Source organism: Variovorax paradoxus, from assembly GCF_000834655.1.
Lineage (GTDB): Bacteria > Pseudomonadota > Gammaproteobacteria > Burkholderiales > Burkholderiaceae_C > Variovorax > Variovorax paradoxus_F.
Map to the genome: position 1 here is coordinate 1 of NZ_JXQQ01000034.1, position 49,791 is coordinate 49,791.

At 66.2% G+C, this 49,791-nt stretch carries 43 protein-coding genes and 1 tRNA gene; 11 read left to right on the top strand and 33 right to left on the bottom strand.

Annotation, left to right across the window (positions count from 1 at the left end):
* From RT97_RS16120 to RT97_RS16135, 4 genes are all read right to left on the bottom strand, one after another.
* On the bottom strand, positions 1–1,556 hold a 1,556-nt coding region (locus RT97_RS16120; RefSeq protein WP_042579813.1), incomplete at its 3' end, for a DHA2 family efflux MFS transporter permease subunit.
* 38 nt (positions 1,557–1,594) lie between these two features.
* A complete protein-coding gene (locus tag RT97_RS16125) occupies positions 1,595–2,941 on the bottom strand; it encodes an HlyD family secretion protein (RefSeq protein ID WP_042579814.1) in 1,347 nt (448 codons plus the stop codon).
* Between the two features lie 62 nt (positions 2,942–3,003).
* Complete coding sequence (locus RT97_RS16130; RefSeq protein ID WP_042579815.1) at positions 3,004–4,485, bottom strand: efflux transporter outer membrane subunit; 1,482 nt, start codon at positions 4,483–4,485, stop codon at positions 3,004–3,006.
* The gene (locus RT97_RS16135; protein WP_042579816.1) at positions 4,478–5,014 is read right to left on the bottom strand and encodes a MarR family winged helix-turn-helix transcriptional regulator; all 537 of its coding nucleotides are present in this window, start codon (positions 5,012–5,014) and stop codon (positions 4,478–4,480) included. Before RT97_RS16135 ends, RT97_RS16130 begins: the two co-directional genes overlap by 8 nt.
* Before the next feature lie 79 nt (positions 5,015–5,093).
* Between RT97_RS16135 and RT97_RS16140 the strand changes: the two genes are divergently transcribed.
* Positions 5,094–6,878, top strand: coding sequence for an ABC transporter transmembrane domain-containing protein (locus RT97_RS16140; protein WP_042579817.1), 1,785 nt, complete (start codon positions 5,094–5,096; stop codon positions 6,876–6,878).
* 10 nt (positions 6,879–6,888) lie between these two features.
* Here RT97_RS16140 and RT97_RS16145 read toward each other — a convergent pair whose 3' ends face one another.
* The 26 genes from RT97_RS16145 to RT97_RS16270 all read right to left on the bottom strand — a co-directional run bounded on the left by RT97_RS16145 (position 6,889) and on the right by RT97_RS16270 (position 31,907).
* Positions 6,889–7,341: a DUF1178 family protein gene (locus tag RT97_RS16145; protein WP_042579818.1), complete on the bottom strand. Its 453-nt coding sequence runs from the start codon at positions 7,339–7,341 to the stop codon at positions 6,889–6,891.
* Between the two features lie 7 nt (positions 7,342–7,348).
* Entirely contained in the window at positions 7,349–7,954 is a 606-nt protein-coding gene (locus RT97_RS16150; protein WP_042579819.1) for an NUDIX domain-containing protein, read from the bottom strand.
* A 5-nt stretch (positions 7,955–7,959) separates the two neighbouring features.
* Positions 7,960–8,265 (bottom strand): DUF2818 family protein, encoded by a 306-nt coding sequence (locus tag RT97_RS16155; protein ID WP_042579820.1) that lies wholly within the window; start codon positions 8,263–8,265, stop codon positions 7,960–7,962.
* Between the two features lie 16 nt (positions 8,266–8,281).
* A complete protein-coding gene (gene nuoN / locus RT97_RS16160; protein ID WP_042579821.1) occupies positions 8,282–9,769 on the bottom strand; it encodes an NADH-quinone oxidoreductase subunit NuoN in 1,488 nt (495 codons plus the stop codon).
* A gap of 26 nt (positions 9,770–9,795) precedes the next feature.
* On the bottom strand, positions 9,796–11,274 hold the full coding sequence (locus RT97_RS16165; RefSeq protein WP_042579822.1) for an NADH-quinone oxidoreductase subunit M: 1,479 nt from the start codon (positions 11,272–11,274) through the stop codon (positions 9,796–9,798).
* A gap of 25 nt (positions 11,275–11,299) precedes the next feature.
* The gene (gene nuoL, locus RT97_RS16170; protein WP_042579823.1) at positions 11,300–13,345 is read right to left on the bottom strand and encodes an NADH-quinone oxidoreductase subunit L; all 2,046 of its coding nucleotides are present in this window, start codon (positions 13,343–13,345) and stop codon (positions 11,300–11,302) included.
* Positions 13,346–13,489: 144 nt separating this feature from the next.
* Positions 13,490–13,798, bottom strand: a complete 309-nt coding sequence (nuoK, locus tag RT97_RS16175) for an NADH-quinone oxidoreductase subunit NuoK (protein WP_007837741.1) — start codon at positions 13,796–13,798, stop codon at positions 13,490–13,492.
* Positions 13,795–14,460: an NADH-quinone oxidoreductase subunit J gene (locus RT97_RS16180; protein ID WP_042579824.1), complete on the bottom strand. Its 666-nt coding sequence runs from the start codon at positions 14,458–14,460 to the stop codon at positions 13,795–13,797. Before RT97_RS16180 ends, nuoK begins: the two co-directional genes overlap by 4 nt.
* A 37-nt stretch (positions 14,461–14,497) precedes the next feature.
* Entirely contained in the window at positions 14,498–15,019 is a 522-nt protein-coding gene (gene nuoI / locus RT97_RS16185; protein WP_042579825.1) for an NADH-quinone oxidoreductase subunit NuoI, read from the bottom strand.
* 17 nt (positions 15,020–15,036) lie between these two features.
* Complete coding sequence (gene nuoH / locus RT97_RS16190) at positions 15,037–16,113, bottom strand: NADH-quinone oxidoreductase subunit NuoH (RefSeq protein ID WP_042579826.1); 1,077 nt, start codon at positions 16,111–16,113, stop codon at positions 15,037–15,039.
* Positions 16,110–18,281, bottom strand: a complete 2,172-nt coding sequence (gene nuoG, locus RT97_RS16195) for an NADH-quinone oxidoreductase subunit NuoG (protein ID WP_042579827.1) — start codon at positions 18,279–18,281, stop codon at positions 16,110–16,112. Before nuoG ends, nuoH begins: the two co-directional genes overlap by 4 nt.
* Before the next feature lie 20 nt (positions 18,282–18,301).
* Entirely contained in the window at positions 18,302–19,642 is a 1,341-nt protein-coding gene (gene nuoF / locus RT97_RS16200; RefSeq protein WP_042579828.1) for an NADH-quinone oxidoreductase subunit NuoF, read from the bottom strand.
* Positions 19,642–20,181, bottom strand: coding sequence for an NADH-quinone oxidoreductase subunit NuoE family protein (locus tag RT97_RS16205; RefSeq protein ID WP_080898327.1), 540 nt, complete (start codon positions 20,179–20,181; stop codon positions 19,642–19,644). Before RT97_RS16205 ends, nuoF begins: the two co-directional genes overlap by 1 nt.
* 10 nt (positions 20,182–20,191) lie before the next feature.
* Complete coding sequence (locus RT97_RS16210) at positions 20,192–21,445, bottom strand: NADH-quinone oxidoreductase subunit D (protein WP_042579830.1); 1,254 nt, start codon at positions 21,443–21,445, stop codon at positions 20,192–20,194.
* A gap of 1 nt (position 21,446) precedes the next feature.
* Positions 21,447–22,058 carry an NADH-quinone oxidoreductase subunit C gene (locus RT97_RS16215; RefSeq protein ID WP_042579831.1) on the bottom strand — a complete coding sequence of 204 codons (612 nt, stop codon included), beginning with the start codon at positions 22,056–22,058 and terminating at the stop codon, positions 21,447–21,449.
* 13 nt (positions 22,059–22,071) lie between these two features.
* Positions 22,072–22,551: a NuoB/complex I 20 kDa subunit family protein gene (locus RT97_RS16220; RefSeq protein WP_007837763.1), complete on the bottom strand. Its 480-nt coding sequence runs from the start codon at positions 22,549–22,551 to the stop codon at positions 22,072–22,074.
* Between the two features lie 12 nt (positions 22,552–22,563).
* Positions 22,564–22,923, bottom strand: a complete 360-nt coding sequence (locus tag RT97_RS16225) for an NADH-quinone oxidoreductase subunit A (RefSeq protein ID WP_042579850.1) — start codon at positions 22,921–22,923, stop codon at positions 22,564–22,566.
* A 67-nt stretch (positions 22,924–22,990) separates the two neighbouring features.
* Positions 22,991–23,075: transfer RNA gene (locus RT97_RS16230), tRNA-Leu, on the bottom strand.
* Between the two features lie 119 nt (positions 23,076–23,194).
* Entirely contained in the window at positions 23,195–23,605 is a 411-nt protein-coding gene (gene secG, locus RT97_RS16235) for a preprotein translocase subunit SecG (RefSeq protein WP_042579832.1), read from the bottom strand.
* 37 nt (positions 23,606–23,642) lie between these two features.
* On the bottom strand, positions 23,643–24,428 hold the full coding sequence (gene tpiA / locus RT97_RS16240) for a triose-phosphate isomerase (protein ID WP_042579833.1): 786 nt from the start codon (positions 24,426–24,428) through the stop codon (positions 23,643–23,645).
* A complete protein-coding gene (locus tag RT97_RS16245) occupies positions 24,422–25,420 on the bottom strand; it encodes an NAD(P)H-quinone oxidoreductase (RefSeq protein WP_042579834.1) in 999 nt (332 codons plus the stop codon). Before RT97_RS16245 ends, tpiA begins: the two co-directional genes overlap by 7 nt.
* 87 nt (positions 25,421–25,507) lie before the next feature.
* Positions 25,508–27,847 carry a polyribonucleotide nucleotidyltransferase gene (gene pnp, locus RT97_RS16250; protein WP_042579835.1) on the bottom strand — a complete coding sequence of 780 codons (2,340 nt, stop codon included), beginning with the start codon at positions 27,845–27,847 and terminating at the stop codon, positions 25,508–25,510.
* 206 nt (positions 27,848–28,053) lie between these two features.
* Positions 28,054–28,320, bottom strand: coding sequence for a 30S ribosomal protein S15 (gene rpsO, locus RT97_RS16255; RefSeq protein WP_007837783.1), 267 nt, complete (start codon positions 28,318–28,320; stop codon positions 28,054–28,056).
* An 89-nt stretch (positions 28,321–28,409) separates the two neighbouring features.
* Positions 28,410–29,339: a DMT family transporter gene (locus tag RT97_RS16260; RefSeq protein WP_042579836.1), complete on the bottom strand. Its 930-nt coding sequence runs from the start codon at positions 29,337–29,339 to the stop codon at positions 28,410–28,412.
* Between the two features lie 78 nt (positions 29,340–29,417).
* Positions 29,418–30,590, bottom strand: coding sequence for a pyridoxal phosphate-dependent aminotransferase (locus RT97_RS16265; RefSeq protein WP_042579837.1), 1,173 nt, complete (start codon positions 30,588–30,590; stop codon positions 29,418–29,420).
* Positions 30,591–30,617: 27 nt separating this feature from the next.
* Positions 30,618–31,907 (bottom strand): branched-chain amino acid ABC transporter substrate-binding protein, encoded by a 1,290-nt coding sequence (locus RT97_RS16270; RefSeq protein ID WP_042579838.1) that lies wholly within the window; start codon positions 31,905–31,907, stop codon positions 30,618–30,620.
* A gap of 124 nt (positions 31,908–32,031) precedes the next feature.
* Between RT97_RS16270 and RT97_RS16275 the strand changes: the two genes are divergently transcribed.
* Together RT97_RS16275 and RT97_RS16280 are read left to right on the top strand one after the other, a co-directional pair.
* Entirely contained in the window at positions 32,032–32,403 is a 372-nt protein-coding gene (locus RT97_RS16275; RefSeq protein ID WP_042579839.1) for an Hsp20/alpha crystallin family protein, read from the top strand.
* Positions 32,404–32,593: 190 nt separating this feature from the next.
* On the top strand, positions 32,594–33,349 hold the full coding sequence (locus RT97_RS16280; RefSeq protein ID WP_042579840.1) for an alpha/beta hydrolase-fold protein: 756 nt from the start codon (positions 32,594–32,596) through the stop codon (positions 33,347–33,349).
* Here RT97_RS16280 and tsaD read toward each other — a convergent pair.
* Positions 33,285–34,346, bottom strand: a complete 1,062-nt coding sequence (tsaD, locus tag RT97_RS16285; protein ID WP_042579841.1) for a tRNA (adenosine(37)-N6)-threonylcarbamoyltransferase complex transferase subunit TsaD — start codon at positions 34,344–34,346, stop codon at positions 33,285–33,287. The genes RT97_RS16280 and tsaD overlap by 65 nt on opposite strands.
* A 113-nt stretch (positions 34,347–34,459) precedes the next feature.
* Between tsaD and RT97_RS16290 the strand changes: the two genes are divergently transcribed.
* From RT97_RS16290 to RT97_RS16305, 4 genes are all read left to right on the top strand, one after another.
* Complete coding sequence (locus RT97_RS16290; RefSeq protein WP_042579842.1) at positions 34,460–35,737, top strand: nitrate regulatory protein; 1,278 nt, start codon at positions 34,460–34,462, stop codon at positions 35,735–35,737.
* A gap of 339 nt (positions 35,738–36,076) precedes the next feature.
* The gene (locus RT97_RS16295) at positions 36,077–37,321 is read left to right on the top strand and encodes a CmpA/NrtA family ABC transporter substrate-binding protein (protein ID WP_042579843.1); all 1,245 of its coding nucleotides are present in this window, start codon (positions 36,077–36,079) and stop codon (positions 37,319–37,321) included.
* Positions 37,322–37,334: 13 nt separating this feature from the next.
* Entirely contained in the window at positions 37,335–38,273 is a 939-nt protein-coding gene (gene ntrB, locus RT97_RS16300; RefSeq protein WP_042579844.1) for a nitrate ABC transporter permease, read from the top strand.
* A 55-nt stretch (positions 38,274–38,328) separates the two neighbouring features.
* Entirely contained in the window at positions 38,329–39,138 is an 810-nt protein-coding gene (locus tag RT97_RS16305; RefSeq protein WP_013542425.1) for an ABC transporter ATP-binding protein, read from the top strand.
* A gap of 142 nt (positions 39,139–39,280) precedes the next feature.
* On the opposite strand, the gene RT97_RS16310 is transcribed toward RT97_RS16305, so the two are convergent.
* A complete protein-coding gene (locus RT97_RS16310) occupies positions 39,281–40,561 on the bottom strand; it encodes an ANTAR domain-containing protein (RefSeq protein ID WP_042579845.1) in 1,281 nt (426 codons plus the stop codon).
* Positions 40,562–40,830: 269 nt separating this feature from the next.
* On the opposite strand from RT97_RS16310, the gene RT97_RS16315 reads away from it, so the two are divergent.
* Positions 40,831–42,084, top strand: a complete 1,254-nt coding sequence (locus RT97_RS16315) for an MFS transporter (protein WP_042579846.1) — start codon at positions 40,831–40,833, stop codon at positions 42,082–42,084.
* Positions 42,085–42,185: 101 nt separating this feature from the next.
* On the opposite strand, the gene RT97_RS16320 is transcribed toward RT97_RS16315, so the two are convergent.
* Positions 42,186–43,892 carry a bifunctional protein-serine/threonine kinase/phosphatase gene (locus RT97_RS16320; RefSeq protein ID WP_042579851.1) on the bottom strand — a complete coding sequence of 569 codons (1,707 nt, stop codon included), beginning with the start codon at positions 43,890–43,892 and terminating at the stop codon, positions 42,186–42,188.
* Positions 43,893–43,968: 76 nt separating this feature from the next.
* On the opposite strand from RT97_RS16320, the gene nirB reads away from it, so the two are divergent.
* From nirB to RT97_RS16335, 3 genes are all read left to right on the top strand, one after another.
* Positions 43,969–46,425, top strand: coding sequence for a nitrite reductase large subunit NirB (gene nirB / locus RT97_RS16325; RefSeq protein WP_042579847.1), 2,457 nt, complete (start codon positions 43,969–43,971; stop codon positions 46,423–46,425).
* Positions 46,426–46,438: 13 nt separating this feature from the next.
* A complete protein-coding gene (gene nirD / locus RT97_RS16330) occupies positions 46,439–46,834 on the top strand; it encodes a nitrite reductase small subunit NirD (RefSeq protein WP_042579848.1) in 396 nt (131 codons plus the stop codon).
* Between the two features lie 75 nt (positions 46,835–46,909).
* Entirely contained in the window at positions 46,910–49,714 is a 2,805-nt protein-coding gene (locus RT97_RS16335; RefSeq protein WP_042579849.1) for a nitrate reductase, read from the top strand.
* The last annotated feature ends 77 nt before the right edge of the window (positions 49,715–49,791 follow it).

Below are 49,791 nucleotides of genomic sequence, written 5' to 3' on the forward strand. Positions count from 1 at the left end.
GCGCCCGCCGCGGCGTCGCCGCCGGCGCCGCCCTTCTGCGGCTTGGCAAGCCACACGAGCGGAATCAGCAACAGGAACAGGATCGCCGACGCATAGAAGATGTCGTTCGTCGCCAGCATGTAGGCCTGCTGGTCGACCAGGCGGTTGATCTGCCCCATCACCTGGTCGGTACTGAAGCCGCTGCCGGTGAGCCCGGACATCGCGCTGGTGGCCGCGTTGTTGCCTTGGTTGATGGTTTCGGCGAGCTGCGCGTGGTGCAGCGTCGCGCGGTTGTCCCACAGCGTGGTGGTGAGCGAAGTGCCCATCGCGCCGGCCGTGATCCGCAGGAAGTTCGACAACCCCGATGCGGCCGGAATGCGGTCGGGCGTGAGGCCCGACAGCGTGATCGTGACCAGCGGGATGAAGAAGAACGCCATCGCGATGCCCTGGATCACCGTCGGGATGATGATGGTGACGAAGTCGGCCTGCGTGTTGAAGTTAGACCGCATCCACAGCACCAGCGCGAACACCAGGAACGAGAAAGTCGCGTAGCGGCGCGGATCGATCTTCGCCACCGTAAGGCCCACCACCGGCGAGAAGAAGATCGCCAAGAGACCCACGGGCGCCATGATCATCCCCGCCTGCGTCGCGGTGTAGCCCATCCACTGCTGCAGCCACAGCGGCAGCAGCACCACGTTGCCGAAGAACAGGCCGTAGGCCACGGCCGTGGCCACGGCGCCCGACCAGAAGTTGCGGCGCTTGAAGAGCGACAGGTCCACCACCGGGTGCTTGTCGGTCAGTTCCCAGATGAGGAAGAACGCGAAGCCGACCACGGCCACCACCGCCATCGTGATGATCTGCGGCGAGTGGAACCAGTCGAGCTCTTTGCCCTTGTCGAGCATCAGCTGCATCGAGCCGACCCACAGCACCAGCAGCGCGAGGCCGATGGCGTCGATCGGCACCTTGTGCGTGGTGCTCTCGCGCTTGCGATAGAGCGCCCAGGTGATGGAAGCCGCGACGATGCCCACGGGAATGTTGATGTAGAAGATCCACGGCCACGAGATGTTGTCGGTGATCCAGCCGCCCAGGAGCGGCCCCATCACCGGCGCGACCAGCGTGGTCATGGACCACATCGCCATCGCCAGGCCCGCCTTGGCCTTCGGATAGCTCGACAGCAGCAGCGTCTGCGACAGCGGAATCATCGGACCCGCGACGAAGCCCTGCAGCGCGCGGAACAGGATGAGCGTGGTCATGTTCGGCGCGAGGCCGCACAGCAGCGAGCTGATCATGAACAGGATCACGCTCGCCATGAACAGGCGCACCTGGCCGAAGCGTTGGGTCATGAAACCCGTGAGCGGCACTGCGATGGCGTTGGCCACCGCGAAGCTGGTGATGACCCAGGTGCCCTGCGTGGTGCTCACGCCCAGGTCGCCCGAGATGGCGGGCAACGACACGTTCGCGATCGACGAGTCGAGCACGTTCATGAAGGTTGCCGCAGACAGCGCGATCGTGCCCCACACGCGGGCGGAGCCCTCGAGCGGTGCGTGCGCTATGTAAGCGGGAGCGGCGGTGGCCATTGCGCGTGCTTTTTCAGTTCAAGCGAAGCGGGCAACGATCAACCGGGCTGGCCCTGCGCTGCGACCTGCGCGCCGGTGGCCGGAGCCCCGGCTGCGGGCGTGCGGCTGGCCGGTGCTGCAGCGGCGGTGGCTGGTGCGGCGCGGCCGAGATTGGCCGCGACGATGCGGTCCACTTCGGCATCGGCGCCGCGGTCGAGTTGGCTGTAGACCTGCGTCTGCGTGAGCGCGCTGCCGCGCGGCGCGTCGGCGAGCATCTTGCCGCTCTTGGAAGTGATGTCGATCTCGGCGTCCATCGACAGGCCGATGCGCAGCGGGTTGGCCTTGAGCTGCTCGGGGTCGAGCGCGATGCGCACGGGCACGCGCTGCACCACCTTGATCCAGTTGCCGGTGGCGTTCTGCGCGGGCAGCAACGCGAACGCACTGCCGGTGCCCACGCCCAGGCCGGCGACCTTGCCGTCGTATTCGACCTTCTTGCCGTAGACGTCGGCCGTGAGCTTCACGGGCTGGTCGATGCGGATGTTGCGCAGCTGCACTTCCTTGAAATTGGCATCCACCCACAGCTGGTTGAGGGGCACGATCGACATCATCGGCGTGCCGGCCGAGACGCGCTGGCCGAGTTGCACGGTGCGCTTGGCCACGTAGCCATCGACCGGTGCCGGCATCGCGACACGCTGCGTGGCAAGGTAGGCCTCGCGCACCTTGGCTGCGGCGGCCAGCACGCTCGGGTGCTGCGCGACGCTGGTGCCGTCGGTCAGCGACTGGTTGCTCACCAGCGCTTCCTTGGCGGCGACCACGCCGGCCTGCGCGGCGGCGAGCTGGCTCTTGGCCGTATCGAGCTGCGTTTCGGCGTGGTTGAGTTCTTCCTTCGACACGGCGCCGTTGCCCGAGAGCGCGCGACGGCGCTGCAAGTCGTCCTGCGCCTTGGCGATGTCGCTTTGCGCCTTGACGATGTCCGACTGGCGCAGCGTGACCTGCGCGGCCAGCGAGCCGTTGTTGGCGTAGAGCGTGCGCACCTGGCGCACGGCCTGCGCGAGCGCGGCCTCTGCCTGCTCGAGCGAGACCTTCGCGTCGGCCGGGTCGAGCTGCACCAGCGGCTGGCCGGCCTTCACGAAGTCGGTGTCGTCGGCGTTGATCGCCATGACGGTGCCGCCGATCTGCGGCGTGATCTGGATGACGTTGCCCTGCACGTAGGCGTTGTCGGTGTCCTCGTAGTGGCTGGCGACCAGCCATTCGTAGAGGCCCCAGCCACCGCCCGCGACGATCACCACGGCCGCAAGGGCCGTGAGCGCGCGGCGGCGCTTGCCGTTGCCGGCGGGCGCTTCGGGGGCAGCAATAGCTGTGGGGGCTGCGGAAGCAGCGGGCGTCGGAGTGTTGTTGTCGCTCATGATGAATTTCTTTCCGATAACGAGGGAGTCGGGAGCCGGGTCAGTTCGGTTCTCTGTTCAGTTCAGTTGACTGCGGCCGTCGGGGCCGATGCCGTGGCCGTCGAGGTCGACGGCGGCTGCCAGCCACCGCCGAGGGCCCGTGCCAGGCCCACCTGGGTGTCGAGGGCGCGCGCGGCCAGATCGACGGCCAGACGGCGCTGCGCGAGCACCGCGGTCTCCGCCGTCAGCACGTTGAGGTAGTTGCCCAGGCCGGCGCGGTAGCGCTGCACCGCGATGTCGTAGGCGCCTTCGGCAGCCGTTTGCGCGGCGCGCTGTTCGGTCTGCTGGCGGGTGATCGACTGGGCGCTCGCGACCTGGTCGGCCGCATCGCGCACCGCATCGATGACGGTGGCGTTGTAGCTTTCGACCGCCACGTCCAGGTCCGCCGACTTGCCGCGCAGGTTGGCACGCAGCCTGCCGCCTTCGAAGATCGGCAGGCTGATGGCCGGGCCCACGCCCCACTGCTCGCTGCCCGACTTGAGCAGCTTGCCAAAGCCCAGGCTCTGGAAGCCGACGAAGGCCGTGAGGTTCACGTTGGGATAGAACTGGGTCTTGGCATTGGCCACGTCGGTGGTGGCCGCCTCGACGCGCCAGCGGGCGGCGGCGATGTCGGCGCGGCGGCCCAGCAGGTCGGCGGGGATGTTGGCCTGCAGCGCCATCGGCTTGACACCGGCAAGCACCGGCGGCTTGAGAGAGGCGGACACGTTCGGCTGGCCGATCAGCGCATCGAGGGCGTGCTGCTGCAATGCAATCTGCTCGTTGAGCGCTTCGATCTGCTGGCGCGCTTCGGGCAGGCCACCTTCGCTCTGGCGCAGTTCCAGGCGGGTGTCCAGGCCGGCGGAGACGCGGTCGCGCACGAGCTTCAGGGTTTCGTCGCGCTGGGCGAGCGTGCGCTGCGCCACCGTGAGCTGGTCATTCAGGCGCGCCCACTGGAAGTAGCTGCGCGCGACGTTGCTGGCCAGCAGCACGCGTGCTGCATCGGCATCGGCCGCGGCGGCGTTGGCGGCGCCGAGGGCGGTGTCGAGCGCAGTGCGGTTCTTGCCGAAGAAGTCGAGCTCCCAGCTTGCGCCCAGTTGCAGCAGACCGATGTTCTGCGTCGAGCCGCCGAGCGGTGCGGGGTAGATGTAGTTGCTGTTGAACTTCTGGCGGTTCAGGTCGAGATCGCCCTTGACCTGGGGCTTGAGCGCTGCACCGGCGATGTCTGCCGAAGCCTGCGCACGCGCGAGGCGGGCCTGCGCGACCTGCAGGTTCGGGTTGCCGGCCACGGCCTGGTCGATCAGCGTGTTCAGCTGGGTGTCGCCGAAGGCGAGCCACCACTGGGCGTCGAGCCTGGAGACAGGCGCTGCGGCGCTGTCGGGCGCGATGCCGAGCGACGATGCATCGCGCAGCCTGGCTTGCGAGCCGATGCCCGCCATGTCGGCACAACCGGCCAGCGCGACCAGCAGCAGCGCGGCTGCCACGACGGGAGTGCGACGCACAGCGCGCACGGCGAGGGAATCATTCATTTTTATCTCCACGGGCCGCGAGGGCCTGCGCGTTGTCGAGGATGCGGCGCAAGTAGCCCTTGAGCTGCTCCCATTCCTCGGTGGTGAAACCTGCCAGGTGCTCGTTCTGCACGCGGCTGAGCACGTAAGGCACTTCCTTGGCGGCGGCCCGGCCTTCGTCGGTGAGTTCGATGTTGACCACGCGGCGGTCTTCGAGCGAGCGCACCCGGCGGCACAGGCCCTTGGCTTCGAGGCGATCGAGAAGCCGCGTCATGGCGCCGGTGTCGAGCTCGCAGGCCCGGGCCAGCTCGGCCACCGTGGTGGCCGCGCCGGTGTGCAGCTTGTACAGCGGCACCCATTGCGGATAGGTCGGGCTGCCGGGCTCGCACATGCGGGTTTCTACCGACTGCCCCACCGCCGTGACGATGCGGCGCATCAGGTAACCGATGCTGTCCTCGGCACGGTAGTTCTCCGCCCGATAGAAGACAGGCGGCCGACGCACAGCGTCATCGGGGTCCGATGAGGCCTTGGGGGTATTTGCATCGCTCATGGGCCGAAATATTAGCTGCCATGGCAGTTATTGTCAAGGCTGCCTTTGTAGGGGCAAGGGTTCGGTAGAATCCGCGCCCATGGCTTCCTCCCCACCGTCTTCCATGGCCAAGGGCTCGCCCCGGTCGCTGTCGGGCCTGAGCCCCTTCCTTCGTCCCTATCGCGTGCAGATCGTGCTGGCGGGCGTTTTCCTGGTGATGGCGGCCATCACGACGCTGGCTTTTCCGCTGGCGCTGCGCAGCCTGATCGACGGCGGGCTGATCAACCCCGACAAGGGTGCCCAGACCATGGCGCTGCGCGAGCACTTCGGCGCCCTCTTCGCGGTGGCCGTGGCGCTGGGCCTGTTCTCAGCCGCGCGCTTCTATACGGTGAGCTGGCTGGGCGAACGCGTCACCGCAGATCTGCGCAACGCGGTCTACGGCCACGTGCTGCATCAAAGCCCGGCCTTCTTCGAGACGACGCAGACGGGTGAAGTGCTCTCGCGGCTGACGGCCGACACCACCCTCGTGCAGACGGTCGTCGGGTCCTCGCTGAGCATGGGCCTGCGCAACGCTGTCATGGGCGTGGGCGCGCTGGCCGTGCTGGTCTGGACCAATCCCTATGTGATGGTGCAGGTGTTGGGCATCCTGGTGCTGGTGGTGCTGCCGAGCATGTGGTTCGGCCGGCGAGTGCGCAAGCTTTCGCGGGCGAGCCAGGACCGCGTGGCCGACTCGAGCGCCATCGCCGCGGAAGTGCTCAATGCGATTCCGGTCGTGCAGAGCTACACGGCCGAGGGGCGCGAGGCCGCCCGCTTCGACGCCTCGACCGAGAACGCCTTTCGCACCGCCGTGCGCCGCACCAAAGCGCGCTCGGTACTGGTGGCCTTCATCATCATCGCGACCTCGGCGGCGCTGCTCTGGGGCCTGTACCAAGGCACGCAAGCCGTGCTGCGCGGCGACATCACGGCCGGGCATCTCGGCCAGACCGTGGTCTACGTGGCCATCCTCGCAAGTGCGACGGCGGTACTCGGCGAGGTGTACGGCGACCTGCTGCGCGCAGCCGGGGCCACCGAGCGCTTGATGGAACTGCTGCACGCGCCGGCTGTCATCACCTCGCCGCCGAACCCGACGGTCACACCGATCCCGGCTGCGGGCAGCACGATCAAGCTCGACGCGGTGACCTTCCACTACCCATCGCGGCCCGGCACGCCGGCGCTGCGCGACTTCAGCCTCGACATCGCGCCCGGCGAGACGGTGGCGCTGGTCGGCTCCAGCGGCGCCGGCAAGAGCACGGTGTTCCAGCTGCTGCTGCGCTACTACGACCCGCAATCGGGCCAGTTGCTGCTCGACGGCGCGCCGCTCGCGTCGCTCGCCCTGCCAGACCTGCGCACCCGCATTGGCCTCGTGCCTCAGGACGCGGTGATCTTCTCGGCCAGCGCGTTCGAAAACATCCGCTACGGCCGGCCCGAAGCCACCGCCGACGAAGTGCATTCGGCCGCCCGCGCTGCGTTCGCGCACGACTTCCTGACAGCATTGCCCGAGGGCTACGACACCTTCCTCGGCGAGCGCGGCGTGCGCCTGTCAGGTGGCCAGCGCCAGCGCATCGCGATCGCACGCGCGATCCTGAAGAACCCGCCCTTGCTGCTGCTGGACGAGGCGACAAGCGCACTCGATGCAGAGAGCGAACGCATGGTGCAGGCCGCGCTTGAGTCGGCCATGGAAGGCCGCACGACGCTGGTCATTGCCCACCGCCTCGCGACCGTGCAGAAGGCCGACCGCATCATCGTGCTGGACCACGGCGGCATCGTCGAACAGGGAACGCACGCGGCGCTGGTGGCGCAAGGCGGGGTCTACGCCCGCCTGGCCGCGCTTCAGTTCACAGCCTGAGCAAAGCCTGTTACTGCAGCGTCTCTTTGAGCGCTGCGGGCATCGGCAGCGGCATCACCGCAATGCCTTCGTCGAGCAGCGCCTCGGTCTGCTCGGGGGTTGCCTGCCCACGGATGCCGCGCTCCTCGGCTTCGCCGTAATGCATCTTGCGAGCTTCCTTGGCAAAGCGTTCGCCGACGTCTTCGGTCTTTGCGATGACCTCGCGCACGGCACGCATCCAGCGAGCTTCAGGGGAGAGTTGTTGAGCCGACACCTGCGAGGGCGCGGCGGGCGCCGCTTCTGCAGGCGCCTTCGCATTGCCGAGATTGAGGCGCGGCGCGCTCAGCAGCTTGACGATGGCTGTGTCGCCGCAGACCGGGCATTCGACCAGCCCGCTCGCCAACTGGGTCTCGAATGCCTCGTTGGACGCGAACCAGCCTTCGAAGCCATGGCCATGCGTGCAGCGGAGATCGAGAACCTTCATGCGCGGATTATCCCGCGCCGCCTTGCGAAGCCGCCGCCTTCCAGTCGAGTGCCCATGCGCCCGAAAGGACGTTCTGCAGCCAGAGCGTGCAGGTCAGCGTCTTGGCGTCGGTCACCGTGCCGTCGCCGCACCAGCCGGCCAGCTCCTGCGGCGTTGCGGTGAACACGTCGAGGAACTCGCCGTGGTCGAGCTGCCGCTCGCCGAGCGAGAGGCCCCGCGCAAAGTAGATGTGGATGATCTCGGTCGAGTACGCCACGGCCAGGTGCATCGCACCGGCATGCGCCCACTCGCGCGCAGTGTAGCCGGTTTCCTCGAGGAGTTCGCGCTGGCCGCAGACCAGCGGATCTTCGCCCGCATCGAGCTTGCCGGCTGGAAATTCGACCATCACATGGCCCACCGGGTAGCGGTACTGCCGCTCCAGTACCACGCGCCCATCGTCGAGCAACGGAATCACCACCACCGCGCCGGGGTGCACCACGTATTCGCGCGTGGCGTTGTGGCCGTCGGGAAGGCGAATGGTGTCGCGCTTGGCCTGCAGGAACTTGCCTTTGAAGAGCTCCTCGCTGCTGACCAGCTCTTCCTTCAGGTGTGAATCAGCGATGGGTGATGTCATGTCGGTCAGTGCCTGTGTTTCATCAGGTAGCGCCAGGTGAACCCCGGGAAGGCCAGCACGATGAAGAGCGCGCCGGTCACAGCGTAGAACTCCCAGCCCTGTGGCGAGATCTGGCCTGCCCTGCGTTCGAACAGCAGGCCGATGCCACCGGCAATGAAGTACATCACCACCAGCTCGACGAAGCGGATCGCGAGGGACTTTCGCTTTGTCGGCAGCGACACAGCGCCGAACAGGCGCTCGTTGAAGAACGGCAGGTTGGCGGCCAGGAGCGCCACCAGCAGGACGACCCAGACCGACGCGGTTTGCGACACCGTAGGGCCGGCCGCGTCAGTGGGCCAGCGTGGCCGCGATGGCGTCATAGCACAGCGTCATCAGACCGCCGGGCAGTACGCCAAGAATCAGGATCAGTGCGCCGTTGATCGTGAGCACGGTGCGCACGTCGAACGAAGCCGACACGGTGGTGGCCGTGACCGGCGCATCGAAGTACATGACCTTAACCACGCGCAGGTAGTAGAAGGCGCCGACCAGCGACATCATCACGGCGAACACCGCCAGGCCGATGTAGATGGCCTGGCCCGAGGCGATCAGCGCCTGCAGCACGGCCAGCTTCGCGTAGAAGCCGACCAGCGGCGGGAGACCCGCCAGCGAGAACATCGCAATGGCCATCACGCCGGCGTACAGCGGGCTGCGTTGGTTGAGACCGGCCAGGTCGGTGATCTCTTCGCTTTCGAAGCCTTCGCGCGCCAGCAGCAGGATGATGCCGAAGCTCGCCAGCGTGGTCAGCACGTAGGTCACGATGTAGAACATCGACGCGCTGTAGGCGGCCTGTGCGTTCTGCGTGCCCTGCAGGTCAGAGCCGGCGACCAGGCCCAGCAGCATGAAGCCCATCTGCGAGATGGTCGAGTACGCCAGCATCCGCTTCAAGTTGCTCTGCGCGATGGCGGCGAGGTTGCCGATCAGCAGCGAAGCGATGGCCAGCACGGCCAGCATCTGCTGCCAATCGATCGCCAACGGCTGCAGGCCATCCACCAGCAGGCGGATGATGATGCCGAAGGCGGCCAGTTCCGGCGCCGCGCCAATGAGCAGCGTGACGGCCGTGGGCGCACCCTGGTAGACGTCCGGCACCCACATGTGGAAAGGCGCCGCCCCCACCTTGAATGCCAGGCCGGCCACGATGAACACGAGACCGAACACCAGCACCTGGTGGTTGACCTTGCCGGTCGAGATCGCCTTGAACACTTCGTTCAGGTCGAGCGAGCCGGTCGCGCCGTACATCATCGACAGGCCATACAGCAGGAAGCCGCTGGCCATCGCGCCGAGCACGAAGTACTTCATCGCCGCTTCGCTGGCCACCGCGTTGTCGCGGCGCAGCGCCACGAGCGCATAGCTCGAGAGCGTGAGCAGTTCCAGGCCCAGGTAGATCTGCAGGAAGTTGCTGCCCGAGATCATCACGAACATGCCCAGCAGCGCGAACATGCTCACGGTGAACAGTTCGCCGCCGCGCAGCATCTCGCGGTCGGCCGCATACGGGCGGCCGTAGATCAGGGTGACCATCAAGGCGATGGTGGAGAAGCACTTGAGCCAGTTGCCCATCGAGTCGCTCACAACCATGCCGCCGAAGCCGTACGAGGTCTTGCCGTCGAGGGCAGCCATGCCGGTGAGCACGGCCACCACCAGCAGCGTGAGCAGCGTCAGCACATAGGTGCGGGTGCGACGCGGGCTCGTGTCGGACAGGTCGACCAGCGCAATGATGCAGGCCATGACCAGCAACACGATTTCGGGGTAGATCGTGACCCAGCTGAGTTTGTCAATCATCTCGTTCTCTTGTCTTCAGCGTGGCATCAGGAGGGCAGCTTCGAAATCGCCACATGGCGAAGAAGCTCAACGACCGAGGCGTCCATCGCATCGGTGAAGGGCTTCGGATACAGGCCCATCCACAACACGGCGATCGCCAGCAGCGACAGCATCAGGAACTCGCGGGCGTTGATGTCGGTGAGCTCCTTGACGTGGTCGTTGCCGACCGGGCCGAGGTACACGCGCTTGTACATCCAGAGGGTGTAGGCGGCGCCGAAGATCAGCGCGGTGGCAGCTCCCAGGCCGATCCAGAAGTTGGCCTTCACGGCGCCCAGGATCACCATCCACTCGCCCACGAAACCGGCGGTGCCCGGCAGGCCGCAGTTGGCCATGGCGAACAGCAGCGCGAACGCGGCGAACTTGGGCATGGTGTTGACCACGCCGCCGTAGTCGGCGATCTGGCGCGAGTGCACCCGGTCGTACAGCACGCCGATGCCCAGGAACATCGCGCCCGACACGAAGCCGTGGGCAATCATCTGCACGATGCCGCCGGACACGCCGAGCTCGTTGAAAATGAAGAAGCCGAGCGTCACGAAGCCCATGTGGGCGACCGACGAATAAGCCACCAATTTCTTCATGTCCTGCTGCACCAGCGCCACCAGGCCCACGTAGATCACCGCGATCAGCGACAGCGCGACCATGAGCCAGGCCCATTCGTGCGAGGCGTCGGGGGCGATGGGCATCGAGAAGCGCAGGAAACCGTAGGCGCCCAGCTTCAGCATGATCGCGGCCAGCACGGCGGAACCGCCGGTGGGCGCCTCGACGTGCACGTCGGGCAGCCACGTGTGGACCGGCCACATCGGCACCTTCACCGCGAATGCTGCGAAGAAGGCGAAGAACAGGAAGGTCTGCGCAGTCGATCCCAGCGGCAGCTTGTGCCAGGCCAGGATGTCGAAGCTGCCGCCCGACTTGTTGTACAGGAAGATCAGCGCCACCAGCATCAGCAGCGAGCCGAGCAAGGTGTAGAGGAAGAACTTGAACGCCGCGTAGATCTTGTTCGGGCCGCCCCAGATACCGATGATCAGGTACATCGGGATCAGCGTGGCTTCGAAGAACACGTAGAACAGGATGCCGTCGAGCGCGGAGAACACGCCGATCATGAAGCCCGAGAGGATCAGGAACGCGCCCATGTACTGGTTCACGCGCTCGGTGATCACTTCCCAGGCCGAGATCACGACGACGACCGTGATGAACGAGGTCAGCAACACCATCCACAGCGACAGGCCGTCAAGTCCGATGTGGTAGTTGACGTTGAAGCGGGAGATCCAGCTCGTCTTCTCGACGAACTGCATGGCGGCGGTTCCATTCTGGAAGCGCGTGAACAGCGGCACCGTGACCAGGAAGCTTACGATGGCACCGACGAGCGCGACCCAGCGCACGCCCTTGGCATGCTCTTCGCGGCCAAACGCCAGCAGCACGGCGCCGAATGCGATCGGCACCCAGATGGCAAGGCTCAACAAACCCATTTTTCTTTTTCTCCAGCGTTCGGGCTCAGCGTTTGAACCAGACGAAGTACGTCATCAGGATGAAGATGCCGAGCAGCATCGCGAAGGCATAGTGATAGATGTAGCCCGACTGCACCCAGCGCACCACGCTGGAGACACGGCCGATCACTTTCCACGAACCATTGACCACGGCACCGTCGATCAGGGCCTGGTCGCCGCCCTTCCACAGGCCCGTGCCGAGCAGGCGCGCACCGCGGGCGATGATGTTCTCGTTGATCCAGTCGAGGTAGTACTTGTTCTCGAGCAGGTTGTAGATGGGGCTGAAGGCGCGCTTGATCGCAGCCGGCAGCGCCGGATTGATCATGTACATGTAGTACGACAACACCACGCCTGCCAGCGCCAGCCAGAACGGCGCGGTCTGCAGACCGTGGATCGCCATCGCGACAGGACCGTGGAACGCTTCTTCCAGTTCCTTCATGGCATGGTGCTTGGCACCGTCCACGAATATCGCCTGCTTGAAGAACTCGCCAAAGAGCATCGGCTCGATCGTCATGAAGCCGATCACCACCGAGGGGATCGCCAGCAGCACCAGCGGCAGCCAGACGACCCAAGGAGATTCGTGCGGCTTGTGGGCGTCATGGCCGTGGCCGTGATCGTCGTGGCCATGGGCATCGTGCGCATGGTCGTCGTGGTGCGCGTCCGGGTTCTGGTCGTAGCGTTCCTTGCCGTGGAACACCAAGAAGTACATGCGGAACGAATAGAACGCCGTGATGAACACGCCCGCCAGCACCGCGTAGTAGGCGAAGTTCGCGCCCCACAGGTGGCTCTCGTGCACCGCTTCGATGATGCTGTCCTTCGAGTAGAAGCCTGCGAAGAACGGCGTGCCGATCAGCGCGAGCGAACCCAGCAGCGAAGTGATCCAGGTGATGGGCATGTACTTGCGCACGCCGCCCATCCATCGGATGTCCTGGTTGTGGTGCATGCCGATGATCACCGAGCCCGCACCGAGGAACAGCAGCGCCTTGAAGAACGCGTGCGTCATCAGATGGAACACTGCGACCGAGTAGGCCGAGGCACCGAGCGCCACCGTCATGTAGCCCAGCTGCGAGAGCGTCGAGTACGCGACCACACGCTTGATGTCGTTCTGGATGATGCCAAGGAAACCCATGAAGAGCGCGGTGATTGCACCGATCACGAGGATGAAGCTCAGGGCCGTGTCGCTCAGCTCGAACAGCGGCGACATGCGCGCCACCATGAAGATGCCGGCCGTCACCATCGTGGCCGCGTGGATCAGCGCGGAGATGGGCGTCGGGCCTTCCATGGAATCAGGCAGCCACACGTGCAGCGGGAACTGCGCGCTTTTGCCCATCGCGCCGATGAAGAGGCAAATGCAGATCACGGTGATCAGCATCCACTCGGTGCCGGGGAACGTGATGCCGGCCAGCGTGTTGGCCTTGGCGAAGGCTTCGCCGTAGTTCAGCGTGCCGGCATACGCGGCGATCAGGCCGATGCCCAGGATGAAGCCGAAGTCACCCACGCGGTTGACCAGGAAGGCCTTCATGTTGGCGAAGATGGCCGTGGGCTTGTTGAACCAGAAGCCGATCAGCAGGTACGACACCAGGCCCACCGCTTCCCAGCCGAAGAACAGCTGGAGCATGTTGTTGCTCATGACGAGCATCAGCATCGAGAAGGTGAACAGCGAGATGTACGAGAAGAAGCGGTTGTAGCCGTCGTCTTCTTCCATGTAGCCGATGGTGTAGATGTGCACCATCAGCGACACGAAGGTCACCACGCACATCATCATGGCGGTGAGGCCGTCGACCAGGAAGCCGACTTCCATCTTCAGTCCGCCGACGATCATCCACTCGTAGAGCGTCGCGTTGAAGCGCGCGCCGTCTACCACCACGCTCTTGAGCGTCATGGCCGAGATGATGAAGGCGACGAGCACGCCGAGGATGGTCAGCGAATGCGTGACCTTGCGGCCGATGTGATTGCCGCCGAACTTGGTGCCGAAGAGGCCTGCGACGGCGGCGCCGACCAGGGGTGCCAGCGGCACGGCCAGCAATGTGGATGCGGAAAGCGTTGAACTCATACGTTTGTTCTTTTCAATGGCTCCAGGGCATCACATCACGCGTGCACCACCCAGCGGCTGCCGCAGAACCGGCTTTGCCGGGCTGCTGGCAGCGCCCCCGATGGGGGTTGGCGAAGCGACACGAAGTGCGCGAAGACTGGGGGATCATCCTTTTAACGAGTTGAGCTCGTCGACGTTGATGTTCGACTTGTTGCGGAACAACAGCACCAGCAACGCGAGACCGATGGCCGACTCGGCCGCGGCCACGGTCAGGATGAAAAACACGAAGATCTGTCCGTGCATGTCGCCCAGGTAGTGCGAGAAGGCCACGAAGTTCATGTTGACTGCCAGCAGCATCAGTTCGATGGCCATCAGCAGCACGATCAGGTTCTTGCGATTCAGGAAGATGCCGATCACCGACAGCGCGAAGAGCATCGCGCCGAGCGAGAGAAAGTGTCCGAGCGTGAGCGTCATGCCTTGTTTTCCTTTGCCGCGTCAGCCGGCACCGCCGGGGCTGCTTCCGCCACAGGCTCGGCCGCACGCGTCACCGGCATCTGCACGATGCGCACGCGGTCGCGCGCCTTCACGCGCACCTGGTCCGACGGGTTGGTGTACTTGCTGTCCTTGCGGGTGCGCAGCGTCAGTGCAATGGCGGCCACGATGGCCACGAGCAGGATGACCGCGGCAATCTCCAGCGGATAGAGGTATTCGGAATAGAGCAGCTTGCCCAGTTCCATCGTGTTCGAAGTATTGGCCGAGGTGACCGCCATGGCGCGCGGCGCCTCGCCCAGGCGGAAACCGCCCATGAGCACGGCCGCCATTTCGAGTGCGATCAACGCGCCAACGCCGGCCGCAAGCGGGAAGTGCTTCCAGAAGCCCTGTCGCAAGCTGTCGACGTTGATGTCCAGCATCATCACGACGAAGAGGAACAGCACCATCACGGCTCCGACGTACACCAGCACGAGCGAGATCGCCAGGAACTCGGCGCGCAGCAGCAGCCAGATGGCCGAAGCCTGGAAGAAGGCCAGCACCAGGTACAGCGCGGCGTACACGGGGTTGCGGGCGGTGATGACGCGGAAGGCTGCAAAGAGCAGCACCGCGGCAAATAGATAGAACAGACCGGTCTTGACGTCCATTGGAATTCGAGTGGGTACGGGTTTCGGGCTGGACGGATCAGCGGTACTTGGCGTCGGCCGCCTTGTTCGCTGCAATTTCTTTTTCGTAGCGGTCGCCCACAGCCAGCAGCATGTCCTTGGTGAAGTACAGGTCGCCGCGCTTTTCGCCGTGGTATTCGAAGATGTGGGTCTCCACGATCGAATCGACCGGGCAGCTCTCTTCGCAGAAGCCGCAGAAGATGCACTTGGTCAGGTCGATGTCGTAGCGCGTGGTGCGGCGCGAGCCGTCGTCGCGGACATCGGACTCGATGGTGATCGCCAGTGCCGGGCAAACGGCTTCGCAGAGCTTGCAGGCAATGCAGCGCTCTTCGCCGTTTTCATAGCGACGCAGCGCGTGCAGGCCGCGGAAACGCGGCGACAGCGGCGTCTTCTCTTCCGGAAACTGCACCGTGATCTTGCGGGCGAAGGCGTACTTGCCCGTGATCGCCAAGCCCTTGAACAGTTCGAACAGCATGAAGCTGCCGAGAAAATCCTTGAGCGAGAACGGTGCGGACGGTGTTGCGGTGTGCGCAGCAGACATGATGTTGGCGCTTCCAGTTATTTCCAGATGTTGAACGGCGTCTGCATCCAGCCACCGACCACGACCAGCCACACGAGGGTGACGGGAATGAAGATCTTCCAGCCCAGACGCATGATCTGGTCATAGCGGAAGCGCGGGAACGTCGAGCGCACCCAAAGGAACATGGTGACCACGCAGAAAGTCTTGGCACCGAGCCAGATCCAGCCGGGAATGAAGCTGAGGAACTCGAACGGTGGCAGCCAGCCGCCGAGGAACAGCACCACGGTGAGGATCGAGACCAGCCACATGTTGGCGTACTCGGCCAGGAAGAACATCGCGAAGCTCATGCCCGAGTACTCGATCATGTGGCCCGCGACGATTTCCGATTCGCCTTCCACCACGTCGAACGGGTGGCGGTTGGTCTCGGCCAGGCCCGAGATGAAGTAGACGACGAAGATCGGCAGCAGCGGCAGCCAGTTCCACGACAGGAACCCGACGCCCATGTTGGCGAAGATGCCCTTGCCCTGCACGTTCACGATCTCGCTCATGTTCAGGCTGCCGGTGACCATCAGCACCACGACGAAGCAGAAGCCCATCGCGATCTCGTAGCTCACCATCTGGGCCGAGGCGCGCAGCGCACCCAGGAATGCGTACTTCGAGTTCGAGGCCCAGCCGGCAATGATCACGCCATACACCTCGAGCGAGGTGATGGCCATCACGAACAGGAGACCCGCGTTGATGTTGGCCAGTGCCACGTCGGGGCCGAAGGGAATCACGGCCCATGCGGCGAGCGCCGGCATGATGGTCATGATGGGGCCGAGCAGGAACAGGCCCTTGTTGGCGACCGTCGGAAGAATGATTTCCTTGGTCATCAGCTTGAGCGCGTCGGCGATCGGCTGGAGCAGGCCCAGCGGTCCGATGCGGTTGGGGCCGATGCGGATTTGCGTGAAGCCGATGGCCTTGCGTTCCCACAGCGTGAGGTACGCCACGGCCAGCATCAGCGGAATCACGACCACGATGATCTTGATAAGCGTCCAGATCACGGGCCATGCCACGGCCGTCCACCAGCCTGCGGCGACCAGCCCCTGGCCGAAGCCATGAATGGTGTCGATCATGCCAATGCCTCCTCGGCCTGACCTGATGCGACCGGAGCGGTCGAAGCGTTGCGCGCATCGGCCGTCAGTTGCAGCGACGGCGCACGGCGCACGATCGAGTCGAGCTGGTAGATGCTCGCGACCACGGGTGCAGGTGCGGCGCCGTTGGATGCGACGGCGTTTGCGGCCGTTGCGTTGTTCAGGGCGTTGGCCGGAAGCGCACCGGCCTCTCCCACCGTCCTGAGCACGTCGGCGGTCGATTCGAATGCGAAGCCGGGCAGGCCCAGCAGGTTCGCCAGCACGCGCAGCACCTTCCACGCCGGGCGCGCTTCGCCTTGCGGCTTCACGACGGCATGGAAACCTTGCAGGCGGCCTTCGGCGTTGACGAAGGTACCGGGCGTTTCGGTGAACGGGGCGATCGGCAGCAGCACGTCGCTGAATTCGAGGTTGGCCTTGAACGGGCTCAGCGTGACCACCATCTGCGCATTGCCGATGACATCGGCGGCGGCAGCACCGGCGGCCGAGTCGAACACCGGCTCGGTGTTCAGCAGCAGCACGGCCTTCAGGCCGGAGCCGGCAGCGAGCATGCGGCCAGCATCGAGGCCGCCATTCTTCGGGAAGGCGCCGACAAGCTGCGCACCCACGGTGTTGGCGGCTTCGGTCAGGTAGCCGACGGTTGCGCCGGTCTGCGCGCCGATCCAGTTCGCGAGAGCCAGCAGGCTGCTGGCTTGTGCGTGGTGGGCAGCGGCGTTGCCGAGCAGGATGGCCTTGCGTTCGCCGCTCAGCAGCGATGCTGCAGTGGCTTGTGCAGCGGCATCGGGTTCGTTCTTCGGTGCGAGCGGTGCAGCAGCGCCGTTGGTCTTGCCGATGGCAGCGGCGACTGCGGCCAGCGCTTCGACCCACTGGTCGGCTTCGACGATGGTCGACTGCGCCACGTTGATGGCCCAGGCGTCGCGGTCTGCCATGAGGCTGGACGACGTGATCACCGACAGCGCGGCACCCTTGCGCACGGCCTGGCGAATGCGTTGTGCGAAGAGCGGGTGCTCCTTGCGCAGGTTCGAGCCGACGACCAGCGCGCGCTGCACTTGCGTGAGCGAGGCGATCGAGGTGCCGAGCCAGCGCACACCCTCGAACGCGGCGAATTCGGCGTTGCGCAGGCGATAGTCGATGTTGTCGCTGCCCAGTTCACGCGTGAGCATGGCGGCGAGTTGCAACTCTTCGAGCGTGCTGTGCGGGCTGACCAGCGTGCCGATGCTTTGCGCGCCGTGGTCGGTCTTGATCTGCTTCAGACCATTGGCCACGTACTCGAGCGCGGTCTGCCAGTCGACCTGCTGCCATTGGCCGCCTTGCTTGAGCATGGGCTGCGCGAGGCGCTCGGGTCCGTTGAGGGCTTCGTACGAGAAGCGGTCGCGGTCGGCGATCCAGCATTCGTTGACGTCTTCGTTCTCCAGAGGCACCACGCGCATCACGCGGTGGTTCTTGACCTGGACGATCAGGTTCGCGCCGGTGGAATCGTGCGGGCTCACCGATTTGCGGCGCGACAGCTCCCAGGTGCGGGCGCTGTAGCGGAACGGCTTGCTCGTGAGCGCGCCGACCGGGCAGATGTCGATCATGTTGCCCGACAGTTCGGAATCGACCGAGTCGCCGACGAAGGTTTCGATTTCGGAGTGCTCGCCGCGGTGCGACATGCCGAGCTCCATCACGCCGGCCACTTCCTGGCCAAAGCGGACGCAGCGCGTGCAATGGATGCAGCGGCTCATTTCTTCCATGCTGATCAGCGGGCCGACGTCCTTGTGGAACACGACGCGCTTTTCTTCTTCGTAGCGCGAAGAAGAACCGCCATAGCCCACGGCCAGGTCTTGCAGCTGGCATTCGCCGCCCTGGTCGCAGATGGGGCAATCGAGCGGGTGGTTGATCAGGAGGAACTCCATGACCGACTGCTGCGCCTTGATGGCCTTCTCGCTCTTGGTGCGAACGATCATGCCCTGCGTGACGGGCGTGGCGCAGGCCGGCATGGGCTTGGGCGCCTTTTCCACGTCGACCAGGCACATGCGGCAGTTGGCCGCGATGCTGAGTTTCTTGTGATAGCAGAAGTGCGGGATGTACGTGCCCGCCTTGTCGGCCGCATGCATCACCATGCTGCCTTCGGTCACTTCGACCTTCTTGCCGTCGAGTTCGATTTCGATCATGAGTATGTTTCTTCTCGCGCTCAGGCCTGGACGGGCGCCTTCGGGACGTAGCCCGGGATCAAGGCCTCGAACTCGTGACGGAAGTGCTTGATCATGGCGCGCACCGGCATGGCCGCTGCGTCGCCGAGCGCGCAGATCGTGCGGCCCTGGATGTTGTCTGCCACGGAATTGAGCAGGTCCATGTCGGTCGCCCTGCCCTGCCCGTTGTGGATGCGGTCCACCACGCGGTAGAGCCAGCCCGTGCCTTCGCGGCACGGCGTGCACTGGCCGCAGGACTCGTGCATGTAGAAATACGACAGGCGCTTGAGCGATTCGACCATCGAACGGCTGTCGTCCATGACGATCACCGCGCCCGAGCCCAGCATGGAGCCGGCCTTGGCGATGGAGTCGTAGTCCATGGTGCAGGCCATCATGATGTCGGCGGGCAGCACCGGCGAGGACGATCCGCCAGGGATCACGGCCTTGAGCGTCCGGCCCTTGCGCACGCCACCGCACAGCTCCAGCAGCTTGGAGAACGGCGTGCCCATCGGCACTTCGTAGTTGCCGGGCAGCTCGACGTCACCGCTCACCGAATAGATCTTGGTGCCGCCGTTGTTCGGCTTGCCGCATTCGAGATACGCCGGACCACCGTTGTTGATGATCCAGGGCACCGCCGCGAAGGTCTCGGTGTTGTTGATGGTGGTGGGCTTGCCGTAGAGGCCGAAGCTCGCCGGGAACGGCGGCTTGAAGCGCGGCTGGCCCTTCTTGCCTTCGAGCGATTCGAGCAGCGCGGTTTCTTCGCCGCAGATGTACGCGCCGAAGCCGTGGGCCGCGTGCAACTGGAAGTTGTACGTGCTGCCCATGATCGCTTCGCCAAGATAGCCCGCGGCGCGGGCCTCTTCGAGGGCTTCTTCGAAGCGGTCGTAGCTCTGGAAGATCTCGCCGTGGATGTAGTTGTAGCCCACGCTGATGCCCATCGCGTACGCAGCGATGGCCATGCCTTCGATCACGATGTGCGGGTTGAACTGCAGGATGTCGCGATCCTTGCACGTGCCCGGTTCGCCTTCGTCGGAGTTGCAGACGAGGTACTTCTGGCCCGGGAACTGGCGGGGCATGAAGCTCCACTTCAGGCCCGTCGGGAAACCGGCGCCGCCACGGCCGCGCAGGCCCGAGGCCTTCACTTCGGCGATCACCTGGTCAGGCGTCAGGCCCTCGGTGAGGATCTTGCGCAGCGCCTTGTAGCCACCGCGTGCTTCGTAGTCGGCCAGGCGCCAGTTGGTGCCGTTCAAGCCGGCATAGATCTGCGGCTCGATGTGGCGGTCATGGAAACAGGTCTGGACGCCCGTGGCCTGAAACTGCTGGAGTACTTGCTCGGGTGACATTAAGCGGCCTCCCCTTTGGTCGAGCCACGCAGGCCCTCGATGAGCTGGTCGAGCTTCTCGTTGCTCATGAAGCTGCACATGGTGCGGTCGTTGACCAGCATCACGGGCGAGTCGGCGCACGCGCCGAGGCACTCGCTCTGCTGCAGCGTGAACAGGCCGTCGTCGGTCGTCTCACCCATCTTGATGCCGAGCTTCTTCTCGAGGTGCACGAGCGCGGTGACGCCGTCACGCAGCTGGCATGGCAGGTTGGTGCACACGTTGAGCTTGAACTTGCCCACCGGATGCTGGTTGTACATGTTGTAGAAGGTCGTCACTTCGTGCACGGCGATAGGCGCCATGCCGAGGTAGTCGGCGATCTCGCGCTCGCGCTGCATGCTGATGTAGCCCTCGCCCTGCTGGACGATGGCCAGGCACGCCATCACGGCGGAGGCCTTGCCGGCTTCAGGGTACTTGGCGACCTCGCGCGCAAAGCGCTCGAGCACGTCGGCCGTCAACGGGGCCGAAGGGGCCGCGTCGTGATGATGGGTTGAGGAAGTCATTCGCTCTTTCTCACCTGTCGATTTCGCCGAACACGATGTCCATCGTGCCGATCACCGCGACAGCGTCGGCGATCATGTGACCGCGCGACATTTCGTCGAGGGCGGCGAGGTGCGGGAAACCAGGGGCGCGGATCTTCAGGCGGTAGGGCTTGTTGGCGCCGTCGCTCACGAGATAGATGCCGAACTCGCCCTTCGGGTGCTCGACGGCGGCATAGGCCTCGCCTTCGGGCACGTGGAAGCCTTCGGTGAAGAGCTTGAAATGGTGGATCAGCTCCTCCATGTTCGCCTTCATCGATTCGCGCGCGGGCGCGGCGACCTTGTGGTTGTCGGTGATCACCGGGCCGGGGTTGGCACGCAGCCATGCCGAGCACTGCTGGATGATCTTGTTGGCCTGGCGCATCTCTTCGACGCGCACGAGGTAGCGGTCATAGCAGTCGCCGGTCTTGCCCACGGGCACGTCGAATTGCATCTGGTCGTAGACGTCGTAGGGCTGCTTCTTGCGCAGGTCCCATTCGATGCCCGAGCCGCGAAGCATGGGGCCGGTGAAACCGAGGTTCAGCGCGCGCTCCGGCGTCACGACGCCGATGCCCACGGTGCGCTGCTTCCAGATGCGGTTGTCGGTGAGCAGTGTCTCGTACTCGTCGACCATCTTCGGGAAGCGCTTGCAGAAGTCGTCGACGAAGTCGAGCAGCGAGCCCTGGCGGTTTTCGTTCAGGCGCTCGATGGCCTTCGCATTCTTGATCTTGCTGACCTTGTACTGCGGCATCGCGTCCGGCAGGTCGCGGTAGACGCCACCCGGGCGGAAGTACGCCGCGTGCATGCGCGCGCCGGAGACGGCCTCGTACATGTCGAACAGGTCTTCACGCTCGCGGAAGCAGTAGATGAGCATGTTCATCGCGCCGCAATCCAGGCCGTGCGCGCCGAGCCACAGGAGGTGGTTCAGCAGGCGGGTGATCTCGGCAAACATCACGCGGATGTACTGCGCGCGGATCGGCACATCGAGGCCCATCATCCGCTCGATGGCCAGGCAGTAAGCGTGCTCGTTGGACATCATCGACACGTAGTCGAGGCGGTCCATGTAGGGCAGCGACTGGATGAAGGTGCGCGATTCGGCGAGCTTCTCGGTCGCGCGATGCAGCAGGCCGATGTGCGGGTCGGCGCGCTGGATCACTTCGCCGTCGAGTTCGAGCACCAGGCGCAGCACGCCGTGCGCGGCCGGATGCTGGGGGCCGAAGTTGAGGGTGTAGTTCTTGATTTCGGCCATATCAGTGCAAACCGCCGCCGTAGTTGTCTTCACGGATCACGCGCGGCGTGATTTCCCGCGGCTCGATCGATACCGGCTGGTACACGACGCGCTTCTGCTCTTCGTCGTAACGCATCTCGACGTGACCCGACACCGGGAAGTCCTTGCGGAACGGGTGGCCGATGAAGCCATAGTCGGTCAGGATGCGGCGCAGGTCGTCGTGACCGTCGAACACGATGCCGTAGAGGTCGAACGCTTCGCGCTCGAACCAGGTGGCGGCACTCCAGACGGGCTGGAGCGAATCGACCACGGGCAGGTCTTCATGGGGTGCGAACACCTTCAGGCGTACGCGCTGGTTGAGCGTGATCGACAGGAGGTGCGAGACGACGCAGAAGCGCTCGCCCTGCCACTCGCCTTCGCGGTAGTCGGAATAGTCCATGCCGCAGAGATCGATCAGCTGCTCGAAGCGGCAGCCGGGCGCATCGCGCAGCAGCGTGGCGGCTTCGATGTAGTCGGCCGCACTCACCACCACGGTCACCTCGCCCAGCGCGAGCGTCACGCTCTTGGCCTTGGCGCCGAGCGTCTCGGTGATGGTGGCGCGCAGCACCTCCGGCGAAATTGCAAAGTCAGTCATCGTCGGCAATCTCTCAGGCGCGGGCAATGGTGTTGGTGCGGCGAATCTTCTGCTGCAGCTGGATCACGCCATAGAGCAGCGCTTCGGCGGTGGGCGGGCAACCCGGAACGTAGACGTCGACCGGCACGATGCGGTCGCAGCCGCGCACGACCGAATAGCTGTAGTGGTAGTAGCCACCGCCATTGGCGCACGAACCCATCGAGAGCACCCAGCGCGGCTCGGGCATCTGGTCGTAGACCTTGCGCAGCGCCGGCGCCATCTTGTTGCACAGGGTGCCGGCCACGATCATCAGATCGGACTGGCGAGGGCTGGGGCGGAACAGCATGCCGAAACGGTCGATGTCGTAGCGGGCGGCACCCGCATGCATCATTTCGACCGCACAGCATGCGAGGCCGAACGTCATCGGCCAGAGAGATCCGGTCTTCGCCCAATTCACCACCGAGTCGTAGGTGGTGGTGACGAAACCTTCTTTGAGAACGCCTTCAATGGCCATCGTGATTCCTTGTCATTCCCAGTCGAGCGCGCCTTTTTTCCACTCGTAGATGAAACCTACGACGAGGATGGCGAGAAAGATCATCATGGCCCAGAAGCCGACAGGACCGATCTCCTTGAGCGCAATGGCCCACGGGAAGAGAAAGGCAATTTCGAGATCGAACAGGATGAAGAGGATGGCAACGAGGTAATAGCGCACGTCGAACTTCATGCGCGCATCCTCGAAGGCTTCGAAGCCGCACTCGTAGGGAGCGTTCTTCGCAGCGTCTGGCCGATTGGGGCCGAGGATGTATCCGATGACTTGGGGGGCGACGCCTACGCCGACTCCGACCAAAATGAACAAAAGGACGGGAAGGTAGGAATCGAGGTTCATCGAGAATTTTTCACCGCTTGCCACCGGCAAGAAGAACCTCTGGATGAGGTTTTCTGCCGATGAGATTTGGTGCGGTCGGCGAGACTCGAACTCGCACAGCTTTCGCCACTACCCCCTCAAGATAGCGTGTCTACCAATTTCACCACGACCGCGGTTTTTGCTGTTCAGATGGCATGAGGTACCTGTTAAGGCATTTGGCTTTCTGAACAGCTTTAGAGTTTACCCTGAAATACAGCCGTTTCTCGCTGACGACTGCATGAAAACGACTGGATTACTTGTTCGGAATCTGACCGGCGCCCGAAACGGGTGCGGCAGGTGCCGAAGCCGGTGCACTCGGAGCACCCGCGCCGGGGATTTCGCCTGCGGCGCCAGATGCCGGCGTTGCAGGCGCAGCGGGTGCACCAACGGCCGCGCGCTCGAGAAGACTGCCGCCGCCCGCAGGACGCGCATGGCTGAAGTACGCAAGCAGCAACGTGCATGCGAAGAACACCGCGGCCAACACGGCCGTGGTGCGCGAGAGGAAGTTCGCGCTGCCGCTGGCACCGAACAAGCTGCCGGCACTGCCGCTGCCGAAGGCGGCGCCCATGTCGGCGCCCTTGCCGTGCTGGATCAGGATCAGGCCGATCATCGCCAGGGCCGCCAGCATTTGCACGCCGACCAGAAGGTTGAGGACCACGTTCATTCGTTCTTACTCCTAATTGATGACAGCCGTTGCGCGTTCAGCGCGCAGCGGCAGAAATGATCTGCAGAAAGTCGGGGGCCTTGAGCGACGCGCCGCCGATGAGGCCGCCGTCGATGTCGGCCTGCGCCAGCAGTTCGGCCGCATTGGCCGCGTTCATGCTGCCGCCGTAAAGAATGCAGATGCCGGCAGCGTGCTCGCTCGCGGCATGGTGCAGTTGCGCACGCAGCACGGCATGCACCGCCTGCGCCTGCTCGGGCGATGCCGTCTTGCCCGTGCCGATGGCCCAGACAGGCTCGTAGGCCACCACGATTTCGCTAATGCAATGGCCATTCACATGGATCACCGCAGCCAGCTGGCGCTTGACGACCTCTTCGGTCTGCCCTGCTTCGCGCTCGGCCAGCGTCTCGCCGACGCAGACGATCGGCGTGATGCCGTTCGCCAGGGCAGCAGCCGCTTTCGCAGCCACCGTTCCGTCGGTTTCGCCGTGGTACTGCCGGCGCTCGGAGTGACCGACGATGGCATAGCGCACGCCGAAATCCTTGAGCATCGCCGCCGATTGCTCGCCAGTAAAGGCACCTTGGGGATGCGCCGAAACGTCCTGCGCACCGAGCGCGAGCGACGGCGAACCCGCCAGCAGCGACTGCAGCTGAGCGAAGTACGGCGCTGGCGCGCACAGCGCGACATTGCAAGCGGCCGGGCTTGCCGCCAGGCCTTGCTGCAGAGCCTTCACCAGCGCCTCGTTGGCGGCCAGGCCGCCATTCATCTTCCAGTTGCCGGCGATCAGTTTCTTCTTGGTTGTCATCGCGTTGTTCGTTGTCACCATGTCAGCACGATCTTGCCGATGTGCTGGTTCGATTCCATCAGCGTGTGAGCCTGGGCTGCGCCACTGGGTTCACCCGCCGCCGCAAACGTGCTGTGGATCACGGGCTTGATCGCACCGCTTTCGAGCAGCGGCCAGACCTTCTCGCGCAGCGCCTTGGCAATCGCGCCCTTGAACGCCACCGGCCGCGGACGCAGCGTCGAGCCGGTGATCGTGAGACGCCTGCGCAGCACGAGGCCCGCATTGATCTGGGCCTTCACGCCACCCTGCACCGCAATGATCACGAGCCGGCCGTCCTCGGCCAGGCACTCGATCTCGCGCGCCACGTATTCGCCCGCAACCATGTCCAGGATCACGTCCACGCCCTTGCCACCGGTGAGCTTCTTCGCCTCTTCGACGAAGTCGCTCGTGCGGTAGTTGATGGCATGGTCGGCACCCAGTTTCTTGCAGGCTTCGCACTTGTCGTCGCTGCCGGCCGTGACGATGACAGTCGCACCCAGCGCCTTGGCGATCTGGATGGCAGTGACGCCGATCCCGCTCGAGCCACCCTGGATCAGCAGCGTCTCACCCTTTTGCAGGCGGCCGCGCTCGAACACATTGCTCCAGACGGTGAAGAAGGTCTCGGGCAGCGACGCCGCATCGACATCGCTCCACCCCTTGGGCACCGGCAGGCATTGCGCCACAGGCGCCACGCAGAGCTGGGCATAGCCGCCACCGGCGATCAGCGCGCAAACGCGATCCCCGATCTTGAAGCCCGCTTCGGCCAATGCCGCGGCATCGCCCGACACGATCTCGCCGGCCACTTCGAGGCCCGGCAGGTCGGAGGCGCCGGGCGGCACCGGATAGTGGCCCATGCGCTGCAGCACATCGGGGCGATTCACCCCGCTGGCCGCAACGCGGATCAGCAACTCGCCCACGCCCGCCACCGGATCGGGACGATCGGCCACGCGCAGCACCTCAGGGGCGCCGTACGAAGTGATTTCAATGGCTTTCATGGTCTTTCGGCCTCCAACGCCCGCAGGTGGGGCGCAGCTAGCTGTTCAAAAGATAGCAACGGCAGGTTTGCTGCCGTTGCGCCCTTCTTACTCCTGAGGCTCGCGCGGTGCTTGCGACTGCTCGCCGGCCGGAGCCTGCTGCTGGTCGTTGCGCGGCTGCTGCTGGTCGTTGAAGCGCGGTGCGCGCTCGCCACGATCGCCACGATCGCCACGATCGCCACCACGGTCGCCGCCGCGATCGCCACGGTCCGAACGCTCACGGCGCTCGCCACCACGGTCGCCGCGATCGCCACGGTCTTCACGCGGCGGGCGCTCGCTGTATTCCATGCCGGCCGGACGCTCGGTCAGGGCCTTCATGGACAGCTTGACGCGGCCCTTTTCGTCGGTCTCGAGAACCTTGACCTTGACGATCTGGCCTTCGCTCAGGTAGTCGGTCACCTTCTCGACGCGTTCGTGCGCGATCTGGCTGATGTGCAGCAGGCCGTCCTTGCCCGGCAGCAGGTTGATGAGCGCGCCGAAGTCCAGGATCTTGGTGACCGGGCCTTCGTAGACCTTGCCGATTTCGACTTCGGCGGTGATCTGCTCGATGCGCTTCTTGGCGAGCTCGGCCTTTTCCGGATCGGTCGAGGCGATGGTGATGGTGCCGTCTTCGTCGATGTTGATCGTCGTGCCGGTCTCTTCCTGCAGGCCACGGATGACCGAGCCGCCCTTGCCGATCACGTCGCGGATCTTCTCGGGGTTGATCTTCAGCGTGGTCAGGCGCGGCGCGAAGCTGGAGACTTCGGCCTTGGCCTCGCCCATGGCTTCCTGCATCTTGCCCAGGATGTGCATGCGCGCTTCCTTGGCCTGCGCCAGTGCGACCTGCATGATTTCCTTGGTGATGCCCTGGATCTTGATGTCCATCTGCAGCGCGGTGATGCCGTTGGTCGTACCGGCCACCTTGAAGTCCATGTCGCCCAGGTGATCTTCGTCGCCCAGGATGTCGGTCAACACGGCGAAGCGGTTGTCTTCCTTGATCAGGCCCATGGCGATGCCGGCCACGTGGGCCTTCATCGGCACGCCGGCGTCCATCATCGAGAGGCAGCCGCCGCAGACCGAAGCCATCGACGAGGAGCCGTTCGACTCGGTGATTTCCGAGACCACGCGCACGGTGTACGGGAATTCTTCCTTGGTCGGCAGCACGGCGACGAGCGCGCGCTTGGCAAGGCGGCCGTGGCCGATTTCGCGGCGCTTGGTCGAGCCCATGCGGCCCACTTCGCCGGTGGCGAAGGGAGGCATGTTGTAGTGGAACAGGAAGCGGTCTTCGTACTCGCCGGCCAGCGCGTCGATGCGCTGCGCGTCGCGTTCGGTGCCGAGCGTGGTGATGACCAGCGCCTGGGTTTCACCGCGCGTGAATAGAGCCGAACCGTGGGTGCGCGGCAGCACGGAATTGCGAATTTCGATGGGGCGCACGGTGCGCGTGTCGCGGCCGTCGATGCGGGGTTCGCCCGACAGGATCTGGCTGCGAACGATCTTCGATTCGATGGAGAACAGCAGGTCGTTGACCTTGCCGGCATCGAAGGGCTCGCCGCTTTCCTTGAGCGTGCTCATGACGCTGGCGTTGGCCTCGCGCAGGGCCTGCGTGCGGGCTTGCTTGCTGCGGATCTGGTAGACGGCGCGCAGCTTTTCTTCGGCCAGGCCCTTGACCTTGGCGACGAAGGCTTCGTCTTCGGCCGGTGCCTGCCAGTCCCACACCGGCTTACCGGCGTCGCGCACGAGGTCATGGATCGCGTTGATCGCGATGTTGGCTTGTTCATGGCCGAACACCACGCCGCCGAGCATGATCTCTTCGCTCAGTTGCTGGGCTTCCGATTCGACCATCAGCACGGCGGCTTGCGTGCCGGCGACGACGAGGTCCATCTGCGAGTCCTTCCGGGCGGTCTGGCCCGGATTCAGCACGTACTGGCCGTTGATGTAGCCCACGCGGGCGGCACCGATCGGGCCGCTGAACGGGATGCCGGAGATGGCGAGCGCAGCGCTCACGCCGATCATGGCGGCGATGTCAGCGTCGACTTCAGGGTTCAGCGACACGGTGTGGATGACCACGTGCACTTCGTTCAGGAAGCCTTCGGGGAACAGCGGGCGGATCGGACGGTCGATCAGGCGGCTGGTCAGCGTTTCGTGTTCGCTGGGCTTGGCTTCGCGCTTGAAGAAGCTGCCGGGAATCTTGCCCGCGGCGTAGGTCTTCTCGATGTAGTCGACGGTCAGCGGGAAGAAGTCCTGGCCCGGCTTGGCGGACTTGGAGGCGACCACGGTCGCCAGGATCACGGTGCCGTCGATGTCGACCAGCACGGCGCCATTGGCTTGGCGGGCGACTTCGCCCGTTTCCATGACGACAGTCTTGTCGCCCCATTGGAAGGACTTGGTGACTTTGTTGAAGAGGCTCATGTTTGCTCCTGTTTTAGTAGCGAACCACACAGGGTTCGCAAGGGGCGGAGGCTGTCTCAGAACACGATGCCATTCCAGCGAAGCTCGGGGCGAACTTCATTGGAATGACACAGCTTCGCTCTGTTTTGGCACTCCGAAAGTGGATCGCGAAGTAAAAAACGCCTGAGCTAGCGGACTAACCCAGGCGTTTTTTCATGCGATTCGGTTTACTTGCGCAGACCCAGCTTGGCGATCAGCGCGGTGTAACGGTCGGCGTCCTTGGACTTGAGGTAGTCCAGGAGCTTGCGGCGACGGCTCACCATGCGCAGCAGGCCGCGACGGCCGTGGTGGTCCTTGGCGTGCGTCTTGAAGTGGGGGGTGAGCTCGTTGATACGGGCGGTCAGCAGTGCGACTTGCACTTCTGGGCTACCGGTGTCGTTGGCGGCGCGGGCGTTGTCCTTGACGACTTCGGCCTTGATGGAGGCTGCGATCATGTTGAATTTCCTTGTTCCGGGATGTTTGACTTGCGGTGAGCACTGGAACTGCCCTCACCGTGCGCCTTGCGGCATGCAAAGCCTCGGGATTATAGCTCGGCGGGCCTGAGGTGGCTTTTGGGGCGTTTCCCACCTCGCCCATCGAGCGAAGCCAGGCCCACTGCGCCCAGCACGCAGGCAGCCCCGCCGATCTGTGCAAAGGTGATACTTTCGCCCAGCCAGCCGGCCGCGAGTACCAGCGCGGAAACCGGCAAAAGCGCCGTGAAGAGCGCCGCCTCGGCCCCTTTCAGCCGGGCCGATCCGGCAAACCAGAGGACGAAACCCAGCACCGTCGGCACCAGCGCGTAGTAGGCGACGCCGGCCAGCGCATCGGTCGGCAAAGGCTGCTCCCAGGCCCGCTCGAACCACGCCGGCACGAGCGACAGCAAGAGACCGAAGGCCGTCATCAACGTCGACAGCGCCAGTGGCCGGACCGGCACGCGCAGGCGCTTGTTGAGCAGGATGAACATCGCCTCGCAGACGACCGCCCCCAGCACCAGCAGGTTGCCGATCATCGCCGTCGGGGACCCGGAGCTCCCTGAGGCGGCCTCCCCCGGCCAGCTGATCGCCAGTACCCCCGCCGTCGCCAGCACGATGCTGCCGACGAGGTAGCGCCCCGGCCGCTCGCGCAGCGCCAGCACCGCCACCAGCGCCGCGACGGCCGGCAGCGTTCCGGCCACGACGCCCGCACTGGCAGCCGGCGCCCAACGCACCCCGAGGATCAGCAGCACCGTGTAGCCGACGCTGCCCAGCCCGGCCTGGCACAGCAGCAACGCGAGGTCGCGCCGGTCGGGTCGAGGCCACGGCGTGCGCGTCATCCGCAGCAGCAAAAGAAACACCGGCAGCGCCATCGCGAAGCGCAGCGCCGTCGCGGTGAACGGCGGCAGGCCGCCCGCGATCACCTTGCTCGCGACCACGGTGCTGCCCACCATGACCATCGCCAGCGCGCACAGCGCCATTCCCTTGATTCGTTCCGACATGCATGGCCTTTCGTTCCCGAAGAAAGGCCAAGCTTCGCGGGCCGCACGCCCGGCGTATTGAACGAAATTGCAGGCGAATCAGCCCTTGCGCTGCGGCTCTGCAGCCAGCCAATGGCGAAGGCGCTCCACGCCCTGCACCAGCCGCTGCGGGTCTTTCGACGCAAAGCACCAGCGCAGCCAGCCCTGCGCCTCGGGCGCGAAGGCGTTGCCGGGCGCAAGCCCCAGCCCTGCTTCGACCACCAACCGCTTGGCGACTTCGAGCGAATCGCCGAAGCCTTCGAGCCGGAAGAAGGCGTACATGCCGCCCTTGGCCGGCGCCACCTGCACGCCCGGCACCGCGGCCAGCAACGGCACCAGCGTGTCGCGGCACAGCTTCAGGTGCGCGACCACGCGCGGCGTGATGTCCGCCGTGTGCGCGATCGCCGCGATCGCGGCGCGCTGCGTGAACACGCTGGCGCACGAGGTGTTGAACTCGATCAGCTTGCCGATGCCGTCGACCATCGCGGGCGGCAGCACCAGCCAGCCGAGGCGCCATCCGGTCATGAGGAAGCTCTTGGAGAAACTGTGCGTCACGACGAGCCGGTCATCGGGCGTCGAGATGTCGAGAAAGCTCGGTGCGCATCCATTCGGCGAAGGCTCGAAATAGAGCCGCTCGTACACCTCGTCGGCGAGGATCCAGGTGCCGGTCTCGCGGCAATGGTCGAGCACGGCCTGCTGCTCGGCGCGCGTCATCGTCCAGCCGGTCGGGTTGTTGGGCGCATTGACGATCAGCAGCTTCGTCTTCGGCGTCACCGCCGCGCGCAGCGCGGGAAGGTCGAGCGTCCATTGACCTTCGACCGGCACCAGCGGCACCGCGCGCACATGCGCGCCCATGATTGCCGGCTGCGCCGTGAGGTTTGGCCACACAGGCGTCACCGCGACCACGTCGTCGCCCGCATCGACCAGCGCCTGCACCGCCAGCATCAGCGCGCTCACGCCGCCCGAAGTGACCGCGATGCGCGACGCATCGATCTTCGGGTGCAACGCGCTGGTGTAGCGCGCGATCGCCTCGCGCAGCTCGGGCAGGCCGAGGTTGTGGGCATAGAAAGTCTCGCCGCGCTGCAGCGACTCGATGGCCGCCTGGCGGATCACCTCGGGTGTGACCTCGTCGCTTTCGCCGAACCAGAAGGCGAGCACGTCGTCGCGGCCGAGGCCCGCATTGGCGACCTCGCGGATCCGGGAGGCTTCGAGGTTGTGGATGGCTTCACGCATCGGCTGTCGTCCTGTTGGTCGTCGTCATTAGGGTCGTTTCATCTTGCACGATGTCGGCAGCTCGGCGCGCTCCGGGGCGATCGTCTTGATCACGCGAAATCCGTAGCCCGAACCTTCGACATCGAACTGCACGCCGGGCTTGCCCTGCCGGTCCATCACGCCGACCACCAGCTGCTGCTGGAACTGGTGGTCCGCCGCGCGCATGCGGCCGCGCTGGCCGTAGAGGCTCACATCGGCTTGCTCCAGCCCGCGCGCTACCGCCACCGCATCGACGCCGCCCGCGCGCTCGACAGCCTGCGCGAGCGATTCGACGAGCAGCTGCATCCGCATGTGCACGTAGTCGTCCGCGGGCTTCGGAAAGCGCGCGCGAAAGGCGCGGTAGAAAGCCTCCGACTGCGCGGTCTGCACGTTCGGCAGCCAGTCGGCCACGGCCACCACGCGACCGATGCCCGCATCGCCGATGGCCGCGGGCGCGCCGAGCGCGTTGCCGTAGAAGGTATAGAAGCTGCCGTTGAAGCCGGCCTCGCGCGCCGCCTTCACGAGCAGGGTGAGGTCGTTGCCCCAGTTGCCGGTGAACACCGCCTGCGCGCCGCTCGCGAGGATCTTGGTGGCGTAGGGCGCGAAGTCCTTCACCTTGCCCATCGGATGCAGCTCGTCGCCGACGATTTCCACGTCGGGGCGCTGCACGCCCAGCTGCCGGCGCACTTCGCGCAGCACCGACTGGCCGAAGCTGTAGTCCTGCCCGATCAGGTATGCGCGCTTGAGCGCGGCGTCGTCCTTCACCACGTCCATCAGCGCGGCCACGCGCATGTCGGCATGGGCGTCGAAGCGGAAGTGCCAGAAGCTGCAGCGCTCGTTGGTCAGCGCCGGATCGACGGCTGCGTAGTTCAGGAAGATCACGCGCCGCGCGGGGTCGCGCTCGTTGTTCTTGTCGATGGCATCGACCAGCGCCGCCGCGGTGGCCGACGAGTTGCCCTGCAGCACGATGCGCGCGCCGTCGTCCATGGCCGCGCGCAACGCCGAAAGCGCCTCTTCGTTCTGCCCCTTGCTGTCGTAGCGGTCCAGCTGCAGCGGACGTGCGCCGCCGGGCAGCTTCACGCCGCCGCGCGCATTGACGCGCTCGACCGCCCACAGCAGGTTGCGGAACACCGCCTCGCCCGTGTTCGCGAAGGGCCCGCTCATGCTTTCGATCAACGCCAGACGAATGGGAGCAGGCGGCGCGGCCGGGGTTTGCGCGAGCCCGGCCAAGGGGGTCGCGCATAGCGCCAGCGCCACGAATTTCAAGGCCCGGCGGCGCCAAATAAAGGGGGGAGTCATCGTCTTGAAACGCGTGCGGCTGCGCCTAGATGAGGTGTCAAGCGGCACTCAGGATTGAATGGCCGCGCAGTGTAAGGGACACACATTCCTTGTCCCCATTGTGTTCATTCAGGAGCTTTTCATCATGTTTTTCGCACCCACCATCCGCACCACCCGCTTCGTTCCCCGCTCGCAAGACCGCGCCTTCGAACGCTTCGTGAACGAGGCCTTCGCCGCACCCCGCCGCTCGCCGCTGGTGGAGCAGGACGACACCAGCTGGACTCTCTCGCTGGACGTGCCGGGCCTCTCGCGCGAAGACCTCGCGATCAGCATCGAAGGCGCCGTGGTTCGCATCGACAGCAAGGCAGAAGCCAAGCGCCAGTTCAAGGCTGCCTACGAGTTGCCGCAGGACATCGATGTCTCCGCGAGCGAAGCCAAGCTCGAGAACGGCGTGCTCACGCTCAAGCTGGGCAAGCTGGTGCCGGTGAGCCAGGCTTCGCAGTTGCAAATCAACTAAGCGAACCTATGCCCACAAGAGGAAAATGTTAGTAGTGGCTTGTTTTTGACTTTAAACAAGCACCTTATTCACAATAGCGCTGGATAACGTCACATGATGTGACGTTTTTCTAGTACTTTCTTCTTCGTGGGCGTCTCGCAAACGCATCGAATTTCGTGCCGGTGCGGGCTCGGGTGCCCCTCAAGGCACCATGAACACGCACCTGCGGTCAGCCACTGACAACGAACGGTCCGAAACGCTCCTGGTCTTCTTGCCCGGCGCGTACCTGAAACCCGAAGAATTCGAGCAGCAAGGCTTCATCAGTGCCGTCCGCGAGCGCCACCTGGCCGCCGACGCGATGCTGGTCGATGCCGACGTTTCCTATTACTACGACCAGACGCTCAGCGATCGCCTGCAGGCGGACGTCATCGAGCCGCAGCGCGCCCGGGGCTACACCTCGATCTGGCTCGTGGGCATTTCGATCGGCGGCTTCGGCGCGCTGATCCACGAGCTGGCGCGGCCCGGTTCGGTGGACGGCATCGTCGCCCTTGCGCCCTATCTCGGGCGTCGGGTGCTTGGCGCGGAGATCCAGAAGGCAGGCGGCCTGCGCGCATGGCAGGCGCCCACCGGCCCGCAGCCCGACGAGGAGCCCGACCGCAAGCTCTGGCCCTTCTTCCAGGAGTACCTGCAGGCCCAGCCCTCCCGGAACCTGCCGCCGCTGTACCTGGGCTTCGGCCTGAAAGACCGATTTGCGGGCAACCACAAGCTGCTGGCAGATGCGCTGCCGCCGGGCCGCGTCTTCACGACCGAAGGCGGGCACGACTGGCCGGAATGGCGCGAGCTCTGGCGCAACGTGCTGGACGTGCTGCCCCTGCCCTTGCAGGGACGTGCGCGCCAAACGGTTACGCAGTCTCAGGCAGTGGCTGCGCCTCGGCCGTCAGCGAAGCCATGGGCCATCGCGGCTTGACGTCGAAGGCATAGCGCGCACTGGCCTGGGACAGGCCCGACTGCAGGCGCATCGCGGCGGCCATGGCAATCATGGCGCCGTTGTCGGTGCACAGATGAAGCTCGGGGTAGTGCACGCGCACGCGTCGTTTGGCGCACGCCGCGTCAAGTTGCTCCCGCAGGTTCTTGTTGGCGCCCACCCCGCCGGCCACCACCAGGCGCTTGAGCCCGGTCTGGTCGAGCGCGGCGAGCGACTTCTTCAGCAGCACTTCGACGATGGCCGCCTGCGTGGACGCCGCGAGATCGGCCTTGTTCGCCTCGAGCTGGTCGCCGAGCTTCTTGGCCTGCGTGAGCACGGCGGTCTTGAGGCCGGCAAACGAAAAATCGAGATCGCCGCTGTGCAGCAGCGGCCGAGGCAGCTTGAACGCGGTGGCATTGCCGCCTTCGGCCAGCTTCGCGAGCCACGGGCCGCCCGGGTAAGGCAGGCCCATGAGCTTGGCGCTCTTGTCGAAGGCTTCGCCGGCCGCATCGTCGATGGTCTCGCCCAGGAGCTCGTAGCGCCCCACGCCATCGACCCGCATCAGCTGGGTATGACCGCCCGAGACCAGCAGCGCAACGAACGGAAATTCGGGCGGATCGGCGCTCAGGAACGGCGACAGCAGGTGCCCTTCGAGGTGATGCACCCCCAGCACCGGCTTGCCCAGCGCCACGCCCAGCGCGCAAGCCACGCCGGCGCCAACGAGCAATGCGCCCGCAAGTCCCGGCCCGCGCGTGTAGGCCACCACGTCGATCTCGCCGAGCGAGCGACCGGCTTCGGCCATCACGGCTTCGGTGAGCGGAAGCACGCGGCGGATGTGGTCGCGGCTGGCCAGTTCGGGCACCACGCCGCCGTAGGCCTGGTGCATGGCGATCTGGCTGTGCAGCGCGTGCGACAGCAGCACCGGCAGCGCGTCGCCGTGCGACTCGACCAGCGCCACGCCGGTCTCGTCGCAGGATGATTCGATTCCCAACAAGAGCATCCGGCGAGTGTAGGTGCCGCCTGCAGCAGGCGCCCGCAAAGGGGCAAGCGAGGCCGACACAGGCCGAGGCACGGATGTTGCAGCAACCGGGTGCGTCCCCTCCCCCACCCACCATGAAATCCGGCCTGCATTTCCTGATCGCCGCCCGCCAGTGCGAAATCGACGAGCTCGACCAGCTCGCGCGCACCAGCGAGCTGGTCGGCCTGATCGGCCGGCTGGTGCATGCGCTGCAGCGCGAGCGCGGCATGTCCAACGTGTTCCTCGCCTCGCGCGGCCAGCGCTTTGCAGACCAGCGCGATCCGCAGATCGCCGAATGCCAGGCGCTCGAGCAGGCCGTGCGCAACGGCTTCGACCAGTTGGAGACCGAGGCCCGCCAGCGCGCCAGCGCCGGCAACAGCGCGCGCCTGTTCAGCCGCATCGCCTGGGTGCTGCCGGGGCTGGACGCCCTGCCCGCACTGCGCCGGCGCGTCGGCGCGCTCGAACTCGCGCCGGCGGAGGCCACCGCGGCCTTCGCCAAGCTTGTTGCCGGCCTGCTGGCCGTGGTGTTCGAGGCGGCCGATGGCGCCACCGACCCCGAAATCTCGCGCCTTCTGGTCGCGATGTTCAACTTCATGCAGGGCAAGGAGTTCGCCGGCCAGGAGCGCGCCTTCGGCGCCGCCACGCTGGCGCTGGGCCGCAGCAACGAGGCGCAGCGCGTGCAGTGGCTGCACCTCATCGAATCGCAGGAGCGGTGCTTTCACGTCTTCACCGATTTTTCCAGCGACGAGGTACTCGCGCTCTGGCGAGAGAGCGAGGCCGATGCCACCATGGCCGAGCTCGAGCGCCTGCGCCGCGTCGGCACCACCCCGGCCGCCGCACCGGACGCGCAATACAGCCAACTCAGCCAGAACTGGTTCGACTGCTGCACACGCCGCATCGACGCCATGCGCACGGTCGAAGACCGCCTCGCGGCCGACCTCCGCGCCCTGTGCAACCGCAAGACCGCGCAGGCGCGTACCGACCTTGCGGCCTACCGGGAACTGCTCGGCACGCTGGCGCCGCAATCCGGTGGCGCCCTGTTCTTCGACGACGCGGGCACGCAGGCCGTGGCCCCCGCCCCCTACGGCCGCGGGCTGGAACGCTCGGTGCTCGACATGGTGCAGGAGCAATCGCAGCGCCTGCAGGCCATGAGCGACGAACTGCACACGGTGCGCGCCTCGCTCAACGAGCGCAAGGTCGTCGAGCGTGCCAAGGGCCTCCTGATGGCGCACCGGCGCCTGAGCGAGGACGAGGCCCACAAGATGCTGCGCCAGACCGCCATGAACCAGAAACGCCGGCTGGTCGATGTGGCCGAGTCGATGCTCGCGATGGCCGACTACCTTCCCATGCCCGACGCCCGCGCGCCGCGCTGACAGAGGTTCAAGTTGGTGCAACGCACAAAAACGTGCTTTCGCCGAATAACTGTGTCCAGCGGCACTCCGACCTTCATGCACGGTGCGCGAGAGCTACTTTTTCGATAGCACCGCACAACCCGCAATCACTGGCACGCAGTTTGCGTAAGTGAATGCATAAGACCTTCGGGTCTCCAGGCAGGCGGCACCCAACGGCGGGTGTCACCCACCGAACCGGACAAAGGCGTCCCCATCCCGCAAGGGCTCTCGTTCGCGAGCAGCCCCTGCGCGGTCGGGACGCCTTTTTTGTTTTCGACTTTGCTTTTTTGTTTGTTCGTTCTTCAACCGGAGCCCGCCCCCATGACCGACCTGCTGAAAACCCGCCTCAGCCGCCGCCGCGTACTGCAAGCCGCCGCCATCGGCGCCGTGGGCATCGACCCCGCGCTGCGCGCCGCCGTCTGGGCCCAGGGCTCGGACAAGCCCGAAAAGGAAGAAGTGAAGATCGGCTTCATTCCGCTCACCGACTGCGCCAGCGTGGTGATGGCCTCGGTGCTGGGCATCGACAAGAAATACGGCGTGAAGATCGTCCCCAGCAAGGAAGCCAGCTGGGCCGGCGTGCGCGACAAGCTCTCCAACGGCGACCTGGACATGGCGCATGTGCTCTACGGCCTGGTCTACGGCATGCACCTGGGCCTGAGCGGGCCCAAGAAGGACATGGCCGTGCTCATGACCCTGAACAACAACGGCCAGGCCATCACGCTCTCGAAGAAGCTGTCCGACAAGGGCGCGGTGGATGCAGCCTCGCTCGCCAAGCTCATCGCCACCGAGAAGCGCGAATACACCTTCGCGCAGACCTTTCCGACCGGCACGCATGCCATGTGGCTCTACTACTGGCTCGCCTCGGCCGGCATCGATCCGTTCAAGGACGTGAAGAACATCACCGTGCCGCCCCCGCAGATGGTGGCCAACATGCGCGTGGGCAACATGGACGGCTACTGCGTGGGCGAGCCCTGGGGCCAGCGCGCGATCATGGACGGCATCGGCATCACCGCCATCACCACGCAGGACATCTGGAAAGACCATCCCGAGAAGGTGCTCGGCTGCACCGCCGAGTTCACGAAGAAGTACCCCAACACGGCGCGCGCCGTGACCGCCGCGATCCTCGAGGCCAGCAAGTGGATCGACACGGGCCTGCAGAACAAGAACAAGATGGCCGAGACCATCGCCGACAAGAGCTACGTCAACACCAGCGTGGATGCGATCAACCAGCGCATCCTGGGCCGCTACACCAACGGCCTGGGCAAGAACTGGGACGACCCGAACCACATGAAGTTCTACAACGGCGGCGCGGTGAACTTCCCGTATCTCTCGGACGGCATGTGGTTCCTCACGCAGCACAAGCGCTGGGGCCTCCTGAAGGAACACCCCGACTACCTGAAGGTGGCCACCGAGATCAACCGCATCGACATCTACAAGCAGGCCGCCGCCGCCACGCAGACGCCCGTGCCCAAGGAGGTGCTGCGCACCAGCAAGCTCTTCGACGGGTCCGTCTGGGACGGCAAGGACCCGAAGAAGTACGCCGAGTCTTTCAAGCTGCATGTCTGAGGAGAAACGCACCATGGTCAGCGCTGTCTTTCATTCCCCGCTCGATGCATCTCTCCCTCTCCCGCGTGCGGGAGAGGGCCGGGGTGAGGGTGCTCCCCGCGCCGAAGCTGCCCCTCACCCCAACCCTTTCCCCAAAAGGGAGAGGGAGCAAAAACAACGCACGCCGATCGACCTGCGCGCCTTCTGGATGCGCGTGCTTCCGCCGCTCGCAGGCTTCGGCCTGCTCCTGCTGGTGTGGGAGCTGGTGGCCATGAAGAGCACCACCGGCTTTCCCACGCCGCTCGCGACCTGGCAGCAGGCGCTGACGGTGTTCAGCGATCCGTTCTACAGCAAGGGACCCAACGACCAGGGCGTGGGCTGGAACGTGCTCTCGTCGCTGCAGCGCGTGGCGCTGGGCTTCGGCCTGGCGGCGCTGGTGGGCATCCCGGCGGGCTTCGCGATCGGGCGCTTCGAATTCCTCTCGCGCATGTTCAATCCGCTCATCAGCCTCATGCGCCCGGTGTCGCCGCTCGCTTGGCTGCCCATCGGCCTCCTGGTGTTCAAGGGCGCGAACCCGGCTGCGATCTGGACCATCTTCATCTGCTCGATCTGGCCGATGGTCATCAACACCGCCGTGGGCGTGCAGCGCGTGCCGAGCGACTACATGAACGTGGCGAAGGTGCTGAACCTGTCCGAATGGAAGATCCTCACCAAGATCCTCTTTCCCGCCGTGCTGCCCTACATGCTCACCGGCGTGCGCCTGGCGGTCGGCACCGCGTGGCTCGTGATCGTCGCGGCCGAGATGCTGACCGGCGGCGTGGGCATCGGCTTCTGGGTGTGGGACGAGTGGAACAACCTCAACGTCGCCAACATCATCATCGCGATCTTCGTGATCGGCATCGTCGGGCTGGTGCTGGAGTTCGCGCTCATCAAGCTGGCAACCGCATTCACGTTCGAAGAGGTGAAGTCATGAGCCGCACGGCCGCTCCGAAGGCAAATACCGCAGCGCTGCTGCGCGGAGGTTTCCAATGAACGACGACAGCAAGTACATCGAGATCCGCGACGTCGAGCAGCGCTTCAAGACGGCCAAGGGAAGCTTTCTTGCGCTGCGCGACATCAACCTGAACGTCGCCAAGGGCGAGTTCATCACGCTCATCGGGCACTCGGGCTGCGGCAAGTCGACGCTCCTGAACCTGATCGCCGGGCTGACCACGCCGACGCAAGGCGTGCTGCTGTGCGCGAACCGCGAGATCAAGGGACCGGGCCCGGAGCGCGCCGTCGTGTTCCAGAACCACTCGCTCCTGCCCTGGCTCACCTGCTTCGAGAACGTGTACCTCGCGGTCGAGCGCGTGTTCGCAGCGACCGAAAGCAAGGCGCAACTGCGCCAGCGCACCGATGCGGCGCTCGCGCTGGTCGGCCTCACGCCCGCCGCGCAGAAGCGCCCCGGCGAAATCTCCGGCGGCATGAAGCAGCGCGTGGGCATCGCCCGGGCGCTGTCGATGGAGCCCAAGGTGCTGCTGATGGACGAGCCCTTCGGCGCACTCGACGCCCTCACCCGCGCCAAGCTGCAGGACGAACTTCTCGCCATCGTGCAGAAGACGCACAGCACCGTCGTCATGGTCACGCACGACGTGGACGAGGCGGTTCTCCTGAGCGACCGCATCGTGATGCTCACCAACGGCCCGGCCGCCACCATCGGCGACGTGCTGGCGGTGGACATCGCGCGCCCGCGCAACCGCGTCGAACTGGCCGAAGACCCGGCTTATGTGCACGCGCGCAAGGCGGTGATCGATTTCCTCTACACGCGCCAGGCGCATGTGGAGAAGGTCGCGGCCTGACGCGACGCCCCGGGACGCATGGCGCCATGTCGGCTCTCCGGGAGACACCGCGGAACCGGCTTCGCCGGGCCGCAGGTGTCGCCCCCTGCAAGGGGGTAGGAGAAGCGACACGGAGTGCGCGAAGCCTGGGGGTTTGCCGGATTCAAGACATGATGACCTGCAGGCTGTGCTCGTACCAACCCGTGAGGCGCTCGAAGGTGTCCACGAGGGCTTCGCTGGAGCGAACCAGCGTTGAACGCCCTTCCGGGCTGTCCAACGCCTGCACGCCACCTACCAGGCGCAGCCATTCGTCGCGCGCCGTCACCAACCCCGCGCGGATTTCGGGTGAACTGAGCGGCGCGCGTTCCAGCTCCAGCAGCGCGGCCTCGAACTCGCTCATGGTCGGCATCAACCGGTCACGCGATGCGCTGGCCGCGAGCGTCGACGCCAGCAACGCATCCTTTGCCAGACGCTGCGCCCGCATGCGCTGCCTCCCGCAGATGTTGACGATGCGCAGCGCGCGCCGTGCACCGGATGCTTCCAGCGCTTCCGTCATCGCTTCGGCGGCGAGCAGCAAGGCCTCGCCGCGTGCGTCGATCTCCGCGAGCCCCTGCGGCGTGGGCTTCACGGCCAGCGCGGTGCCCAACCCGTTCCACGCTGCCTGCACGACGCCCAGCGCCTGCACGCCGGCCGCGCCCAGCTCGAGGGCCGCGAGGTGATCCAGGTTCTGCCGCACCCGCTCGGTCGATTGCGTGCGCAGGACCCGCGCGCGCTGCACGTCGATGCCGGCGAGCAGTTGCGCCGCCACCCGCACCAGCCGCTGCGACAGCATGCGCAGCTGCCCCGCACGGTTGATCGCCTCGGCCCATTGCGCGGCTTCGATGACCGAGCGCGACACCTCGCCCAGCCGCAGGTTGGCGTGCATGGCGGCGCCGCGCAGCAGGCCGAACGCCTCGTCCTCCCCGATGCCGCGTGCGGACATCAAGAGGCCCTTGGCGCGATCGACCCACTTGCGCTCGTCCATGCGGGTGCGCAGGTTGTCGAGCTCGCTGCGCAGCGCGGTCTCGCGCGCCCATCGCGCCTGCGCGCGGGCCAGCAACGCGGGGAGCGACACCGCATCGAGCGGTGCCCACGCATGCACGCCGAGCGCGACCAGCGCCTCGTGCTGCTCGCCCGTCAAAGGTGCGCCGACCAGGCTCGATGCACAGGGCGGCACGCCGCTCCAGCCTTTCAGCCCGTCGCGCAATGCCTGCAGTTGCGCCGCTTCGGGCAACCAGGCCAGCACCTGTTGCGGTGCAAGCGTGCGCGCCTGCTGCACCAGCGTGCGGCAGGTGGCGCGCCCGAGCACCGTGGCGCCTGCATCCGCAATGCCTTGCCGCAGGGGCTCCGGCAGCGGCGCGGAAGCATCGAATTCATTGGGCAGGACGAGAAGAAGGGAAGTCATGGCGGCGTGTCGGGAGGCACGGCAAGCATAGGCCACGCTCGCACGCGCACCCGTGCGATTTCGCGGGCACGTCTCTTGCATCGAGAGGGGCGCGGTGTAACGAAGCACCGCTTTGGTGAGGCTGCAGACTCCTGCAACCGGTCCGGCCACGCACAGGCCGGACACACCCCCACGCCGACAGCGTCCGCTGCCGGCACTCCGACCCCAACCCTGTCCGTCGACACGACCTCCTCCAGGTCGCGCCGCGGCTTTTTGCATCTTTGAACACCATGTCCGGTTTCAGGAATTTCTTGCAGTCAGGCCACAGTCCCACGCTGTTCGCGGCGTTCCTGTACTTCTCGTTCTCCTGCTGCATCTGGGTGCTCAACGGCGCCATGGCGCCCTTCATCGGCGAGACCTTCGATCTCTCGCCCGCGCAGAAGGGCCTGATGCTCTCGGTGCCGATCATCGCGGGCGCGCTCATGCGCTTTCCGCTGGGCATCCTCTCGCAGTACATCGGCCGCAAGAAAGCCACGCTGGTCGAGATGGGCCTCATCGCGGTGGCGATGCTGTTTGGCTTCTTCTTCGTGAAAAGCTTCAATGACCTGCTCGCCATGGGCGTGCTGCTGGGCATTGCCGGCGCGAGCTTCGGCGTGGCGCTGTCGCTCGGCTCGGGCTGGTTCCCGCCGCAGCACAAGGGCCTGGCGATGGGCCTGGTGGGCGCGGGCAACGTGGGCACGGCGGTGTCGGTGCTGGTGGCGCCGCCGCTCGCGCAGTGGCTGGGCTGGCAGGCGGTGTACGGCGTGGCCGCGGTCGCGATTTTGATTCCGATGGTGGTGATGGTGATCTTCGCCAAGGAGCCGCCCGACGTGGACAGCCACGCGAGCTTCCGCGAACACATCGCCTGCCTGTTCGAGAAGGACGGCTGGGTGTTCAGCCTGATCTACGGCGTGACCTTCGGCGGCTTCATCGGCCTCACCACCTTCCTGCCCTCGTACTACTACGACCAGTTCGGCGTGAGCAAGGTGCAGGCGGGGCAGCTCACCATGCTCGCGGCCTTCATGGGCGCGGCGGTGCGCATCGTGGGCGGCTGGCTCTCCGACCGCTGGGGCGGCGTCAACACGCTCACCGTGGTGCTGCTGGTGGTCGCCGTGGGCCTCGTGCTGGTCGGGCTCTCATCGGGCTCGCTGGCGCTCACCACGCTGCTGTTGATCGTGTGTTTCGCCGCGCTGGGAGCGGGCAACGGCGCGTTGTTCCAGCTGGTGCCGCTGCGCTGGCCGCTGAGCACCGCGGTGGCCGGCTCGATGATCGGAGAGATCGGCGCGCTCGGCGGCGGCCTCGTGCCCAACGCCATGGGTTTGTCCAAGCAATACCTGGGCAGCTATCTCTGGGGCTTCGTCTTCTTCGGCGCGCTCTCGCTGGCGATGCTGGGCGTGATGCGCGTCATGCAGATCCACTGGACGCGCACCTGGGCCGAGAAGGGTGGCCGTGCGCGCACCTCGCCGGCTCCCGCCGTCTCATCCCCTGCGCGAAAGGCTGCATGACTTTCCCACCCGTTGCCCACGAGCTTGTCGAAGGGTCGTTCCCATCGCGAGCAGGGCTTCGACAAGCTCAGCCCGAACGGGGGGGGTGCCTGTCGTTGTCTTCAGCGTGGCAGGAACAGCAGCCAAACCACCAGCAGTGCGTTGAACAGCAACGACACGCCCAGGGCGATCTTGTAGAGCATCACCGGGTCGCGGCGGATGAGCGGCGTGGCGGCCGGTGCGCCGACGGGGCGCGAGGCACCGCGTTCCAGCGCGAGCAACATCTCCTCGGCGGTCTCGAAGCGCTCGCGCGGATCGCGGGCGACGGCCTTGCGGACCAGGTGGTCGAGCCACACGGGCACATCGGGCCGCAGCCGCGAGAGCGCGACCGGGTCGCGCCGGTAGCGCGCCACCTGGTAGGGCTCGATCTCGCCATAGGGCAGGTGGCCGCCGAGCCACTGGTACAGCGTGGCGCCGAGCGCGAAGAGATCGCTGCCCGCGTCGGCCGCACCGCCCTCCTCCCACTGTTCAGGGTTGATGTAGCTCGGCGTGCCCGCATGCAGTTCACGCTGGGCCGCGCCCTCGCGCCCGGACAACGCCACGCCCAGGTCCAGGATGCGCCAGCGCCCGTCGTCGCCCAGGTGCAGGTTGCCGGGCTTGATGTCCCGGTGCACCACGCCGTGGCGGTGCAGCCGGCCGAGCGCCTTGCTCACTTCGATGGCCGCGGCAACCACCTCGGCCACCGTGCCGCGCGAGCCGGCCTTGCGCATCTGCTCCAGCGTACGGCCGCCGTGCCAGTCGAACACGATGTAGAGCGCGCTCGCGTTCTCCGCGCGTTCGTGCACGCGAACGAAGCCGCCTCCCCCGCCCACGCGCTGGCCCAGCCACGCCTCGTGCGCGAGCATCGCGCGCTCCTGCGGATCGCCGGCGCGCGAGGGATGCAGCGTCTTGAGCGCCACCAGCTCGCGCGTGGCCGGATGGCGCGCCTGGTAGAGCAGATGCACAGCGGTGTCGGCCACCAGGCCGGTGACGACGAAGCCGTCGAGCACATCGCCCACCTTCAGCAGCGGCGGCGGTGTGAGCCGGCGGCCGTCGCCGAGTTCGTCGTCGAGCTGCCGCGCATCGAGGCCGACGACACGAATGACCAATGCGGTCGCGTTGTCGCGCGTGCCGGCATCGAGCGCCGCATGCACCAGTGCCTCGCTCGCCGCTTCGGCATCGCCCTGCAACGCGATCGCGGCCACCTGCTGCGGCTTGAGCACGCCGTGCACGCCATCGGAAGTCAGCACGAAGCAGTCGCCCACGCGCACGTCGCCCTGCGCGTAGTCGACGCGCACCTGGTCGTCCAGGCCGATGGCGCGCGTGAGCCGGCTGCGCATGTCGGGGTGTTCGAAGACATGGTCCAGCGTGAGCGGCACGGCGGCATCGCCATCGGCGCGCACGCGCCAGGCACGCGTGTCGCCCACATGCGCCAGCGTGTAGCTCTGGCCGTGCAGCACCAATGCGGTGAGCGTGGTGAGCGCGGTCGCGCCGCCCGCACGACGTCGGTTGTGGTCGGCGAGCCAGGCGTTCTGTGCGCCGATCAGGCGGTCGAGCGCGGCGGTCGGCTCCCAGGTGTCGGGCGTGGCGAAGTAGTCGGCCAGGAGGCCCATCACCGTGGTCTGCGCCGCCTCCAGGCCGCGCCCGCCGGTCGAGACGCCGTCGGCAATCGCCGCGATGAGCCCGCGCGCCTCGTCGCCCCGCGGCGCATGCACGGCACCGGCGAAATCTTCGTTCACCTCGCGGGGTCCGCGAAGGCTGCTGTAGCCGATGTCCACTTCGAAGCTCATGGCGCCATTGTCCATGTGCGTCTCTATGGGCACCGCGCTTCTTTGTCCGCTTGATTTCGAGTAAAGGTCCAGCCCCATGAAGAAAATGAAACTCGTGATGGTCGGCAACGGAATGGCCGGCGTGCGCACGCTCGAAGAGCTGCTGAAGATCGCGCCCGACCTGTACGACATCACCGTCTTCGGCGCAGAGCCGCACCCGAACTACAACCGCATCCTGCTGTCGCCGGTGCTCGCGGGCGAGCAGACGGTCGACGAGATCGTGCTCAACAGCTGGGAGTGGTACAGCGACAACCGCATCACCCTGCATGCGGGCAAGAAAGTGGTGGAGGTCGACCGGGTCAAGCGCATCGTGCGTGCCGAAGATGGCACCGAGGCCGCCTACGACCGCCTGCTGATGTGCACCGGCTCCACCCCCTTCATGCTGCCGGTGCCGGGCAAGGACCTGAAGGGCGTGATCGCCTACCGCGACATCGCCGACACCGACTACATGATCGAGACCGCGCGCACGCACAAGAACGCGGTGGTCATTGGCGGTGGCCTCCTGGGCCTGGAAGCGGCCAACGGCCTGATGCTGCGCGGCATGAACGTGACGGTGGTCCACGTGATGCCCTGGCTCATGGAGCGCCAGCTGGACGACGTGGCGGGCAAGCTGCTGCAGAAGTCGCTGGAAGACCGGGGCCTCAAGTTCCTGATGGGTGCGCAGACGCAGGACATGGTGGGCAATGAGGAAGGCCGCGTGAAGTCCATCCGCTTCAAGGACGGCACCGAAGTCGCCGCCGACCTCGTGGTCATGGCCGTGGGCATTCGCCCCAACGTCGAGCTGGCCGAGAAGATGCGCCTGCACTGCAACCGCGGCATCGTGGTCACCGACACCCTGCAGACCGTGACCGATGCGCGCATCTACTCGGTGGGCGAATGCGCGGCGCACCGCGGCATCGCCTACGGGCTGGTCGCGCCGCTGTTCGAGCAGGCCAAGGTCGCGGCCAACCACCTCGCGCAGTTCGGCATCGGCCGCTACCTGGGTTCGCTCACCTCCACCAAGCTCAAGGTGACGGGCATCGACCTCTTCAGCGCGGGCGAATTCATGGGCGGCGAAGGCACCGAGGAGATCGTGATGAGCGACCCCTTCGGCGGCGTCTACAAGAAGCTGGTGCTCAAGGACGACAAGCTCGTGGGCGCGTGCCTCTACGGCGACACGGTCGACGGCAGCTGGTACTTCAAGCTGCTGCGCGACGGCCGCAGCGTGCACGACATCCGCGACCGGCTGATGTTCGGCGAATCGAACATCGGCGACACCGGCCACGAGGGCCACAGCAAGGCCGCGAGCATGCCCGACGATGCCGAGGTGTGCGGCTGCAACGGCGTGAGCAAGGGCACCATCTGCAAGGCGATCAAGGTCAAGGGCCTGTTCACGCTCGACGAGGTGAAGAAGCACACCAAGGCCAGCGCCAGCTGCGGCTCGTGCACCGGATTGGTCGAGCAGATCCTGATGTTCACCGCGGGCGGCGACTACTCGGCCACGCCGAAGAAGAAGGCGATCTGCGGCTGCACCGACGCGAGCCACCAGGACGCGCGCGACGCGATCCGCAAGGACCACCACCTCACGCACGACGAGGTCTACCGCAACCTCGGCTGGCGCACGCCCAACGGTTGCGCCACCTGCCGCCCGGCCATCAACTACTACCTCATCAGCACCTGGCCGAAGGAGGCGAAAGACGATCCGCAGAGCCGCTTCATCAACGAACGCAGCCACGCGAACATCCAGAAGGACGGCACCTACTCGGTCATTCCGCGCATGTGGGGCGGCCACACCACGCCCGACGAATTGCGGCGCATTGCGGATGCGGCCGACAAATACAAGATCCCGACCGTCAAGGTCACCGGCGGCCAGCGCATCGACCTCCTGGGCGTGAAGAAGGAAGACCTGGAAGGCGTGTGGAAGGACATTGGCATGCCCTCGGGCTTTGCGTATGCCAAGTCGCTGCGCACGGTGAAGACCTGCGTGGGCAGCGAGTGGTGCCGCTTCGGCACGCAGGACTCCACCCAGATGGGCAAGGACCTGGAGCGCGCGCTCTGGGCGATGTACTCGCCGCACAAGGTCAAGCTGGCCGTGTCGGGGTGCCCGCGCAACTGCGCCGAGTCCGGCATCAAGGACGTGGGCGTGATCGGCGTCGATTCGGGCTGGGAGCTCTACGTGGGCGGCAACGGCGGCATCAAGACCGAGGTGGCCCAGTTCCTCGTGAAGGTGAAGACGTCCGCCGAGGTGATGGAGTACGCGGGTGCCTTCCTGCAGCTGTACCGCGAGGAAGGCTGGTACCTGGAACGCACGGTGCACTACATCGGCCGCGTGGGCCTGGACCACGTGAAGAAAAAGATCCTCGAAGACGCGGACGGCCGCAAGACGCTCTGGGAGCGGCTGCAGTTCGCGCTCGACGGCGAGCCCGATCCGTGGTTCGAGTCGGCCGAGGCGTCGGTGGACGTGCGGCAGTTCTCGCCGCTGCCGGTGCCGGCCCACGCCATCCAGTCCGCTTGAAAGGAACAGTGCCATGAGCGAATGGAAAGCCATCTGCCGCATCGACGACATCCCCGTGCTCGGCGCGCGCCGCGTGGCGCGGCCGGCGGGCCTGGACGTCGCCGTGTTCCGCAATGCCGAGGACCAGGTCTTCGCGCTGCTCGACCGCTGCCCGCACAAGGGCGGCCCGCTGAGCCAGGGCATCGTGTTCGGCACCAGCGTGGCCTGCCCGCTGCACAACTGGACCCTCGGGCTGGACGACGGCTGCGCCAGGTCGCCCGACGAAGGCTGCACGCCGAAGTTCGCGGTGAAGGTGGAAGACGGCGTGGTGCACCTGGACGCGGACGAGCTTTCCGCGCACGCCACCGATCTGCCGCGCCCCATCGCCGGTCCGAAGGTCTTGTCCCCTCTCCCTCTGGGAGAGGACTAGGGTGAGGGCAACAGCGTGCATATCGCCAGCGCCGTCGGCCCTCACCCCCACCCTCTTCCAGAGGGAGAGGGAGTGATGCGGGAAACGAAATCCACCTGCCCGTACTGCGGCGTTGGCTGCGGCGTGATCATCGAATCCGACGGCGCGCAGATCACCGGCGTGCGCGGCGACCCCGACCACCCCGCCAACTTCGGCCGCCTCTGCACCAAGGGCTCGACGCTGCACCTCACGGCGAGCGCGCCGGTCACGCGGCAGGCGCGGCTCCTGCAGCCGCTGCAACGCCTCGTGCGCGGCGCGGCGCCCACGGCCGCGTCGTGGGACGCGGCGCTCGACAACGCCGCGGGCAAGTTCGCGCAGGTCGTCCAGGACCATGGCCCCGACGCCGTCGGCTTCTACATCTCGGGCCAGCTGCTCACCGAGGACTACTACGTCTTCAACAAGCTCGCCAAGGGCCTGGTCGGCACCAACAACGTGGACACCAACTCGCGCCTGTGCATGAGCAGCGCGGTGGCCGGCTACAAGCAGACGCTGGGCGCCGATGCGCCGCCGGCCTGCTACGACGACCTGAAGCATGCCGAGTGCCTCTTCATCGTGGGCAGCAACACGGCATGGGCGCACCCGATTCTTTTCCGCCGCATTGAAGACGCGAAAGCGGCCAACCCGGCGCTCAACATCGTGGTGGCCGACCCGCGCCGCACCGACACGGTCGAGATCGCCGACCTGTTCCTGCCGATCCAGCCCGGCACCGACGTGATGCTGTTCAACGGCATGCTGCACCTGATGCTGTGGGAAGGCTGGACCGATGCGAAGTACATCGCGGCCCACACCAGCGGCTTCGACGCGCTGAAGGCCACGGTGCGCGAATGCACGCCCGACAAGGTGGCGCAGGTCTGCGGCATTTCGAAGCAAGACCTGCTCGCGGCCGCGCGGCTGTTCGCGACTTCACCCGCCACGCTGAGCCTGTATTGCCAGGGCCTGAACCAGTCGTCCAGCGGCACCGCGAAGAATGCGGCGCTGATCAACCTGCACCTGGCCACCGGCCAGATCGGCAAGCCCGGCGCGGGCCCGTTCTCGCTCACCGGCCAGCCCAATGCGATGGGCGGGCGCGAAGTGGGCGGCCTGGCCAACCTGCTGAGCGCGCACCGCGACCTGGGCAACCCGGAACATCGCGCCGAGGTGGCTGCGCTCTGGGGCGTGCCCGCGGTGCCCGCGAAGCCCGGCAAGACGGCCGTGGAGATGTTCCAGGCCGCGGCCGACGGCGAGATCCGCGCGTTGTGGATCGCCTGCACCAACCCCGCGCAGTCGATGCCCGACCAGGCCACGGTGCGCCGTGCGCTGGAACGCGCCGAGTTCGTGGTGGTGCAGGAGGCCTTCTCGACCACCGCCACCTGCGCCTTCGCCGACCTGCTGCTGCCCGCCACCACATGGGGCGAAAAGGACGGCAGCGTGACCAACAGCGAGCGCCGCATCTCGCGCGTGCGCCCCGCCATCGCCGCACCGGGCGAGACGCGGCACGACTGGTCGATCGCCACCGACTTCGCGCGCCGCCTCGAGGAGCGGCTCGGCCGCGCGGGCACGCTCTTTCCGTACGACACCGCCGAATCGGTCTGGAACGAGCACCGCGAGACCACGCGCGGGCGCGACCTGGACATCACCGGCCTGAGCTACGCGATGCTCGACGACCTCGGCCCGCAGCAATGGCCCCTGAAGGAAGGCGAGACCACCGGCCGCGTGCGCCTGTACGAAGACGGCGTGTTCCCCACGCCCGACGGCCGTGCCCGTTTCGTCGACACGCCGTACAAGCCCGTGGCCGAGGCCCGCGAGGCGCGCTACCCCTTCTCGCTCAACACCGGGCGCCTGCGCGACCAGTGGCACGGCATGAGCCGCACCGGCACCGCCCCGCGCCTGTTCGACCACGTGGCCGAGCCCATGGTGCAGATGAACCCGCAGGACATGGCGCGGCGCCAGATCGGCGAAGGCGACCTGGTGCACCTGACATCGAAGCGCGGCTCTATCCTGCTGCCCGCGCGCGGCAGCGCCGAGATCGGCCTGAGCCAGGCCTTCGTCGCGATGCACTGGGGCGAGGAGTACCTGAGCGGCTGCTCCTCGACCGGCACGCGGCTGGCCGGCATCAACGCGCTCACCACGCCGGCCTGCTGCCCCACTTCGAAGCAGCCCGAGCTCAAGCACACGGCGGTGAAGATCCTCAAGGCCGAGCTGCCATGGTCGCTGCTCGCGATGGGCTGGCTGCCGCCCGACGAGGTGCTGGCGACGCACCGCGCGCTGCAGCCGCTGATGGCGATGTTTCCGTTCGCAAACTGCGTGCCGTTCTCGGGCAGCACCAAGGACGCGTCGGGCGCCGAGCGCAGCGGCCTCCTGTTTCGCGCGGCTGCGCACGATGCACCGGCCGATGCGCTGCTGGAACAGATCGAGGCGCTGCTCGGCCTGCAAAGCGCCGACACCCTGCGCTACGCCGACCGCCGGCGCGGCCAGCGCCGCTCGGCGCGGCTGGTGCGCCGCGCCGACCAGAGCGCGGGCCTCGAAGCCTTCCTGCTCGCAGGCGACACCAGCGCCGAGGCCTGGATCGCCACGCTGCTGCGGGAGGAACTGCCGGCGCAAAGCTACGGCCGCCTGCTGCTCTCGCCCGGCGCCCGCGCGCCGCTGGCGGTGCAATCGCGCGGGAAACCGGTCTGCACCTGCTTCAACGTGACCGACCTGGCGATCCAGACCGAACTGGGCCGCTGCGGCGGCACGCCGGACGAACGGCTGGCCGCCCTGCAGGGCACGCTGAAATGCGGCACGAATTGCGGCTCGTGCATTCCGGAGCTCAAACGCATGGTGCGGATGGTGCCTGCCGAAGCGATGGCGGAGACCCCATGACCCCGCGTCTTGCCCCCTCCCCTCCCGGGGGAGGGCTGGGGTGGGGGCAAGCGGCGCATCCATCGCGCGCTCTGCCT

Bases quoted from the DNA above. Each gene is read 5' to 3' on its own strand.
- RT97_RS16290 (WP_042579842.1), top strand. From the start codon at position 34,460: ATGAAATCCGGCCTGCATTTCCTGATCGCCGCCCGCCAGTGCGAAATC.
- nuoL (WP_042579823.1), bottom strand. From the start codon at position 13,345: ATGAGTTCAACGCTTTCCGCATCCACATTGCTGGCCGTGCCGCTGGCA.
- RT97_RS16150 (WP_042579819.1), bottom strand. From the start codon at position 7,954: ATGACATCACCCATCGCTGATTCACACCTGAAGGAAGAGCTGGTCAGC.
- RT97_RS16305 (WP_013542425.1), top strand. From the start codon at position 38,329: ATGAACGACGACAGCAAGTACATCGAGATCCGCGACGTCGAGCAGCGC.
- RT97_RS16165 (WP_042579822.1), bottom strand. From the start codon at position 11,274: ATGGGTTTGTTGAGCCTTGCCATCTGGGTGCCGATCGCATTCGGCGCC.
- RT97_RS16295 (WP_042579843.1), top strand. From the start codon at position 36,077: ATGACCGACCTGCTGAAAACCCGCCTCAGCCGCCGCCGCGTACTGCAA.
- RT97_RS16265 (WP_042579837.1), bottom strand. From the start codon at position 30,590: ATGCGTGAAGCCATCCACAACCTCGAAGCCTCCCGGATCCGCGAGGTC.
- RT97_RS16125 (WP_042579814.1), bottom strand. From the start codon at position 2,941: ATGAGCGACAACAACACTCCGACGCCCGCTGCTTCCGCAGCCCCCACA.
- RT97_RS16320 (WP_042579851.1), bottom strand. From the start codon at position 43,892: ATGAGCTTCGAAGTGGACATCGGCTACAGCAGCCTTCGCGGACCCCGC.
- pnp (WP_042579835.1), bottom strand. From the start codon at position 27,847: ATGAGCCTCTTCAACAAAGTCACCAAGTCCTTCCAATGGGGCGACAAG.
- RT97_RS16280 (WP_042579840.1), top strand. From the start codon at position 32,594: ATGAACACGCACCTGCGGTCAGCCACTGACAACGAACGGTCCGAAACG.
- RT97_RS16180 (WP_042579824.1), bottom strand. From the start codon at position 14,460: ATGGACGTCAAGACCGGTCTGTTCTATCTATTTGCCGCGGTGCTGCTC.
- RT97_RS16315 (WP_042579846.1), top strand. From the start codon at position 40,831: ATGTCCGGTTTCAGGAATTTCTTGCAGTCAGGCCACAGTCCCACGCTG.
- RT97_RS16210 (WP_042579830.1), bottom strand. From the start codon at position 21,445: ATGGCCGAAATCAAGAACTACACCCTCAACTTCGGCCCCCAGCATCCG.
- nuoG (WP_042579827.1), bottom strand. From the start codon at position 18,281: ATGATCGAAATCGAACTCGACGGCAAGAAGGTCGAAGTGACCGAAGGC.
- tsaD (WP_042579841.1), bottom strand. From the start codon at position 34,346: ATGCTCTTGTTGGGAATCGAATCATCCTGCGACGAGACCGGCGTGGCG.
- RT97_RS16275 (WP_042579839.1), top strand. From the start codon at position 32,032: ATGTTTTTCGCACCCACCATCCGCACCACCCGCTTCGTTCCCCGCTCG.
- nuoI (WP_042579825.1), bottom strand. From the start codon at position 15,019: ATGTCTGCTGCGCACACCGCAACACCGTCCGCACCGTTCTCGCTCAAG.
- nuoH (WP_042579826.1), bottom strand. From the start codon at position 16,113: ATGATCGACACCATTCATGGCTTCGGCCAGGGGCTGGTCGCCGCAGGC.
- RT97_RS16140 (WP_042579817.1), top strand. From the start codon at position 5,094: ATGGCTTCCTCCCCACCGTCTTCCATGGCCAAGGGCTCGCCCCGGTCG.
- RT97_RS16225 (WP_042579850.1), bottom strand. From the start codon at position 22,923: ATGAACCTCGATTCCTACCTTCCCGTCCTTTTGTTCATTTTGGTCGGA.
- RT97_RS16245 (WP_042579834.1), bottom strand. From the start codon at position 25,420: ATGAAAGCCATTGAAATCACTTCGTACGGCGCCCCTGAGGTGCTGCGC.
- nirD (WP_042579848.1), top strand. From the start codon at position 46,439: ATGAGCGAATGGAAAGCCATCTGCCGCATCGACGACATCCCCGTGCTC.
- RT97_RS16145 (WP_042579818.1), bottom strand. From the start codon at position 7,341: ATGAAGGTTCTCGATCTCCGCTGCACGCATGGCCATGGCTTCGAAGGC.
- RT97_RS16205 (WP_080898327.1), bottom strand. From the start codon at position 20,181: ATGACTTCCTCAACCCATCATCACGACGCGGCCCCTTCGGCCCCGTTG.
- rpsO (WP_007837783.1), bottom strand. From the start codon at position 28,320: ATGATCGCAGCCTCCATCAAGGCCGAAGTCGTCAAGGACAACGCCCGC.
- RT97_RS16260 (WP_042579836.1), bottom strand. From the start codon at position 29,339: ATGTCGGAACGAATCAAGGGAATGGCGCTGTGCGCGCTGGCGATGGTC.
- RT97_RS16310 (WP_042579845.1), bottom strand. From the start codon at position 40,561: ATGACTTCCCTTCTTCTCGTCCTGCCCAATGAATTCGATGCTTCCGCG.
- RT97_RS16135 (WP_042579816.1), bottom strand. From the start codon at position 5,014: ATGAGCGATGCAAATACCCCCAAGGCCTCATCGGACCCCGATGACGCT.
- RT97_RS16335 (WP_042579849.1), top strand. From the start codon at position 46,910: ATGCGGGAAACGAAATCCACCTGCCCGTACTGCGGCGTTGGCTGCGGC.
- RT97_RS16215 (WP_042579831.1), bottom strand. From the start codon at position 22,058: ATGACTGACTTTGCAATTTCGCCGGAGGTGCTGCGCGCCACCATCACC.
- RT97_RS16130 (WP_042579815.1), bottom strand. From the start codon at position 4,485: ATGAATGATTCCCTCGCCGTGCGCGCTGTGCGTCGCACTCCCGTCGTG.
- nuoK (WP_007837741.1), bottom strand. From the start codon at position 13,798: ATGACGCTCACGCTCGGACACTTTCTCTCGCTCGGCGCGATGCTCTTC.
- RT97_RS16220 (WP_007837763.1), bottom strand. From the start codon at position 22,551: ATGGCCATTGAAGGCGTTCTCAAAGAAGGTTTCGTCACCACCACCTAC.
- RT97_RS16270 (WP_042579838.1), bottom strand. From the start codon at position 31,907: ATGACTCCCCCCTTTATTTGGCGCCGCCGGGCCTTGAAATTCGTGGCG.
- tpiA (WP_042579833.1), bottom strand. From the start codon at position 24,428: ATGGTGACAACGAACAACGCGATGACAACCAAGAAGAAACTGATCGCC.
- secG (WP_042579832.1), bottom strand. From the start codon at position 23,605: ATGAACGTGGTCCTCAACCTTCTGGTCGGCGTGCAAATGCTGGCGGCC.
- ntrB (WP_042579844.1), top strand. From the start codon at position 37,335: ATGGTCAGCGCTGTCTTTCATTCCCCGCTCGATGCATCTCTCCCTCTC.
- nirB (WP_042579847.1), top strand. From the start codon at position 43,969: ATGAAGAAAATGAAACTCGTGATGGTCGGCAACGGAATGGCCGGCGTG.
- nuoF (WP_042579828.1), bottom strand. From the start codon at position 19,642: ATGTCACCCGAGCAAGTACTCCAGCAGTTTCAGGCCACGGGCGTCCAG.
- nuoN (WP_042579821.1), bottom strand. From the start codon at position 9,769: ATGATTGACAAACTCAGCTGGGTCACGATCTACCCCGAAATCGTGTTG.